Origin of the sequence: Chitinimonas lacunae (genome assembly GCF_042650885.1) — a bacterium.
In the GTDB taxonomy this organism is placed as follows: Bacteria; Pseudomonadota; Gammaproteobacteria; order Burkholderiales; family Chitinimonadaceae; genus Chitinimonas_A; species Chitinimonas_A lacunae.
In genome coordinates, this window is the sequence record NZ_JBHSBU010000001.1 from 1,543,775 (window position 1) to 1,601,445 (window position 57,671).

Annotated in this window: 44 protein-coding genes and 1 pseudogene (2 of these 45 running past the window's edge); 23 read left to right on the forward strand and 22 right to left on the reverse strand. The window is 63.7% G+C overall.

The genetic code is table 11. The annotated features are described in order from the left end of the window. From ACFOW7_RS06480 to ACFOW7_RS06490, 3 genes are all read left to right on the forward strand, one after another. Positions 1-2,556, forward strand: the final stretch of a protein-coding gene (locus tag ACFOW7_RS06480) for a LysM peptidoglycan-binding domain-containing protein (protein ID WP_378162279.1). Its footprint begins 17,337 nt before the window's first position; only the last 2,556 of its 19,893 coding nucleotides appear in the window; its start codon lies beyond the left edge, outside the window; the stop codon is at positions 2,554-2,556. A gap of 294 nt (positions 2,557-2,850) precedes the next feature. Next, the gene (locus tag ACFOW7_RS06485) at positions 2,851-4,017 is read left to right on the forward strand and encodes a tetratricopeptide repeat protein (protein WP_378162281.1); all 1,167 of its coding nucleotides are present in this window, start codon (positions 2,851-2,853) and stop codon (positions 4,015-4,017) included. A gap of 139 nt (positions 4,018-4,156) precedes the next feature. Further along, a complete protein-coding gene (locus tag ACFOW7_RS06490; protein ID WP_378162283.1) occupies positions 4,157-4,624 on the forward strand; it encodes a type II toxin-antitoxin system RatA family toxin in 468 nt (155 codons plus the stop codon). 70 nt (positions 4,625-4,694) lie between these two features. On the opposite strand, the gene ACFOW7_RS06495 is transcribed toward ACFOW7_RS06490, so the two are convergent. The 7 genes from ACFOW7_RS06495 to ACFOW7_RS06525 all read right to left on the reverse strand — a co-directional run bounded on the left by ACFOW7_RS06495 (position 4,695) and on the right by ACFOW7_RS06525 (position 9,570). Then, on the reverse strand, positions 4,695-4,997 hold the full coding sequence (locus ACFOW7_RS06495) for a hypothetical protein (protein WP_378162285.1): 303 nt from the start codon (positions 4,995-4,997) through the stop codon (positions 4,695-4,697). Positions 4,998-5,102: 105 nt separating this feature from the next. Continuing rightward, entirely contained in the window at positions 5,103-5,357 is a 255-nt protein-coding gene (locus ACFOW7_RS06500) for a hypothetical protein (RefSeq protein ID WP_378162287.1), read from the reverse strand. A gap of 191 nt (positions 5,358-5,548) precedes the next feature. Beyond that, entirely contained in the window at positions 5,549-5,776 is a 228-nt protein-coding gene (locus ACFOW7_RS06505) for a hypothetical protein (RefSeq protein ID WP_378162289.1), read from the reverse strand. Between the two features lie 435 nt (positions 5,777-6,211). Next, a complete protein-coding gene (locus ACFOW7_RS06510; RefSeq protein WP_378162291.1) occupies positions 6,212-6,697 on the reverse strand; it encodes a GNAT family N-acetyltransferase in 486 nt (161 codons plus the stop codon). Between the two features lie 92 nt (positions 6,698-6,789). After that, positions 6,790-7,203, reverse strand: coding sequence for a hypothetical protein (locus ACFOW7_RS06515; RefSeq protein ID WP_378162293.1), 414 nt, complete (start codon positions 7,201-7,203; stop codon positions 6,790-6,792). Between the two features lie 342 nt (positions 7,204-7,545). Next, positions 7,546-8,886 carry a HAMP domain-containing sensor histidine kinase gene (locus ACFOW7_RS06520; protein WP_378162294.1) on the reverse strand — a complete coding sequence of 447 codons (1,341 nt, stop codon included), beginning with the start codon at positions 8,884-8,886 and terminating at the stop codon, positions 7,546-7,548. A gap of 3 nt (positions 8,887-8,889) precedes the next feature. Continuing rightward, a complete protein-coding gene (locus ACFOW7_RS06525) occupies positions 8,890-9,570 on the reverse strand; it encodes a response regulator (RefSeq protein WP_378162295.1) in 681 nt (226 codons plus the stop codon). A 431-nt stretch (positions 9,571-10,001) separates the two neighbouring features. Between ACFOW7_RS06525 and ACFOW7_RS06530 the strand changes: the two genes are divergently transcribed. From ACFOW7_RS06530 to ACFOW7_RS06540, 3 genes are read left to right on the forward strand one after another with little or no spacing between them, the layout of a single operon-like run. Continuing rightward, on the forward strand, positions 10,002-11,384 hold the full coding sequence (locus ACFOW7_RS06530; RefSeq protein ID WP_378162297.1) for an efflux transporter outer membrane subunit: 1,383 nt from the start codon (positions 10,002-10,004) through the stop codon (positions 11,382-11,384). Next, positions 11,384-12,484 carry an efflux RND transporter periplasmic adaptor subunit gene (locus tag ACFOW7_RS06535; RefSeq protein WP_378162299.1) on the forward strand — a complete coding sequence of 367 codons (1,101 nt, stop codon included), beginning with the start codon at positions 11,384-11,386 and terminating at the stop codon, positions 12,482-12,484. Before ACFOW7_RS06530 ends, ACFOW7_RS06535 begins: the two co-directional genes overlap by 1 nt. Beyond that, positions 12,481-15,570, forward strand: coding sequence for an efflux RND transporter permease subunit (locus tag ACFOW7_RS06540; protein ID WP_378162302.1), 3,090 nt, complete (start codon positions 12,481-12,483; stop codon positions 15,568-15,570). Before ACFOW7_RS06535 ends, ACFOW7_RS06540 begins: the two co-directional genes overlap by 4 nt. Before the next feature lie 449 nt (positions 15,571-16,019). On the opposite strand, the gene ACFOW7_RS06545 is transcribed toward ACFOW7_RS06540, so the two are convergent. From ACFOW7_RS06545 to ACFOW7_RS06555, 3 genes are all read right to left on the reverse strand, one after another. Further along, positions 16,020-21,974: a DUF4011 domain-containing protein gene (locus tag ACFOW7_RS06545; protein WP_378162304.1), complete on the reverse strand. Its 5,955-nt coding sequence runs from the start codon at positions 21,972-21,974 to the stop codon at positions 16,020-16,022. A 427-nt stretch (positions 21,975-22,401) separates the two neighbouring features. Beyond that, positions 22,402-22,941 carry a GNAT family N-acetyltransferase gene (locus ACFOW7_RS06550; RefSeq protein WP_378162306.1) on the reverse strand — a complete coding sequence of 180 codons (540 nt, stop codon included), beginning with the start codon at positions 22,939-22,941 and terminating at the stop codon, positions 22,402-22,404. Between the two features lie 423 nt (positions 22,942-23,364). Next, a complete protein-coding gene (locus ACFOW7_RS06555) occupies positions 23,365-24,894 on the reverse strand; it encodes a GH3 family domain-containing protein (RefSeq protein ID WP_378162308.1) in 1,530 nt (509 codons plus the stop codon). Positions 24,895-25,391: 497 nt separating this feature from the next. Between ACFOW7_RS06555 and ACFOW7_RS06560 the strand changes: the two genes are divergently transcribed. Together ACFOW7_RS06560 and ACFOW7_RS06565 are read left to right on the forward strand one after the other, a co-directional pair. Then, on the forward strand, positions 25,392-25,910 hold the full coding sequence (locus ACFOW7_RS06560; protein WP_378162310.1) for a hemerythrin domain-containing protein: 519 nt from the start codon (positions 25,392-25,394) through the stop codon (positions 25,908-25,910). Beyond that, positions 25,907-27,112: an NnrS family protein gene (locus ACFOW7_RS06565; protein ID WP_378162312.1), complete on the forward strand. Its 1,206-nt coding sequence runs from the start codon at positions 25,907-25,909 to the stop codon at positions 27,110-27,112. The genes ACFOW7_RS06560 and ACFOW7_RS06565 overlap by 4 nt, the downstream gene beginning before the upstream one ends. Before the next feature lie 127 nt (positions 27,113-27,239). On the opposite strand, the gene ACFOW7_RS06570 is transcribed toward ACFOW7_RS06565, so the two are convergent. After that, a complete protein-coding gene (locus ACFOW7_RS06570; protein ID WP_378162314.1) occupies positions 27,240-28,076 on the reverse strand; it encodes a hypothetical protein in 837 nt (278 codons plus the stop codon). A 164-nt stretch (positions 28,077-28,240) separates the two neighbouring features. Here ACFOW7_RS06570 and hemN point away from each other — a divergent pair, with 164 nt between their 5' ends. Together hemN and ACFOW7_RS06580 are read left to right on the forward strand one after the other, a co-directional pair. After that, positions 28,241-29,674, forward strand: coding sequence for an oxygen-independent coproporphyrinogen III oxidase (gene hemN / locus ACFOW7_RS06575; protein WP_378162316.1), 1,434 nt, complete (start codon positions 28,241-28,243; stop codon positions 29,672-29,674). Positions 29,675-29,754: 80 nt separating this feature from the next. Further along, positions 29,755-30,096 carry a zinc ribbon domain-containing protein YjdM gene (locus tag ACFOW7_RS06580; RefSeq protein WP_378162318.1) on the forward strand — a complete coding sequence of 114 codons (342 nt, stop codon included), beginning with the start codon at positions 29,755-29,757 and terminating at the stop codon, positions 30,094-30,096. Positions 30,097-30,195: 99 nt separating this feature from the next. Here the strand turns inward: ACFOW7_RS06580 and ACFOW7_RS06585 are convergent. Continuing rightward, positions 30,196-31,317 (reverse strand): annotated as a pseudogene (locus ACFOW7_RS06585) (DUF2330 domain-containing protein). 203 nt (positions 31,318-31,520) lie between these two features. Here ACFOW7_RS06585 and ACFOW7_RS06590 point away from each other — a divergent pair. The 5 genes from ACFOW7_RS06590 to ACFOW7_RS06610 all read left to right on the forward strand — a co-directional run bounded on the left by ACFOW7_RS06590 (position 31,521) and on the right by ACFOW7_RS06610 (position 37,185). Continuing rightward, complete coding sequence (locus ACFOW7_RS06590) at positions 31,521-33,647, forward strand: ribonucleoside triphosphate reductase (RefSeq protein ID WP_378162320.1); 2,127 nt, start codon at positions 31,521-31,523, stop codon at positions 33,645-33,647. Continuing rightward, the gene (locus tag ACFOW7_RS06595) at positions 33,607-33,699 is read left to right on the forward strand and encodes a hypothetical protein (RefSeq protein WP_378162322.1); all 93 of its coding nucleotides are present in this window, start codon (positions 33,607-33,609) and stop codon (positions 33,697-33,699) included. Before ACFOW7_RS06590 ends, ACFOW7_RS06595 begins: the two co-directional genes overlap by 41 nt. After that, entirely contained in the window at positions 33,662-34,405 is a 744-nt protein-coding gene (locus ACFOW7_RS06600) for an anaerobic ribonucleoside-triphosphate reductase activating protein (protein WP_378162324.1), read from the forward strand. Before ACFOW7_RS06595 ends, ACFOW7_RS06600 begins: the two co-directional genes overlap by 38 nt. Positions 34,406-34,821: 416 nt before the next feature. Further along, entirely contained in the window at positions 34,822-35,499 is a 678-nt protein-coding gene (locus tag ACFOW7_RS06605; protein ID WP_378162326.1) for a Crp/Fnr family transcriptional regulator, read from the forward strand. Between the two features lie 69 nt (positions 35,500-35,568). Further along, positions 35,569-37,185 (forward strand): methyl-accepting chemotaxis protein, encoded by a 1,617-nt coding sequence (locus tag ACFOW7_RS06610; protein ID WP_378162329.1) that lies wholly within the window; start codon positions 35,569-35,571, stop codon positions 37,183-37,185. 105 nt (positions 37,186-37,290) lie between these two features. Here ACFOW7_RS06610 and ACFOW7_RS06615 read toward each other — a convergent pair whose 3' ends face one another. Beyond that, complete coding sequence (locus tag ACFOW7_RS06615; protein WP_378162331.1) at positions 37,291-37,698, reverse strand: rhodanese-like domain-containing protein; 408 nt, start codon at positions 37,696-37,698, stop codon at positions 37,291-37,293. Positions 37,699-37,794: 96 nt separating this feature from the next. Here ACFOW7_RS06615 and ftrA point away from each other — a divergent pair, with 96 nt between their 5' ends. The 3 genes from ftrA (at position 37,795) to ACFOW7_RS06630 (ending at position 41,120) form a co-directional block, all read left to right on the forward strand. Beyond that, positions 37,795-38,757 (forward strand): transcriptional regulator FtrA, encoded by a 963-nt coding sequence (ftrA, locus tag ACFOW7_RS06620; protein WP_378162333.1) that lies wholly within the window; start codon positions 37,795-37,797, stop codon positions 38,755-38,757. Positions 38,758-39,073: 316 nt separating this feature from the next. Next, entirely contained in the window at positions 39,074-40,519 is a 1,446-nt protein-coding gene (locus ACFOW7_RS06625; RefSeq protein WP_378162335.1) for a hypothetical protein, read from the forward strand. A gap of 118 nt (positions 40,520-40,637) precedes the next feature. Beyond that, a complete protein-coding gene (locus tag ACFOW7_RS06630) occupies positions 40,638-41,120 on the forward strand; it encodes a hypothetical protein (RefSeq protein ID WP_378162337.1) in 483 nt (160 codons plus the stop codon). Positions 41,121-41,704: 584 nt separating this feature from the next. On the opposite strand, the gene ACFOW7_RS06635 is transcribed toward ACFOW7_RS06630, so the two are convergent. After that, complete coding sequence (locus ACFOW7_RS06635; RefSeq protein WP_378162339.1) at positions 41,705-42,463, reverse strand: hypothetical protein; 759 nt, start codon at positions 42,461-42,463, stop codon at positions 41,705-41,707. Between the two features lie 214 nt (positions 42,464-42,677). On the opposite strand from ACFOW7_RS06635, the gene ACFOW7_RS06640 reads away from it, so the two are divergent. The 5 genes from ACFOW7_RS06640 (at position 42,678) to ACFOW7_RS06660 (ending at position 49,739) form a co-directional block, all read left to right on the forward strand. Beyond that, positions 42,678-45,944, forward strand: coding sequence for an nSTAND1 domain-containing NTPase (locus ACFOW7_RS06640; protein WP_378162342.1), 3,267 nt, complete (start codon positions 42,678-42,680; stop codon positions 45,942-45,944). Positions 45,945-45,957: 13 nt separating this feature from the next. After that, entirely contained in the window at positions 45,958-46,362 is a 405-nt protein-coding gene (locus ACFOW7_RS06645) for a DP-EP family protein (protein WP_378162344.1), read from the forward strand. Between the two features lie 459 nt (positions 46,363-46,821). Continuing rightward, entirely contained in the window at positions 46,822-47,988 is a 1,167-nt protein-coding gene (locus tag ACFOW7_RS06650) for an NAD(P)H-dependent flavin oxidoreductase (protein WP_378162346.1), read from the forward strand. Positions 47,989-48,077: 89 nt separating this feature from the next. Further along, positions 48,078-48,389 carry a DUF2249 domain-containing protein gene (locus ACFOW7_RS06655; protein WP_378162349.1) on the forward strand — a complete coding sequence of 104 codons (312 nt, stop codon included), beginning with the start codon at positions 48,078-48,080 and terminating at the stop codon, positions 48,387-48,389. Beyond that, positions 48,390-49,739: an aldehyde dehydrogenase family protein gene (locus tag ACFOW7_RS06660; RefSeq protein WP_378162351.1), complete on the forward strand. Its 1,350-nt coding sequence runs from the start codon at positions 48,390-48,392 to the stop codon at positions 49,737-49,739. Between the two features lie 540 nt (positions 49,740-50,279). On the opposite strand, the gene ACFOW7_RS06665 is transcribed toward ACFOW7_RS06660, so the two are convergent. The 8 genes from ACFOW7_RS06665 to feoB form a co-directional block, all read right to left on the reverse strand. Beyond that, positions 50,280-50,678 (reverse strand): putative zinc-binding protein, encoded by a 399-nt coding sequence (locus ACFOW7_RS06665; protein ID WP_378162353.1) that lies wholly within the window; start codon positions 50,676-50,678, stop codon positions 50,280-50,282. 8 nt (positions 50,679-50,686) lie between these two features. Continuing rightward, a complete protein-coding gene (gene ubiT / locus ACFOW7_RS06670) occupies positions 50,687-51,109 on the reverse strand; it encodes a ubiquinone anaerobic biosynthesis accessory factor UbiT (protein WP_378162355.1) in 423 nt (140 codons plus the stop codon). Between the two features lie 67 nt (positions 51,110-51,176). After that, positions 51,177-52,067, reverse strand: coding sequence for a U32 family peptidase (locus ACFOW7_RS06675; protein ID WP_378162358.1), 891 nt, complete (start codon positions 52,065-52,067; stop codon positions 51,177-51,179). Continuing rightward, positions 52,058-53,074 carry a ubiquinone anaerobic biosynthesis protein UbiU gene (ubiU, locus tag ACFOW7_RS06680; RefSeq protein ID WP_378162360.1) on the reverse strand — a complete coding sequence of 339 codons (1,017 nt, stop codon included), beginning with the start codon at positions 53,072-53,074 and terminating at the stop codon, positions 52,058-52,060. The genes ACFOW7_RS06675 and ubiU overlap by 10 nt, the downstream gene beginning before the upstream one ends. A 45-nt stretch (positions 53,075-53,119) precedes the next feature. Next, positions 53,120-54,409, reverse strand: a complete 1,290-nt coding sequence (locus tag ACFOW7_RS06685) for a hypothetical protein (protein WP_378162362.1) — start codon at positions 54,407-54,409, stop codon at positions 53,120-53,122. Continuing rightward, positions 54,406-54,843 (reverse strand): hemerythrin domain-containing protein, encoded by a 438-nt coding sequence (locus tag ACFOW7_RS06690; RefSeq protein WP_378162364.1) that lies wholly within the window; start codon positions 54,841-54,843, stop codon positions 54,406-54,408. Before ACFOW7_RS06690 ends, ACFOW7_RS06685 begins: the two co-directional genes overlap by 4 nt. A gap of 362 nt (positions 54,844-55,205) precedes the next feature. Further along, positions 55,206-55,469, reverse strand: a complete 264-nt coding sequence (locus ACFOW7_RS06695; RefSeq protein ID WP_378162366.1) for a FeoC-like transcriptional regulator — start codon at positions 55,467-55,469, stop codon at positions 55,206-55,208. A gap of 5 nt (positions 55,470-55,474) precedes the next feature. Then, a protein-coding gene (feoB, locus tag ACFOW7_RS06700) for a ferrous iron transport protein B (RefSeq protein ID WP_378162369.1) crosses the window boundary here: on the reverse strand, positions 55,475-57,671 show its 3' portion. Its footprint extends 14 nt past the window's final position; the window shows 2,197 of its 2,211 coding nt (coding positions 15-2,211); its start codon lies beyond the right edge, outside the window; its stop codon occupies positions 55,475-55,477.

Genomic DNA, 57,671 nt, shown 5'->3' on the forward strand with positions numbered 1-57,671 from the left:
GTCGGCGCCAGCCTGCTCGCGGCTGGGGCGGCCTATGGCATCAGTGGGGAAAGCCATGGACTGGATCGCTATATCGCCGACACGGTAGGCCAGGAAATCGGCGGCATCGCCACCACGGCCTTCCAGCTCAACGCGGCCCAGCGCCAGACCGAACAGGCACTACGCGAACAGGACCCGCTGGCCGAACTGGGTCTCTTGGGCAGCCGGATGTTTGCCGAGACCCCGCCGCCGGCCGAAGCGGGTTACAGCTCGGACGACATTGCCCGCTTCCTGCGCACCAAGGCTTATATGGAACAGCAGAAGCAGCGCAGCGAAGCGTTCAACGCCCAGTTCAACGCCAATCTCGACAGCATGATCGCCGGCGCCCGCTACAGCGAGGCCGAGCGGCGCGATCACGAGATCAAGGTGCTGGGTGCCGTGGCCCGGCTCGACGCCGAGCAGGCCGAGACCGTGACCCGGCGCGAGCGGCAGATCGCCGCCTATCGCCAGACCGAACAGGGCCGCCATGATCTGGGCTTTGCCGAGGTGGCCCGCGCCGTGATGGCGGAAATGCCGCGCGACAGCCGCTTGCAGAGCGGTGCCGATTATCGGGCGGCGGTGGCCCATTTCCGTGAGGTACAGGCCGAACGCCAGGCCGTCAGCGAAGCGCTGCGCATGCCGGCGCCGCTGACCCTGACCATGCCGGGCTTCAATAGCGCGGCAGCGATCCAGGGCTATCACAACGATATCCGGCTCAAGCGCGCCTTCGTGACCGATCTGTTTATCAGCCGGGGCGTCGATGTCAGCGAGGTCAAGGGTTGGGAGAGCAATGCGGTCGATGCCTATTACGACGGCTTTGTGCGCGACCAGCGCGACGCCGCCCGACTGGCCAAGATCGACCTGCCGCTACAGAAATCGCTGGGCTTTCTCGACAAATTCCTCGACGGCGCCGAGGCCGTGGTGCGGGAGCCGGTGCTCAACACCGTCGATTTGGGCCAGTCGATCGGCTTCTTCTACCGCGAATACAGCGAAGGCGGCCGCGAGGGCCATCAGCCGGTCGCTCCCGAATACCTGGGCGCCCTGGGCAAATCGCTGACTGCCGACCCCAGCGCCAAAAATCTGGCCTGGCAGATCGTCAACCAGGTCGGCAGCGCCTATGCCCCGCTTGGCAATGCCCTGCTGGCCTATAACGTCGGCGCGGCGCTGTTCAAGGGTGATATCAATGGCCTGGCCGAACAGGCCGGCGGCTTTGTCGGCGGCTTCGTGCTGGGCAAGGTATTCGGCCCGGCGCCGGTCCGACCGCGCGAGACGGTCGCCATCGACCCGGTGGCCCGGGCGGCAGCGGCGGGTGAAGGTTATGGTTTTGCCGGCTTCAGCGAGGAAGCGTTCTATGCTGCCCATGAGCCGCCAGGAGGGGGGGGCGGGAGCGGTGGTGGTGGGGGAGCGCATCCTGGCTATAGCGGCCCGGTCGCGCCCAGTGCGGCGATCCAGCGCTATCAGCCGCCCGCGCACAGCAACGCCTTTATCAACGGCAGCCGCTACCGGATCGGTCCCGATACGCCGCCTGTGGTGTTCGACTATCTGACCCAGACGCTATCCAACAACCGTTTCGACTCGCCCGAGCATCTGCAGAGCAGCGCCGAGCACTTCATGGCCAATATCGGCCCTGAGCGCGCACTGCTGGCCGAGACCCGGGCGGCCCTCGCCGACCCCACCTCGGCCGTGTCGCAGCAAAGCAGCTGGATGGCCCATCTGCAACGTGGCCTGTGGGCCCGTGAAGGGCTGTTCGGCGCCGACGAAGCGATGGCGCGTGAGCGGCTGGCGCACGAAGTGATGAACCCGGACAGCGTCGCCAACGACCCCCATTCGCCATTCCGCCGTGGTGCGGTATCGGTGCCCAGCGAGGCCCGCTCGGCCTTTGCCATGATGCTGCGCGGCGAACAGGGACCGCTGACGCTCGAGCAATCGCGCCATGGCGTCGAGCTGGCGGCCTCGGGCCAACTGGTGGCGCATGAATTGGCCAAGCAGTCGAGCGTCGGGGCCGAACGGCTGGCGTTCCGGCGCGAATACCGGGTCAATGCCGAGCGTCAGGGCACCCATTCGAGCTATTCGGTCGATGGAATGGATCTGTCGCACGACGCCGGCAGCCGTATCAACCATCAGTACGGCCTGACCGTGATGAGCGGGACCTCGGGCACCTCGTCCGATGCCGTGCTCTCGACCTGGTATGCCGCCGACCGTCTGTCGGGCAACGGCACACGACTGAGCTGGGCCGCGCCCGGTCTGACCCGGGCACAGGCACAGTCGGCAATGACCGATCTGTCGTTCTATTACATGCGCGAACAGGTAGTACCGAAGCCGATGGCCGTGGAGCAGCTCAACCCGCTACGCGCCAAGCTCGGGCTGCCGCCGATGATCGTCGACCCGAGCAATGTGTTCGTGCACAGCTACGGTGAAGTCAATGCAGCAGTCAGCCTGACCCTCAAGGGACTCGAAGGCCGCCGCTACGACCTCAACCGGGCACTCGAAGCCGCAGCCGAGCGCTCCTTGCTGACCATGATCGACCATAACTGGTAAGCCCGGGTGCTATAGCAATAAAGCAGGAAAAGCGCCCCGGCCGGGGCGCTCCCCAAACCGGCCAGGCAGCGTTATTAAAAAATGAGGTAAACCATGTTCAAGAACAGTAGCCATGAATATATTAAAAATAAAAATATTCACCACTCCTCTCTCGATACGGCCCTGACTGGCTCCGCACTGGCGGCTCACCCTGGCAGGACCGCTCCCAGCGACGACGCCATGCCACCGTCTGTCGTCCCGCTATCGGCCGACGTCGCCGTCCTTCTGTCTGCCCCTGCCCCCGGATGCCGCGCCATGACGCTTTCTCCCGATCTCAAACAAACCCTGGCCCGCCATGAACGCTATGCCGAGGCCGACCCTGACAATCTGGCCCTGCGTCTGCGCCTGGCCGATCTCTACCACCGTGCCGGCGAGTTCGATGCGGCACTCACCGCCTGCCAGCACTGCCTGACCCTGGCGCCGGGCGATGCGGTGGCGCGCAGCCTGCATGCGTCGGTGCTGATTTCGCAGCACCGGTTCGAAGAAGCCGAGCGGCTGCTGGCCGAGCTGGTCCAGGCCGAGCCGACTGATGCGGCGCTACAGCACAACCTGGGGGTGGCGCGTTTTCATCTGAGACAGTGGGAGGCGGCAAGCCAGTGCTTCGACACTGCCGCCCGGCTGGGGCTCAACTACGGACCCAATCTGTCCTATCTGGCGCGCAGCCTGCATCGGCTGGGTCAGACCGAGGCGGCCATCGCGGTGGTGCAGCGCTGGATCGAACTGGAACCAGGCCGGGCCAGCCAGGGCTGTCTGGCCCAGTTCTATCTCGAAGACGGCCAGTTCGGCGCCGCCCATGAGAACGCGCTGGCGCTGCTGACCGACCATCCCGAGGATGCGCGCGCCCATATCGTGGCCGGTTTTGCCTGTCTGGCGCTCCATGAGGTCGAGCTGGCGCAGCAGCATTTCGATACGGCGATTGCGCTCGATTGCCAGCATGAGCTGGCCTGGCATGGGCTCGGGCTGACCCATTTCCACCAGCAGCGCTACGACGAGGCGGTCGAAGCCATGCGCACCGTGGCACGGCTGGCGCCCGATCATGCCGGCAATCTGGTGACGCTGGGCTGGGCCCGGCTGATGATGCGCGATCTGGCGGGCGCCCAGCAGGCTTTCGAGCAGGCGCTGGCGCTCGATCGCCGCTTCGGCGAAGCCCACGGCGGGCTGGCTACCGCCCTGGCACTACAGTACCAGTTCGAGCAGGCCGAACAGGCGATCAAGCTGGCACGCCGGCTCGACCCGCGTGGTTTCGGCGCCGAGCTGGCAGCGGCGGTGACGCTGATCGGTCGCGGCCAGAAGTACGATGCGGCCGAAATCTACCGGCAGGCACTCGAACGCAGCCTGCCCGGGCGGGAAATGGGTTCGCTGCTGAGCCAGTTGCAGCTACGTACCTTCCCTCGCAGCGATCGGCCGCGGACGGTCCACTGAACAGGTCGGTTTTTCCTGTGGATTCAAGACTCTGTCTGCGACCGCCCTATATCCTCGCGGCCTTTCCCGCGCTAAAGTGGCGCTCTGCCCACCGACGCCGCCAAGCTGTCTGCGGCGTCCTCTGTCAGGGAGATTGCCGATGAAAGTCACTGTCAGCACCTTCGTCCGCCGCAACGCGCACGAACTGTTCGAACTGTCGCAGGATTACCAGCGCCGTCTTGAATGGGACAACTATCTGGTCGCCGCCCATCTGCTGGGCGGCCATCACCGGGCCGATGTGGGGGTGGATTCCTACTGCAAAAGCCGCCTGGGCCAGGTGATGGTGTCGCGCTATGTCTCGTTCAAGCCGCCGCAAGTGGCTGCCGTGTCGATGGTCGAGGGACCCTGGGTGCTGAAGGAATTCAGCGGCAGCTGGCGTTTCACCCAGTCGGCCAGCCAGGGCACGCTGGTGGCTTTTACCTACCATCTGCGCACCCGGCCGCGCTTTCTGCACCGGATCATGGAGCCGATGCTCGCCGTGCTGTACCGCCAGCAGATGCAATCCCGCCTCGAAGCGTTCAAACGCTGGGCCGAACAGTTGCCCGAGCCTGTGCCGGTTCAGTCCTGAATCTTCCTCGTACCCATGGCAATACGCCGCGCCCTGCTGTCAGGACGCGGCGTATTGTCCGACTTCCCCGCTACTTGCCAGCCTCTGCCACAAACGCCTGCCGACTCTTGCGATCGAACAGGCACAGCATGCGGCCGGTCTGGTTCTGCATGAATTTCTGCGGATAGCGACCTTCGACCGTCAGTGCGGTATAGCCGACCCGATCGTCGAACTCGATCGGTTGGCCCACCGCCTTGGCGTTGCGCAGGCCACTTTGCTTGAGGCAGGCCGTGACGACCTGCTGCTGCTGGGCCGTCCAGGCTTCGGGACTCGAAGCCTGCACGGTCTGCAAGAACGCCAGGATAAGGGCTGTGAGAAGGCTGATGGTTTTCATGGCAATGGTTCTGGTTAAAAACGATGATTTCCGCCCGGCAGAAAATTCGCTCGTCACGCTCAATCAATAGAGGCGTCGATCAAGACCCGTCTTTCGGGAAAAAATTCATTTTTTAATTCCTGTTTCCCAAACAGAGGGACAAAGCAAGCCATACGACATGATATTCACCTTTCGGCAGCTGATGGATGCGGCGCATTTGTCCTGCACACGGCCATTTCTTCTTTCACCAAACGCCGCAAGAAAGCCGATCAAGCCAAACAAAATCACCAACAAAAACAGATTACCCAGACAACAGAAAAAATAAACACTCAAATTCCACATCAATTCATCACCCTCCCAATTTATCGAAATACCTACCACCTTTCCAATGCAGCCATTCGGATTCCGACCCAACAAAGGAACGATTCGTGAAGATTCATTCGGAGCCGAAGATCCAGCAAATATGATCCCATGAAATCCGGGATCGGGTTTATCTGAAACCGATCATCGGGTCTTGCCATCTCTTTGATTTGATTGTCCTGCCACGCAGACTCAGCAAACGACCACGCTGGCTATTTCCACTTGGCCTCATACAGACGGGGCGCATAGCGGCCGATGTAGGAGGCAAGCCCTTTGCCGGCGACGGCGAGCTTCTTCATCTGCTCCACTTTGCTGGGGCCGGCACTGCGATAGGTATAGGCGTAATACACCCCGTTGCGGAATTGGACCGTGATCGATTCCGGGCCCATATCGTATTCAAGGACACCTGAATTGCCAGAAAGATTCTTGTAACGTTCCATCGTCGATTCCTTTCCTGATACCACCTCAACAACGAGGCGATATTTTACCATTTCCCAGGCCAAGAAGCCTCGGATATTTCCTCCAAAGGGAAAATTGACGATTGATTGTGCGGGTAATTGGGCGGGGTGGGAGAGGCCGAAAAAGCGGTCGTTGCAGGTACGAGGAGAGGGGAGAAATCCGGCGGTGATGCCGGCACATCCGTTCTGGTAATTTTTTCAAAGCGATTGAAAATAAATCGCGCTGACGACCGGCAAGATTATCTTTTCCGGCAAATAAAAAAGCCCGTCCATATGAACGGGCTTTCGACGGATGTCGAAAATTACCAAGTGTTACCTGACGCTTTGAATACTAGGCACTGGTCAGCGAAATGCCATGCTTTTTTTAGATAACGCCGATTTAAAAATCGGCGTACCGATAACAATGAATTCGGTTGACTAGACAGGCATCTGCCGCTCCATCCGCCGCAGCAGCACATCGGGGTGACTTGCCAGCGACTCGGTCGCCTCGCCGAACACAAAGCCTTGCCGCTGGTAGAAGCGGCAGGCACGCGAGTTGTCCGGTGCCACCGACAGCACCACGCTATGCCGGCCCAGCGAACGGGCATGGTCCTCGACGGCCTCGACCAGCCGGCTGGCCACCGCCGTACCACGCGATTCGGGACGGACCCACATGGCGATCAACTGGTACTCATCGTGCCGATCAATCACCCCGCCGACCATGCCGACAGGGAGGTCGCCTTCCCAGGCCAGAAAGTAAACCGGCCCACTGCGTCCACTGGCCCGCTGTCGCCACTGTTGTTCACCGTACTGCGCCACCTCGGCATGGCTCAAGCCGAATGCCTTGGGTGAATCGAGCAGCGAAGCGAGGCGGAGAGCTTTCAGGGTTTCCCAGTCGGCCTCAACGGCAGGACGGATCAGCATCGATAGCCTTTCTATTTCTGTACCCAGAGGAAAAACAACGCCTTCACTGCAAGCTTACCGGCCCGGCTGGACACCGACCCGACACAGCTGCGCTAAAACGCCTGTAAACCCTGATACAGCAGACCGGCACAGATAAACCACAGTATCCACTGGCCCAGCACCAGATAGTCCTTGAAAGGCCGCCGCAGCGCGGCCATCTGGATCAGCCAGATCACGCCCCAGCCCAGCAGCAGTAGCAGCGACATCTGTGCCAGGCTCTGCCTGGCCGGCAGCAGGCTGGGAAAGGACAGCGCGATCAACAGCGCCGCCAGCGCCAACAGGTCGATCGTTACCAGTTGGAATGCACAGAGCGACTGCACCCAGCGACGCTCCAGCACCATAAAGTCGCTGTCGCGCTGTCCCTGCCGCAGCGGTCGGGTACTGAGCGCCTCGCGCACGCCAATAAAGGTATGGGCCAGAAACGCCAGTGCCACCAGCACACCGGCCGTCAGAAACGAATAGTTCATGGGCTACCTCCTCGCTGAAAGGGACATCGAACCGGCACATCGCCACCCATCACTGCGAGAATAGGGCGGGAGTGGACAATATATAAAATATTGTGCATGAGCACTGCTATAAGCAGATTATGCAGATTCCAGAATTTCAAAAAACAGGAATAGTGCCTCTCAAGCGACTCCTGAACTATCCATCCGCCACGTCGCGAGACCCGGACGCATGGTGGCCGTGGAAAGGATGAAGAGGACCGCAAGCAGGGCGCCCGACAGCGCTTTGTGGCTGACGCTTCCTATGGTTTTTCTGGCTTGGCGGCTGTTCCTGAAAGGCCGAGGTTCGGCTCATCGATCACCCCGTCACGACAGGGACGGAGGGCGCGGCAAGGTCAGGCGCATCACCAGACCGCCGCCCGGGCGGGCCTCGGCGGTAATGGTGCCGCCATGCGATTCGATGGCGCGGCGGGCGATGGCAAGGCCGAGGCCGAAGCCGCTCATTTCCCGGGTCTGCTCAAGCCGGCGAAACGGCTCAAAAATGCCCGTCAGATCGGCCGGCGCGATTCCTGGTCCGCGGTCGGCCACACTGACGGTCAGCCGCTCCGGCCCCGCCTCGACGCTCACCTCGACCGTGCTGCCTTCGACGGTGTATTTGACGGCGTTGCGGATCACGTTCTCGAACGCCCGGTAGAGCAATTCCGCGCCGACCTCGACCACGAATTCGCCCTCGGCGCGCCAGCTTACTTCGCGGCCCAGGGTACGGGCTTCAAATTGGGCATCTTCGGCAATCGCCCCGATCAGCTCGACCAGATCGACCCGTTCGCGCCGCATCTCAGCCGCGCCGGCCTCCAGGCGCGCCAGGGTCAGCAGTTCGCCGACCAGACCGTCGAGCCGCACGGCTTCGCGCTCGATCCGCTCCAGGCTGGCCTCGGTCCGGTCGGGCCGCTGTCGGGCCAGGCCGATGGCTGCTTGCAGACGGGCCAGCGGCGAGCGCAATTCGTGTGAGACATCGTGCAAAAGCCGCTGCTGCGCGCCGACCAGCTGCTGGAGCTGCTGCGCCATCCGGTCGAAATCCCGGCCCAGATCGGCGATTTCGTCGCGGCGCCGGCCCATCCGCGCAAAAACCCGGGTATCGAGCCGGCCATCGGCCACTTTGTGCAAAGCCCAACGCAGGCTGCGTACCGGTTTGGCGAAATACCAGCCGAGCAAGGCGCTGACGGCCAGGCTGACCAGGGCGGAAGCAGTGATCGGCACCCAGATCGAGGGGGGTTTGGGCTTGGCATCGGCCAGCAGTCGTGCCACTTCGGCTTCACGCGCAAACACCCGGTAACGCTGCCCACCGCCACGGCGCACCTCGGCCACCGCCGGGTCGCCCCGGGCCAGACGCGCGGCCAACCCGGCCAATTCGGCCTCAGGCAGCCACCGTCCCAGCAACTCCCGTCCGCTCTCATCGACGATATACATCGCCGGCACCGCACCCCGGGCGGCCCAATCGCGCAGCAGACCTGTCGCCGCCGCAGGTCCTCCCTCACGCAGTACGCCCACGGCGCCACCGAGCATCAGATGCAGGCGTTCGGCTTCAAAGCTGTGCTGCTCCGGTGGGTCGAACCATTGCAGCAGCCAGGCGCCGGCGATCACCGTCACCATGGTCAGCATCAGCGACAGCCAGAATGCCGCAAAGAACTTCCAGAACAGGCGGCCCACGGCCTACTCCTTGACCAGCAGATAGCCCTGGCCGCGCACCGTCTGTATCCAGGCGCGGCCATCAGATGAGGCGCCGAGTTTCTGGCGGATGCTGCTGATATGCACATCGATGCTGCGATCAAAACGCGCCAGCGGCCGGCCAAGTCCACGCTCGGACAGCGCTGCCTTGCTGACCACCTGCCCGGCCTGCCGCGCCAACACTTCCAGCAGCCGGAATTCGGCCCCGGTCAAGCTAAGCGGGCTGCCCTGCCATTCGGCCGACAGGCGCGAGGGCCACAGCCGCAAGGCGCCGCTGCGCAACTCATCGGCCGGCGTCGACGCTTCACCGCCGCGACGCAGAATGGCCCGCAGCCGCGCCACCAGCTCGCGGGGAGAACAGGGTTTGGGCACATAGTCGTCGGCGCCCAGTTCCAGGCCAAGAATCCGATCGATATCGTCACCGCGGGCAGTCAACATCAACACAGGCAGACGACTCTGCGCGCGGATGCGCCGTAGTGCCTCGACGCCACCGAGCCTGGGCATCATCACATCGAGCACGGCAATCTGATAACGCCCGCTCAACGCTTCAGCCACCCCTGTCTCGCCATCGTGGACGGCGTGGACACTGAAGCCTTCCTGTTCCAGATATTCGGCCAGCATCGCGCTTAGCTCGGCGTCGTCGTCCACCAGAAGAACATGGGTCATGGCAGCAGCAAACAGGATTGAACTTCGCTGCATGATAGCCAGGACAGCCGCACCTGCTTTCGATCTTTACCCGTCTTTACCAGCAGAAGGCTGAGGTGGCGGCAGCTCCGGACTGTTTGTGTCCCACGCCTCCAGCACAGCTTGGCGGACGCGGAATTGAAGGTCGTCTCAGCAGCGCTCTGATGGATGGAAGAAAAATCAATATTTACGCAAAGCCATTGCAAGTTAGATAGCCATTTTAGTAAAGAAATAATAAAAACACCCCCAACAACCGCGTCCCGGACGCCTCCATCCATTGCTGTGGTTCCCAACGAAACAAAGCGAAGGTGGACAGGACCGCCCCCACCTTTACCTTTCTTTACCGAGACTTAACGGCGCTTAACCCGGTTTGCCGCGACGATGGCAACGATCGTTTGTCGGACCCGGAGACCATGTCCTTCCCTCTTCCCCCCCGTCTTGGCGGTGCGCTGTTAGCACTGGTGGTGTCGGGCTGTGCCCTTGTCGGTCCCGAGTACCGCACCCCCACGGTCGAAGTCGCCGCCACCTGGCAGGAAGCACTGCCCCATGGCGGCAGCACCGGTGAATTGCTCGACTGGTGGCGCAGTTTCGACGACAGCACGCTCGATCTGTTGCAGGCAGAGGCGGTAAAGGCCGGCCCGACGCTGGCCTTGGCTGCGGCCCGTCTCGATGCGGCGCGTGCCGAGCAGGACAGCGCCACGGCCAATGGGCTGCCGGGGGCGAATCTCAAGGGAAACGCCCAGCGCATCGAGGATGGCCAGAGCACGCGCCAGGGACTGCTCGACGCCAGTTGGGAAATCGACCTGTTCGGCGGCCTGCAACGCGGCCGGGAAGCTGCGGCTGCCCAGGTCGAGGCACGGCAGGCGCAGTGGCACGAGGCGCGCGTTTCGCTGGCCGCCGAAGTCGCGGGCGAATATGTGCGCTATCGCGCCTGCCGGCTGCTGGAACAGCAGCAAGGCGACCATCTCGCCTCGCTCGAACGGACGGCCCGTACAACGACCAGCGCGGTGCAGGCGGGTCTCAGCGCCCCGGCTGACGGTGCGCTCGCCGACGCCGGCGCGGCGGCGGCCCGTGCCAGGCTGCTGAGCCAACAGGCCGAATGCCAACTGTCGGTCAAATCACTGGTCGCCCTGACGGGGTTGGCCGAGCCGACCTTGCGCCACCATCTCGACCACGGCCGCCAGACGCTGCCACAGCCGGCCGCCGTGGCTGTCCAGAGCGTACCGCTGCACTGGCTGAGCCAACGGCCCGATCTGGTCGCGGCCGAACGCTCGGTCGCGGCGGCCAGCGCGGCCATCGGTCAGGCCCAGGCGCGGCGCTATCCGCGTCTGTCGTTGCTCGGTTCGATCAGCAGCGACAGCCGCAGCAGCAATTGGTCGTTCGGTCCCTCATTGAGCCTGTCGCTGTTCGATGGCGGTGCGGGTCAGGCCGCCGTGTGGAGCCGCCAGGCCGACCATCGCGCCTCGATCGCCACTTACCGGCAGACGGTGCGCCAGGCCGTGCGCGAAGTGGAACAGGCGCTGGTGCAACTCGACAGCGCCAGCCGGCGCGAAGCCGACATTGCCGCCAGCGCCAGCGGCTACCACCGCCACTTTGCCGCCGCCGAGCAGATGTGGCAGGTCGGCGCCGGCAGTCTGCTGACGCTCGAACAAAGCCGGCGCGACGCCCAGGCGGCCGAGCAGGCGCTGATCACGGTCCGGCGCGACCGCCTGCTCCATGCCATCGATCTCTACAAAGCCCTGGGTGGCGGCTGGCAGGCCGCTGGCTCGCCTTCTTCGCTCGCGGAATCCTCCTGATGAAACCTCCCTTCCGACTGGCCGTGCTGGCCGGCCTGATCGTGCTGGCCAGCGCTGCCCTGCTGGCACGCGACCCCCAACCGGCCGCGCCGGCACCCGCCGCACGGGCGGCGCTCACCGTGCAACTGGTCGAGCCACAAACCCAGGATTGGCCACTGACCCTCGACGCCGGCGGCACCATTTCACCCTGGCAGGAAGCCAGCATCGGCGCCGAAACGGGCGGGCTGCGCATCGTGGCGCTCCATGCCGACGTCGGCAGCCGGGTCAAGCGTGGCCAACTGCTGGCTGAACTGGCCGCCGACACGATCCGCGCCGAACAGCGCCAAGCCGAAGCGGGCGTGGCCCAGGCGCGTGCCGCCCTGGCCGAAGCGCTTGCCAACGCCGAGCGCGGTGCGGCAGTCCGCGACAGCGGTGCGCTGTCCACCCAGCAGATCGAGCAATACCAGCTCGCAGCCCAAAGCGCCGCTGCACGGCTCGAAGCCGCTGAAGCGGCACTGGCTGCTGTCCGGATCAAACTGAATCAGACCCGTATCGTTGCCATCGACGACGGCCTGATCACCGCCCGGGCTGCTGTACTGGGCACCGTGGTGACAGCAGGTAGCGAACTGTTCCGACTGCAACGACAGGAGAGATTGGAATGGCGCGCCGAAATCGGCGCTCGACAGTTGGGCCGGCTGGTAGCGGGACAGTCAGCCAGCCTGTCTCTGCCCGATGGCAGCCGCGTCAACGGCACTGTGCGTGCGCTGTCCCCTACCCTCGACAACGCCAGCCGCAACGCCCTGGTCCATATCGACCTGCCCGGCGGCAACGCCGCCCGGGCCGGGATGTATGCACGCGGCACGATCGAGCTCGGTCGCACTGCCACCCAGACGGTGCCGGCCAGCGCCATCACGCTGCGCGATGGCCATAGCTATGTGTTTGAAGTCGATGGCAGCGGCCGGGTCAAACAGCGCAAGGTGACAACCGGCCGCAGCCGGAACGAGCAGATCGAAATCCTCGACCGTCTTGCCGCCAATACCCGACTGGTCGAGCGCGGCGGGGCCTTTCTGCATGAGGGCGATCTGGTGCGGATTGCCCAATCGAAGCAGGAGGCCAAATGAATCTGTCCGCCTGGGCGCTGCGCAAACCCGTGCCCGCCATCCTGCTGTTTGTCGTGCTGACGCTGATGGGGCTGATCGGCCTGCATAGGCTCGGCATCCAGAGCTTCCCCGATATGGACTTCCCCACCATCTCGGTTCGCGCCAGCCTCGAAGGTGCGGCGCCTGCCCAGCTGGAAACCGACGTCGCCCGCAAGCTCGAAGATCGCCTGGCCGGGCTGGGCGGCGTCGAGCACCTCACCACCACCATCGATGATGGCTCGGTGTCGATCGACGTACAGTTCGCCCTGGAAAAGAACAGTGAAGAAGCACTGAGCCAGGTCCGCAATGCCATCGACGGCGCCCGCGCCGAACTGCCGGTCGAGATGGCCGCGCCCACCGTCTCCAAACTCAGCACCACCGGCTCGCCGATCCTGACCTATAGCGTGGCGTCGGCGCGGCTCGACGAAGAAGCGCTGTCCTGGCTGGTCGATGGCGAAATCAGCCGGGCCTTGCTTGCCACCTCCGGCGTTGGCGCCGTCGATCGGCTGGGCGGCGTCGACCGCGAAGTGCTGGTCGAACTCGACCCGGCCCGGCTCAGTGGACTTGGCATCGACGCCGCCACCGTGGCCCGTCAACTCAAGGCCGTGCAGAAGAACGGCTCGGGCGGTGAGGCACGGCTGGGCGGACAGAGCCAGTTGCTGCGCACGCTGGCGGCAGTCGGCACCGTCACCGAGATCGCCGCGCTGCCGATTTCGCTCGGCGAAGGCCGCCAGGTCCGGCTCGACCAGCTCGGCCAGGTGCATGACGGCTATGCCGAGCGCACCACCTATGCCTTGCTGGACGGCAAGCCGGTGATCGGTTTCCAGATCACCCGCAGCAAGGACAGCAGCGAAGTCGCTGTCGCGGCGGCGGTACGGCACACCGTCGAGACACTGCGCGGCCGCTATCCGCAAGTCGAATTCCACGAAGCCTACGATACGGTGAAGCCGATCCAGGACAATTACGACGGCTCGATCGGTCTGCTGTACGAAGGCGCCCTATTGGCCGTCCTTGTGGTGTTCTGGTTTCTGCGCGACTGGCGCGCCACACTGGTGTCGGCAGCGGCATTGCCACTGTCCATCGTGCCGACTTTTGCCGTGATGTACTGGCTCGATTTCAGCCTCAATGTGCTGACCTTGCTGTCGCTCGCGCTGGTGATCGGGATGCTGGTCGACGACGCCATCGTCGAAGTGGAAAACATCGTCCGCCATCTGCGCCTGGGCAAGACACCGTTCCAGGCTGCACGCGAAGCTGCCCACGAGATCGGGCTGGCGGTGGTCGCCACCACGCTGACCCTGGTGGCGGTTTTTCTGCCGACTGCGTTTATGGGCGGCATTCCCGGGCGCTTCTTCCGCCAGTTCGGCCTGACTGCGGCCGCGGCCGTCCTCGCCTCGCTGCTGGTGGCCCGGCTGCTGACGCCCGTGATGGCAGCCTGGCTGCTCAAGCCCGATCAGCAGGTCGAGCCAGAAGGTCCGCTGCTGCGCCGTTATCTCGGCTGGGTCGAGCGCTGTCTGGCCCATCGCCGCCTCACCCTGACCGCCGCGCTGCTGTTCTTCGCCGGTTCACTGGCGCTGATTCCGCTGCTGCCCACCGGTTTCGTACCGGCCAGCGATCAGAGCCAGACCCAGGTGACATTGGAGTTGGCCCCGGGCAGCCGACTCGACGACACCCTCCAACTGGCAGAACAGGCGCGAGGACTGCTAGCAGGCGTGCCCGACGTCAGACAGGTCTTCACCGCAGTGGGCAGCAGTACCAGCCAGGGCGGCGGGCCGGGCAGCGTCGATCAGCGCAGCGATGCCCGCAGCGCGACGCTGACGCTGAACCTGACTCCACGCAGCGAGCGTGATCGTTCACAGAGTGAAATCGAGGCCGATATCCGCCGCGCGCTGCAAGCCTTAGCGGGCGCTCGCGTCAGTGTCGGTGGCATCCAGAGCGGCGAAACCCTGCAACTGACCCTGGTCGGCGACGACGCCACGGCACTCGAAGGCGCGATCCGGACCGTGGAGCGGGAATTGCGCACACTCCCGGACATTGGTTCGGTGACTTCGGGGCTCAGTCTGCAACGTCCCGAACTCCAGATCATGCCCGACCAGAACCGGGCGGCCGATCTGGGTGTCACCAGCAGCGCGCTGGCCGAAACGGTCCGCATCGCTACCCGGGGCGACTTCGCGGCAAGCCAGAGCAAGCTCAACCTGCCGCAACGGCAGATCGGCATCCGCGTCCGACTCGACGCCAGCACCCGACAGGACCTCGACGCCATCGGCCAGATTCGTGTCCCGTCCGCTCAAGGCGAGGTGACGCTGGCGAGTGTGGCCGACATCCGACTCGGCAGCGGCCCGAGTCAGATCCAGCGACGCGACCGGCAACGTCAGGCCACCATCGAGGTGGAATTGGGCGGCCGCAGCATTGGCGAGGTCATGCAAGCGGTGAATGCGTTGCCATCACTGCGCACGCTGCCCGCCGGGGTCAGTCAGGCGGCCGCCGGGGACGCCGAGCGGATGGCGGAATTGTTCGGCGGTTTCGGGCTGGCGATGCTGATCGGTATCGGCTGCATCTATCTGGTGCTGGTGCTGCTGTTCCATGACTTCCTGCAACCGGCCACGATCCTGGCTGCGCTGCCGCTCAGCGTGGGCGGGGCGTTTCTGGCGCTGCTGCTGACCGGCAACAGCTTCTCCATGCCTTCGGTGATCGGCCTGTTGATGCTGATGGGGGTCGTGACCAAGAACTCGATCCTGCTGGTGGAGTACGCCGTGCTGGCCCGCCGTGGCGGGATGGGTCGGCACGAGGCGCTGATCGATGCCTGCCGCAAGCGAGCCCGGCCGATTCTGATGACCACGATTGCCATGGCCGCCGGCATGTTGCCGATCGCGCTGGGCCTGGGTGCCGACCCGAGCTTCCGCGCCCCGATGGCCATCGCCGTGATCGGCGGACTGCTGACCTCGACCTTGCTGAGTCTGCTGGTGATTCCGGTGGTGTTTACCTATGTCGATGATTTGCTGGCATGGCTGAGCCAGCGATGGCGGCGCGATATGAGCAAGATCACGCCAGCCGTCCCCCTTGCCGACTAAGCCCTGGGGGTAGCACCAGCGTGTCGGTCCTGGTGTGATGGCTTAGCAGGCTGTTTTACATTTTCATTTATTTATCTTTATTTCCCGCAATATTTCTAGCAGCTAATTTTCTTATTATTTTATTTTATAACAACCCGCCATCTTGGTCGTTCTGCCAGACGACTTCAGCCGGTGGCGGAACGAGGGAAAGCGGCCTAGGTCGCTTTCCTTCGCTCTCCCTCCCCCGCTTCAGGCGCTTTTCTTTCTCTACAGCCTGTCCGTCCAACTCGGATTCGCCGCCAAGCCTGCTGGAGCGCGGTACGTCTGCGCTTTGCGGTCTGGACGCGCTGATGCCGGATTGACTGGAAATGCGCTCGCGGCTCGGATTTAACCAGACGAACGCCAAGCAAGCGCCAAGCAGCCCATTTTCCCGCCAAGGCAAAAATGGACTGCTCAGCGTGTGGCAAGCCTTATTTTCTCTCTGCCGTCCCGGCGTTCACGCTCCCGCCTTCCCGCCCATAAACCACCGGTTCCCCCAGCGGCAGCGTCACCTTGATCGCCTCACTGGCCGGCTTGGCCAGTTCGATGTGGGCGGGAGCTTCGGATTGATTTACTCGTCGCTGTGCCAGCAACGCTTCCAAACGGGCGGCGATCTTGTCGGCGCAGGCTTGCGGGTCCAGCCACCAGTCGGTGGACCAGACCCGTACCAGCGTCCAGCCCAGGCCATTGAGCACCTGCTCGCGCAGTTTGTCGCGGTCGCGGGCGGTGGCCGAGCGGTGGTAGGTGGCGCCGTCGCATTCGACGCCGGCCAGATAGCGGCCCGGGGCATCGGGATCGACGATGCCAAGGTCGATGCGGAAAGACGATACGCCGACCTGCGGGTGGACCTGCCAGCCCCGCGCCATCAGGGCCAGCGCCACCTGCTGCTCGAACGGGCTGTCGTAGCTGCCGACGCTGCCATGCACCGCTTCACCGAGCGCGCGCGAACCGCGCTCGGCGAATTCCATGAAGTGCTTGAGATCGCGCACCCCGGCGGCCTGGGTGCGCGACAGGTCCAACTGCTCCGGTCCCAGGCTGGAAAACACCTTGAGCGCATGACGCGCCCGGGTGATCGCCACATTGAGGCGCCGCTCGCCGCCTTGCTTGTTCATCGGTCCGAAATTCATCGACACCGTGCCGCTGGCCGTCGGCCCGTAGGTCAGCGAGAAATAGACGATATCGCGCTCGTCGCCCTGGACGCTTTCCAGGTTCTTGACGAAGACCGGCTCCAGCAGGGAATCCGAGAAATACGATTCCAGGGCCGGATCGCGCCGCCGCTCTTCATCGAGCAGATCCTCGATCAGCCGCTGCTGCTCGCCATTGAAGGTGACCACGCCGATGCTCATGGCCGAGCCGGCAAAATCAGGCGACTTGAGCTTGCCGACCAGATCGGCCACCAGCGCGCGCGCTTCGATCAGATTGGTCCGCGAGCCGCCTTTGTCGTAGAGGCCTTCGATCCGGTGGAAACTGACCGCCTTATCCTCGGTGACCGGCGAAGGGAACGTCACCAGTCCGCCCTGGTAGTAGCGATGGTTGGAAAAGGCGATCAGGCTCTCGTGGCGGCTGCGGTAGTGCCAGGACAGGTCGATCGTCGGCAGATTGGCCCCCAGGCATTCGTCGAGAATGCTTTCGAGATCGGCCTCGATTTCGCTGTCCTCGTCCTCGACCTCGGCACGGTCGAAAAAGCTGGTCGGCGGCAGTTGTTTCGGGTCACCCACCATCACCACCTGCCTGGCGCGGGCGATTGCACCGATGGCGTCCCACACCGGGATCTGCGACGCCTCGTCGAACACCACCAGATCGAACGTGGCCGTGCCGGCCGACAGATATTGCGCAACGGAAAGCGGGCTCATCAGCAGACAGGGCGTCAGCGTCGTCACCGCCGTGCCGGTCTGCGACATCAGTTCACGCAGCGGCATATGGCGGGTCTTCTTCTGCATCTCGTAGCGCAGCCGGCCCCACTCCGACTGGCGCGTCACGGCATCCTGGGCCGGCAGCCCGGCGTGCAGCCGGGCCCGCACCCAATCGCGGGTCAAGCGGGCCAGCCGTGCATCGAGCTCACGGAAATCGCGGATCCGCTGCTCATGGGTCGAGGCCACGAAGCCACGCAGGGTCGGGTCGGCATCGATCGTGGCAGTGAGCCACCAGCGGCAATAGTTGACCTCGAATGCCTGTTCCGCAGCGGCCGCCGCGACCGTGCCGTCCTCCAGCGCCGCCACCAATGGCGCCAGCCCCTGTGCCGACGCTTCCTCGCGAACCTCGTTCCAGGCACACCAGGCCGCCAGCTTGCCCAGATGCTGCAACAGCCGCCGCCCGCGCTCGGCCAGTTCGACCGGGGTCGCCTCGGCCAGCGCTGCCTGCTCCTGCGCGATGAAACCGGCTTCCTGACACAGTTGTGGCAAGGTCTGCTGCAAACTGCGCAGCCCGGTCAGATAGGCCTGGCCGGCCTGGATTGCGGCGGCCAGCCCGGCCGTTTCCTCGCCATAGAGCTGCTCCAGCCTGTCCAGCACCCGGCTCTGCTCGGCCAGCATCGGCGCCAGATGCGGCAAGGCGGTCGCCACGGCTTTCTGGAAATTCAGTGCTGCCTCGACCACGGCCACCTCGGTATCGAGCCCCTCCCACAAGCCTGGCGAGTGCGGCATCAGCGCCAGCATCGAAGCCAGCTCCGCCATTTCGCGCAGCAGCGCCAGATCGGTCGCTGCCCGCTCGCCGCAGCGGCCGGCTTCGACCGGGCCGAGTCCCTGATCCTGCCAGGGTCGACCGCTCAGCACCGAGGCCAGGGCGGTCTGCCAGCGCAGTGCGGCCATGGCGATATCGAGCTGGGTGGCGTGGCCGGCCCAGACCCCATCGGTATCGGCCCCCAGCAGCGTCAGCTCGGCCAGCCCGGCGTCGAGCCGGCGCAGTTCGCGCAGTTGCGACAGGGATTCGGCCATGCCCGAGCCGACTTCCCCGGCCGCAATGGACTCCCAGCCGTCCTCACGCCACGGCAGGCCGTCACGGGCCGCCTGCACGGCATCTTGCAGCGACAGCACGGCTTGCAGCAGATCGAGGCGGGTGTTCTGCCCTGCCCAGATCCGCCCGGTCCGAGCGGTCAGACCATCGAGCTTGGCCAGTTCGGCCCGGACGGCCGCCAACTCGGTCAGACACGCCATATCGCCTGACAGATCGGGTTGAGCCTGACTGCCGGCCAGGGTTTGCAGCCGCTGCACCAGCGCACGGCGGCGGAACCAGTTGATCGGCCACGGCGCGCCCTGCACGGCCTGCCATTCGTGTTGCAGAGAGGAGAAATCGAGCTCCGACAGCGGATAAGGCAGCGACAGCTTGGCCGTCAGCCCCGCCGCCCGCTGGAGCAGCATCAGGCCATGCCGCAGTTCGTCGAGCATGGCCTTGCTCCAGGCCGGCACCAGACTGGCTTGCAGCGCACGGAAGCGACCAAGCCGTTGCAGGCCGTCGCGCAGGGTTTGCAGCGTCTCGGCACGCCATGGCATCGACAATTGGCTGCGCAGCTCGCGGTAACGCACCAGTTGGGTCAGGCAGCGCTGCAAGCCCTGCGCGACTTCGCCAGCGTGGGGACGCACGGCAAAGCGCCAGTCACGCCCGGCCGGTTGCGGCAAGGCACGTGCCAGCAGGCCCAATGCCTTGCGGGTGCGGCCATTGCCCTCGATCTGCGGCAGCTCAAGCACCTCGCGCAGCGTGTGGGCGGCGGTTTCGCTGGCCTCGGCGGCCGACACCAACTGCCGCAGCAGTTGCGCCAATTCGGTCTGCCAGGCATGCGACCAGCCACGACGCGGCATGGCGGCAAAGCAGCTCGCCCCCGGACGGTCCGCATCGAGCGATTGGGCAGCGACACCGAGCCGCTGCGCCAGCTCGCGCAAGCCAGCCAGTGCCACGTCATCGTGCAGCAGCGGATCGGACCAGCGCAGCGGCAGTTCCGCCATCGCACTGCCGGCCACCACCTGGCCGATGGCCTGGTAGACGCTCAGGCCATTGGGCAGGCGCCGATGCAGATGTTCGACGTAATGGTTCAGCTCGGCACGCAGCCGGCCCAGCCGTTCGGCTTCACGGCGCCATTGGGCCGGATCGTGGCTCGCTGCGGCATCCCAGGCCCGCTTGAGCTGGGCCAGTACCTCGGTTTTGCGGGCCTTGTTCGAATGGAGTTCCAGACAGCAATCCCCCAGCCCCACATCACGCAGGCGCCGGTAGACCACATCGAGCGCGGCCATCTTTTCCGACACGAACAGCACCCGCTTGCCCTCGGCAAGACACTGGGCGATCAGATTGGCGATGGTCTGGCTCTTGCCGGTGCCGGGCGGGCCGATCAGCACGAAATCCTTGCCGCGCGCGGCGGCGACCACGGCGCGCAATTGCGAGGAATCGGCCGGCAGCAGGCAGAAGTCGCGCTCAGGCGGCAACTCCTCATCGAGCCGGCGCGGGTCGGGAAAGGCGATCTCGGAAGGGTAAGGCTCGCGCGGGCTCTCGATCAGATGACGCACCACGGCGTTTTGCTTCAACTGCTCGGTCCGACCGGTCAGGTCCTTCCACATCAGGTATTTGGCGAACGAGAAGGTAGACAGCACCACTTCCTCGACCACTTCCCAACCCTTGATATCGCGCACCGCCGCCGCCACCCGGCGCCAGATGCCGGCCACATCGAGACCCTGCTCGTCCTTGGGCAGCTCGCTGTCGTCGATGCCCAGTTGCAGGCGGAAATCCTGCCGCAGCATCTCGATCAGGGTCGGATTGAAACGCGGCTCCTCATCATGGAGCCGCAGCGCAAAACCCGAGCGCACGCTTTTACGCTCCAGTGTGACCGGCACCAGGATCAGCGGCGCCTTGTGCCGTTTCTCGCTGCGCGCATCCTGGGTCCAGGCCAGGAAACCCAGCGCCAGATACAGGGTATTGGCCCCATTCTCCTGCAAGCCGGTACGGGCGCTGCGGTACAGCTCGACCAGACGCGCTTCGAGCGCTTCGCTGTCGAGCGCCACGAACACTTCCTTGCGCGCCAGGGCATCGAGCGCCAGGGCATGGCGCAGGGTTTCCCGATCGCGGCTCTCCACTGCCGGGTCGACCACCGTCATCGCCACGGGTCTGGACAGCAGTTTCAGGCTCTGCCCGCCGGCCAGCAGGTCTTCGAGTCGTCCCGGGTCCGGCGCATCGAGCGGCAGCGACTTCTTGCCGGCGCGGAAACTCAACAGATTGTTGCGCAGCGACAGATCGAGCAACTTGCGCTGCCAGCGGGTCAGACGGTCTTCGGGTCGGTTGGGCGTGGGGTGCAATGAATAGGAAGGCAGATCGGGCGCCGGCTCGAACAGCGGCTCGACCGTGCCGGCTGCCACAGACGGCGCCAGGGCAAGCTGCACTTGATGGCTGTCGAGCGGTTTGATCCCTTGCAAGCGGGCACGGCGGATATCGACCGCCAGCTCGAACGCCTGCTCGCGCACTTCGGCAATGGCCGCTTCGCCGCTGTCGCTGGCCTGCCGGAACGACGGCACGGGACGCTGGGTCAGCAGCACCGGATCGAGCAGAATCAGCTCACCCAGCCGGACCCGTTTACGCAGCGCCATCACATCGTCCACCACGGCATGGCCGAAGGTTTCGTTCTGTAACCAGACCCCGGCCAGCGCATGGCCTTCGATAAACACCACCAGTCCGGACAGGCCGGCCTGCTCCAGCGCGGCGCAATACAGCAGTGTCGCATCAAGGCAGGTCGCCAGGCCCGCTTCGACCACGCGCGACGGATTGCGGATCTTCTGGCCGCGATGCTCGAAGCTGGCCGGTGGCTGGGCGTAATCGAGCCCCAAGCCGCCCAGTGCCACCCAGATCGCCTGGGCCAGCGTCCAGGCGCCGGTCGCCCCGGCCTGATAACCGTTGATCGCACCACTTTGGCCGGCCTGACGCAGAATCTCGGCCGCCCGCTTCAATACCCGCTCCACGGCTGCGTCGTTGGGCTGGACAAAGGCAGCGATCATCTCCGGACTGCTCGCCAGCCCGCCCCACTGGTTCTGCGGCAGCAGCTCGACCGTCAGTTCGCGGCTGGCCAGTACCTGCGCCGGGTTGTCGCGCTGATGCAGTGCAAAGCGCACCGTCGCCGGCCGCGCTTCGGTCAGCCGGCCCAGCAGACCGGCATCGAGCAGCAAGTCCAGATTGTGCGGCCGGCAGGTGTCGCCGGCGCTCATCGCATCGATCCGCCAGGTCTTGCTGTGCAGAAAAGGCGGCTCGGCCACCACCGTCAGCGCCAGGTCGCCCAGATCGGTGTTGCTGCGCACCGCCAGCTCGCGCAGCACCGGACTGCCATGCTGGCAATCGGCCAGATTGAGCTTGGGCACAAAGGTGACATCGATCTGTGGCGCGGCTTGCAGGTCGACGACGGCAATGGTGGCATCCATGATTTTCCTGTTCTGTTCTTTCATCCGCTTCCAACAAGTCAGCAGTTAAGCGAAAGAATATTTAATTTCTTATTAAACATAGCAACAGATCTCGCAGATATTTTGCACAAAATATTTATCCTGCTTATCCCCCGCTCTACGGCATCCTCAGATCGGACACCGCCTCCCCCTCTCCCAACCATGCGCCCCCTGTCACTCGTCACCTAGAGTATTTCCACTGAAGTAGGCATCGCAGCAAGTCTGGTTGAGTGCCAGGAGCCGGCATTTTGAGGGCCGGACCCACTGACGCCGAATTGACTGGAAATGCCCTAAGCACAGCCATATCAAAACATCCTCGCAAAAGCCGTCTGATCAAACAGAAAACGGCTGCGGCGGCGCAGATTATACGAAGATGGCTCAGCCGCCACAGCGGCCGACGCCAGCTCGCTCAGCCCGCAAGGCTGGGCGCAGCGCCGGCCTTATGACCGGCACACCGAAAGCGCTGCCCCATCTCACCCTCGATCAGCAGGTTCTGGTAGTCCCCGCCCGTATAGTCGGCGATCACCCGCTGCCAGAAAGCGATGGCCGGCTTATTGCGGGCCAACTGGACCATTTCCCAGCAGCCGGGCAGACGGTCGAACAGGCACTGCGCCGCCAGACGCCCCCAACCCCCGCGCCGATGCTGGCGCAGGACAAAGAACTCGCTGAGCCGGTAATCCGCCTCGACACTCCTATACGGAAACGGCCTGGCGCCAACCAGCGCAAAGCCCAGCGGCTTGCCGTCGAGTCGGAATAGAAAAGGACGCACACGCGGATCAGCCGGCGCCAGCCAGGTGGGCAGATAGTCGGGCGTCCAATGGCCTGTGGCGTCGAGCTGGTAGAAATCGCTGAATTCGGACAGATCGTGCAGATAGAGCGCGTAGAGCTGACGAAACAGCCCCTGCTCGGTCTGCAACAACGGTTCGACGGTCAGTGAGGAAGAGGACATGGACGGCAGAGTCTCCGCAGAGTTGGTCGGATTGGCAGAATAAAGGCGAAAGCGCTGTAGCGGGGCTTTCTTCTGAATAGGCCCGACGGATAAAGCTGGATTCCGGCAGCGATGCGACTCGGCCGGGGTGAGGTTGGGTGACGGGGAAGTCTTGGACGGGATGAAGGAGAGGCTTGGGCCAGTTTTTTGGGGGCGGCCGCGTAGGGGCGAAGCCGCTTATTTAGGGCCTTTCCGCTGAATGCGGAATCGAAGCCTGGTTGAGTAGCGTGCCTGGGCCTTGTGGGCTGGACACGCTGACGCCAACGTGGCTGGAAAGGCGCTAGCGTGCAGACCGGTAACGAACCGGTCGCGGACGCTCTGGGAAAGCATGAGTTTCAGCACATCCATCGTGCTATGTGAACACCATCTGCCTCCGGACGCGGCTTAGGCCGCAAAAATATCGAGCCATTCGGGTGCGGTCAGCAATCCGGGCATCTTGATATCGCCCAGGCGGCGGCCCTGGGTCAGCATGCGGGCGATATAGCGATGCTGCGCCTGCCGCACCCGCCGCGCTGCCAGGGGCTGCAACTGGCCCAGCGCCCGGGCATAGGCGTATTGCGGGTTGCGCATCAGCCGCGATTCGACCCGATCTGCCGCGCCGGTCGCCTCATCGGCATCGCTGTCGAACACCAGCACATAACGCCGGCTCGCCGCGTCGGCCACCAGTGCCCGGAAACCGGCCAGATCGGCCAGCGCCCGCTGGACGAATTCATCGGTCAGCTTCTCGCCCACCAGATCGCTGCTCAGATTGCCGCGCCCGACAAAGCGCAAAGCCGGCTGTCCGCCCGGGCCGTGGCCGGTACAGGTGACGATATCGCCGGTGCGGTAGCGGTAGAGGCCGCCTGCCGTCGTGATCACCACTTCGTAGCGGCCGCTGATCACGATCTCATCGGCTAACAAGGGCTCGCCGCCCTCGTCGAGAAATTCGAAAAATCCGCTGTCCTGCGACAGCAAGGCCTGGCCGGTCGATGAATCGGGAATGCTGACCACCGCCTCGGTCGACAGCAGCCCCTTGGGTTGCAGCGTGACCGAAGGAAACAGCCGGCGCAGACGGGCGAAATACGGCCGGGACGCACCGTCGGCCCAGCAACTGATCAGTTTGAGACCGGGCCACAGGATGGCCGGGTCGTCCTTGCGCAGATACTCGTCCAGCCGCTCAAGCGCGGCCGGATCGGGCATGACTTCGCGTGTCCCGAGCGTCCCGCCGCGCCCGAGCAGTTCGCGCAGTGCCTCGGCCTGGTCGGGAATCGCTTCGAGCAGCGACAGAAAAAAGGTGGGACTCCATACCGATACCAGCGACAGATCGTGGCAGGTCAGCAGATCGCGCAAGGTGGCCAGTTGCCACGCACCGAGTTCACGACAACCCGCCACGGCCAGATCGACCGCCGACAGCCGGGCAAACAGCGGCAGCGCTTCGGGGCCGAGATAGTCGGCGTCCGACAGACCATAGGGCACCTGCGGTGCCGGCTCAGGCAGGGAGCGGGTGGCCGGGCTGATCGCCCAGTAGGCGTGGCCGGTGCCGATGTTGTAGCTGCGGATCACGTCAGCCAGCCAACCGAGCAGCGCCCGGCGAAAATCGGCCAGCGAATGGGCGCTGTAGGGAATCAGCTTGGCGCCGCCCCCGCTGCCACCGGTCGATTCGCAAGCCACCGCTCGCCCCGCAAACAGCACATCGGCTTCGCCGGCCGTGACCCGGTCTATCCAGGGTCGCAGCGTGTCGTAATCGACCAGCGGCAGCCTGGAGCGAAAACTGGCCAGCGCGCCCGAGCCATCGAGCCCATGGCCGCGCAGATATTCGCAAGCCGCATTACGGCGCAGACAGTCGGCCAGCCAGGCGGCCTGGGCCGTGCGGCAGCCCGGTCGGCCGATCAGCTGACGCTGCCCCAGCAGATAGAGTTCATGCCATTCGCTCATCGTTTGTCGCCTCGCTCAGAAACTCCGGCTGGAAACCCTGGCCGGCTCGACTCTCGGCCAATTACTCAGGTGACGCTTCAGGCTGGAACCGCCCGGTCCGATGCCGGGCGAGAGACAGGAGAAATTGTCATAAATCAACAATTTCTCCATTTTTCATAGGTATATCTTGCACAAAACAAGCAGTTTTTTATTAATTACGCCTACCATCTGCGACTTTATCGATATCAGGATTGCCAATCGGCTGAGAAGGGAATGTTATGTGTCAGCGCAGCCTGTGACGGCGAGGGTGAAGCGGCAGGTGGCTTCGCCCGGCTGCGATTGAGGTGAGCATAGTACAGACTGGCCGCGGTATTCCTGCACCAGACCGACGGCTATCGACACGCTGACCGGCGGCCTGGGCGGCAACCGCCCGTCTTTCCCTTGATGCCGATCAGTTCGCGCCCAACGGGATAGGTAGAGAATAAGAGCCTGTTCACTTTGATCGATACGGACTGGCCATGTTGACGATAGGAAGTAGTGCCGCGCCAGGCTTTGACGACCCGATCGCGCTGTTGATGGCCTGCCACGACAAGGTTCGGCGCTTTGCCGCCCTGAGTCTGCGGCTCGACCGGCACCTGGCCGAACGCGGCCTCGATGAGGAAGCCAGTGTCGCAGCGAGAAATATCCTGCGTTATTTCGATGTCGCCGCCGGCCTGCACCATGCCGACGAAGAGGAAGACCTGTTTCCGGCCTTGCGCCAGCTGGGTGACCCGCAGCTCGACCGCGCCATCGCCGAGCTTGAAGCCGAACACGAACAACTGGGCGATTTGTGGCGTGCCATCCGTCCGTGGCTGGAGACGGTCGCGCAGCATGGCCAACCCGTGCGGCCGGCCGAACTCGAATCGTTTGCCAATCGCTATCCCGCCCATGCCGAACGTGAGGAGCGCGAGTTGTACGGCGCGGCTTCCCGACTCGATCGGGCCACCTTGGGCCGGATCGGCCGCAATATGCAAGCCCGCCGCGAGGTGAAGTCATGAGCCTGACCGTCTTCGACCAACCCCAATCCGACCGTCCCGTTTCCTCGCTGCAAAGGCTGTTGCGGGTGCCGCACCGGCTTTATTTCAGCGCAGGCGTGCTGGCGCTGCTGAGCCTGGCCCTGTGGTGGGCCGTGCGCCTCGGTGTGCCGCAGAACAGCGCCTATCCGGCCATGCTGATCCATGCGGTACTGATGCCTTTGGGCGTCTTCCCCCTGTTCATGCTCGGATTCATCTTTACGGCCGGACCGCGCTGGCTCAGCGTCCCCCCGGTCGGTGGCCATCCGCCGATTGCGCTGGGCTATCTGGCCGGCCTGCTGCTGGCGCTGGCTGGTTTCACCCAGGGCGGCAGCTGGCCGGCGGCGGGTCTGTTATTGATGCAGATCGGCTGGAGCATCGCCACGCTGCGCTGGCTACAGTGCATCCAGCGCAGTCAGGTCGAGGACAAGCGCCATGCCATGCGCCTGTTCTGGGCCATGGCGGCCGGGGCGATTGCCCTGATGCTGGCGCTGTTATGGGTGAGGTCAGGCGAAGGCATGCTCTGGTGGCAATCGCGTCAGGTCAGCCTGTGGGCCTTCCTGCTGCCGGTATTCCTGATCGTGTCGCACCGGATGATTCCCTTCTTCACCCAATCGGTCCTGCCACAGATCACCCCATGGCGGCCCTACTGGCTGCTCGATGGCTGGCTGCTGCTGAGTGTCGCGCTGGTGCCGGCCGGGCTGGTCGGTTGGCCGCTGCTCGAAGCGACGCTGGCCTTTGTGCTGGCGGCTAGCCTTGGCCATGCAAGCTGGCGCTGGGGGCTGTTCGCCAGCTTTGGCAACCGGCTGCTCGCCATGCTGCATCTGTCGTTCGCCTGGCTCGCTCCGGCACTGCTGTTGCAGGGACTGTCCGCCCTGGGCGTCCAGGTCGGCGCCGCCCCCGCCCACGCACTGGGCATGGGGTTTTGCAGCACCATGCTGGTGGGCTTCGTCACCCGGGTCAGCCTTGGCCACAGCGGTCGGACACTGGAAGCCGATCAGCGCTACTGGGCCATCTATCTGGGTCTCCATGGTGCGGCGCTGCTGCGTGTCGCCGCTGCCCTGTTTGCCCTGCCGGCGCTCTGGCTCCATCTGGCCTCGGGTCTGTGGCTACTGCTGATGTTTGCCTGGGCCTGTCGGGTATTGCCGATCTACTGGCAGGCAAGGGCTGATGGGAAGCCGGAATAATAGAAAATATCCTGCAAAACATTCGCAAGATACACAGCCGTTCTCATTGAAAAATAAACATCCTATCGATCCATAGCCAAGCCCCGCCACGCAACAGACCCTGGCGGGGCTTGACAAGGCTGAATGCTCAGCGCTGCTTCGATCTCAGCTTCTGCAAGGCCACCTGAGCCGGCTTGTCACCTGCTGCCGCCGCCTGCTTGAGCAGCGCCTGGGCAGCTTCGCGGTCGCCTTTCTGCTTGCGGTCGAGACGGATCAGCGCCGCATTGTAGGCCGCGATCGGATGCGACAGCCTGGCCGCAGCCTCGAAGGCTTGCAAAGCCCGCTCGGGACAGAGCAGCAGGATGTCCGCCCCGACGCCCACATGGAACAGTCCTTCCGCGTTGTTCTGGGTGAGGAATTCGGCTTCCTGAGAGATCGCCCAGCCGGTGGCGAGCGACACCATGACCTCTTCGCCCTCAGCGATGCGATAGACATTCCCGTTGAGCGCGGTAGCGGCCTGCTGGGTGGTACGGATCGAGCCATCGCGGGTCAGCCACAGAAAGCCCTGCAATCCCCCCACCGGCAAGCCGACCACTTCGGCCAACTGCTGCGCCAGCGGTTTACGACCTGGCGCCGGCGCCACGCCGGTCCAGGAAGCCACCAGCGCGATACGCTCGACCTTCTTCTCTTTCTCGATCACTTCCTTGACCTTGCGGGCCAGTTCGGCAACGGTCTGGATGCGCATATCGCCGTCGTAGAAGCGCCAGGGATTGGCATGCAAGGCCATATTCAACTGGGTCGGATCGTCATTGCCTGCCACCTTGTCCGCATACTCGACAATCGCCTGGCCAGCCGGGAGGCAGGCGGACTTGGCGGGATCGCACGAAGAAACCGTGATCAGACCGGATAGCGGAACCGGCTGCTTGCAGTCGGCGAGGACCGGGACACTTGCCGCCAGCAACAGGGCACTTAATAGATATTTCATCTTCATCAAATCGTCTCTGTCAGTTTTCAGTCAGAAAATTCGAGCGAGCCGCAGTATAGCCTCACTTGAGCCGGCGCTCGGCAAACGTTGATCGATGTCAACGCACCCAGCCGACAGCACTTGCATACTGGCGGGTATCGTTTCTTCTTCCGATGGCGGCCAGCATGAACGCCCCCTGCACGCTTCCCTCCCACCAAGACAACGTCGACGTGCAAGCCCTGAGCTTCGACAAGGCCCTGATCGAGCGCCTGGCCGGCAATGGCCCGCGCTATACCTCCTACCCGACTGCCGACCGTTTCCATGACCAGTTTGGTGAAGCCGACTACCGCAGGCTCGCCACGGAACGGTTCAGCGGCCCGGAACGGCGGCCGCTGTCGCTTTATGTGCATATCCCCTTCTGCAACACCATCTGCTACTACTGCGGCTGCAACAAGATCATCACCAAGAACAAGGCCCATGCCGAGGTCTATCTCGACTATCTCGAACGCGAGATCGCGCTGCAGGCCCCCCTGTTCTCGCCGGCAGCGCGGGTCGAGCAGATGCATTTCGGCGGCGGGACGCCGACCTTCCTGTCGGACGCCCAACTGACGCGGCTGGTCGACGCACTGCGGCGCCATTTCGATTTCGCGGCTGACGATCAAGGGGAATATTCGATCGAGATCGACCCGCGCAAGGTCGAACCGGCCACGGTGGCCTTGCTGGGGAAATTGGGCTTTAACCGGATGAGCCTGGGCGTGCAGGACTTCGACCCGGCCGTGCAGCAGGCGGTCAATCGCCTCCAGAGTGAAGAGGAAACGCTGCGGGTGATCGACGCGGCACGCCAGCATGGCTTTCGCTCGGTCTCGATCGATCTGATCTACGGCCTGCCGCGCCAGACGCTGCCAGGCTTTGGCGCCACCCTCGACAAGGTGGTCGCCGCGCGGCCCGACCGGCTGTCGATCTACAACTACGCCCATTTGCCGCATCTGTTCAAAACCCAGCGTCAGATCAACGAAGACGAGCTGCCCTCGCTCGATCAGAAGCTCGATATCCTGAGTCTCGCCATCAGCCGACTGAGCGAGGCGGGTTATGTCTATATCGGGATGGACCACTTCGCCCTGCCCGACGACGAACTCGCCATCGCCCAGCGCGCCGGCACGCTGCACCGCAACTTCCAGGGCTATTCGACCCATGACGATATCGACCTGCTGGCGCTTGGCGTCTCGGGCATCGGCAAGGTCGGTAACAGCTACAGCCAGAACGTGCGCGGCACCGAGGACTACTACGCCCTGCTCGACGCCGGTCAGTTGCCGCTGCTGCGCGGCATCACCCTCAGCCGTGACGATGAGTTGCGCCGCAGTCTGATCCAGCAGTTGATGTGTGCGTTCACGCTCGATCTGGCGGCAATCGAACAGCGTTGGGATATCCGCTTTACGGACTATTTCGCCTGGGAATGCGACAAGCTGGCCACGCTGGCCGCCGACGGCCTGTTGACCCTCGATCGACAACGGCTCCAGGTACTGCCACGCGGCCGACTGCTGGTGCGCAATATCGCCATGGTGTTCGACCGCTATCTGCGTCTGGGGCAGCCGATGCAGCGCTATTCCAAGACCATCTGAGCCTGTCCTGCCTCATGGCCCCCACCCCGGCCGGCGGCTATACTCGCCGGCCTTTTTCCATTGAGCCATCGGAACCGACCATGACCACCCTTCCCGCCTGTCCGCAATGTACGCAGGAACATACCTATCCCGATGGCGAGCTTTATATCTGCGCCGATTGCGGTCACGAATGGCCGATGCAGGCCGATGTCGCTTCGGATGAAGCAGCCACGGTCGTCAAGGACGCCAACGGCAATGTGCTACAGGATGGCGATGCAGTGGTGCTTATCAAGGATTTGAAGGTCAAGGGCAGCTCGATCACCCTGAAGCAAGGCAGCAAAGTCAAAAGCATCCGTCTGGTCTCAGGCGGCGACCACGAGGTGGATTGCCGCATGGAGGCTGGCAACTTCATGCTGAAGGCGTGTTATCTGCGCAAGGCCTGAGCGCTCGCTGTAACAGTGGAGAGTGGTCAACCACTCTCCGCTTAGCGGTTCGGAACAGGCAGACACCTTCCCGCCACTGCCTCTCCTGCTCCCCCTGCATCAGGTTGACTGATCTTTGGCGCCATATCGGGAGAGCCCCAAGACTCCGAGCAGGACCACTGCCACCACCGCGCAGGCCAATAGCCACTTCGAGTCATCCGAATCCGTCGCCACTCCGACCGGACTCTGCTCGGCAGCCAGGTGGAAATACAGCTCGTCATCACCCGGTCGGGCCAAGGAATAATCGGCGAATTGCGTCACCCACCAGGAGTTCGCCGCCGGGGTCGCGTCGCCCAGCGCGCTATGCAACAGTTGCTCGCTGAAGTCAGCATCGAGCGCCTTGGCAAAAAGTATATGGCCGGGTGCCTTGCCCTGCTCGCCAAGACTTGCCTGCATCCTGCCTTGGGTAAGCAGGTAGACATTCAGATAGCGCGACTCGGTCTCCACAGCGGTTGGGGCTGCTCCCTTGGGTTCGCGGTAGGGATAGAACGGCCTGTCGGTGCGAAAACTCATCCTGATCGCCCCGCTATCGATCTGACCGGCTCCGGCACCAGTAAAGCGAAATGCCGTCAATATCCAACCCTGGCGGGTATAGCGCTGTAGCCATTCGGTCAATTCGGGGCGGGACGGGTAGCCATGGCGGCCAAGCTAGCCATTGAGCGCGGCGGCATCGTTGGCGGCCAATACGGCTGCTTCGTAATTGCCGATCTTGCGGGTTTCCAGCACCGTCACAGGTTCTGCATCGGCGGGAAGCGCAGCCGCCTCTGCAGCCGGGGCGGGGGCGAGTGTCTGTTCATGTTCGCGGATGTACTGTTCGAGCTGGTCGAATAAGCTGCTATCGGCCCGAGCGAGTTGTGGACGGGTCGGTGTGGGCACCAGAAAGCCCAGCTCGGGTGTGTCGGAGCGGAAGTTGGCGCGGCGGATAAAGTGTTCGGTGCGGTTGGCGGCGTCCCAGATGATCAAGGCATCTTCGCCCGTCACCACCACCTTCTTGCCCTCGGGCGTCACCACGGCACATGCCTGTGCCGTCGTACAGGACAGCCCAAGCGCCATGCCCAAGCCAAGAACCGGTTTCAACCGCTGCCATATTGTCATGATTCCGCTAACCATCACTGATCGGCATAGAGACGCGATGCTAACCATCCAGGCAGTGACCCAATATTGGTGGAAATAGCAAGACATGGCGTTCACTCCATCACCTCCAACCACCCTCCTCACCACTGCGGGAAAAATCAACCCGAAAAACGGCTGATCGAGCGCCGGAAACCCTAGGCCAAAGCAGCGCTTGACCTCGATCAAGCATTTCCCAGCAAGCCTGGCCGGGTGGGCACCATACACAATATCTAGTGCTATTCTCGCCGCACAACCACTAGATAAAGTGTCCCATGTCCATCGAGCACGTTATCAAACGCGACGGTCGCCGCGTTGCCTTCGACCCGGAAAAGATCGCCGCCGCCATCGCCGCAGCAGGTGCCGCCACCGGGGAATTCGACCAGGCCGTTGCCGGGCTGTTGAGCCGCCGGGTATGCCTCAATCTGGGCGACGGCGAACCCGGCATCGAAACGATCCAGGACAAGGTCGAGGCCGCGCTGGTCGCCGCCGGCTACTGGCGCACGGCACGTGCCTATATCGTCTATCGTGAACGGCACGCCCAACTCCGCTCGCTGGGCGGCACGCTGCTCGATGTGGAAAGCAGCATGGAGGAATACCTCGAACAGCGCGATTGGCGCGTCAACGCCAACGCCAATCAGGGCTACAGCCTGGGCGGGCTGATTCTCAACGTGGCGGGCAAGGTGACCGCCAACTACTGGCTGGAACATCTCTACAGCCCCGAAGCGGGCGCGGCCCATCGGGCGGGCGATCTGCATATCCATGATCTCGATATGCTGAGTGGCTACTGTGCCGGCTGGTCGCTGCGCCAGCTCCTGACCGAAGGCTTCAACGGCGTCCCCGGCAAGGTCGAAGCCACGCCGCCGCGTCATATGTCGGCGGCCATCGGCCAGATCGTCAATTTCCTTGGCACCCTGCAAAACGAGTGGGCCGGCGCCCAGGCCTTCTCCAGCTTCGATACCTATATGGCCCCGTTCGTCCGCCGCGATGCGATGGACTACCGCTCGGTCAAGCAGGCGATGCAGGAGCTGATCTACAACCTCAACGTCCCCAGCCGCTGGGGCACCCAGACCCCATTCACCAATCTGACCTTCGACTGGACCTGCCCGGCCGATCTGCGCGAGCAGATTCCCTATATCGGCGGCGAGGAAATGCCGTTCTGCTACGGCGAACTCCAGGCCGAGATGGACCTGATCAACCGCGCCTATATCGAAGTGATGATGGCCGGCGATGCGCGCGGCCGGGCTTTTACTTTCCCGATCCCGACCTACAACATCACGCCCGACTTCGACTGGAACCATCCCAATACCGATCTGCTGTTCGAGATGACGGCCAAATACGGCCTGCCGTATTTCCAGAACTTCCTCAACTCCGATCTGGAACCGCATATGGTGCGGTCGATGTGCTGCCGCTTGCAGCTCGACCTGCGCGAGCTGCTCAAGCGTGGCAACGGCCTGTTCGGTTCGGCCGAACAGACGGGCTCGGTCGGGGTGGTGACGGTGAATTGCGCCCGGCTCGGTTATCTTCATGCCGGCGATGAGGCAAGGCTGCTGCGGGCGCTCGATCGTCTGCTCGATCTGGGCCGCGATGTGCTGGAGACCAAACGCAAGGTCGTGCAGCGCTATATGGACCAGGGACTTTATCCGTACAGCAAGCGCTACCTGGGCTCGCTGCGCAACCACTTCAGCACGCTCGGGGTCAATGGGCTCAACGAGATGATCCGCAATTTCAGCGGCGACCGGCTCGATATCGCCAAGCCGGACGGCCAGGCCATGGCGCTGCGGCTGCTTGACCATGTGCGCGGCCGGATCGCCGAATTCCAGCAGCAGACCGGCCATCTGTACAACCTCGAAGCGACGCCGGCCGAAGGCACCACCTACCGTTTCGCCCGCGAAGACCGCAAACGCTGGCCCGATATTCTGCAAGCCGGCACGGCCGAGCAGCCCTACTACACCAATTCGAGCCAATTGCCGGTCGGCTATACCGACGACCCCTTCACGGCGCTGGCCATGCAGGAAGCGCTGCAAGGCAAATACACGGGCGGCACGGTGCTGCATCTCTATATGAACGAGGCCGTATCGAGCGCGACATCGTGCAAATTGCTGGTACAGCGCGCGCTGGCCAACTTCCGTCTGCCTTATCTGACCATCACTCCGACCTTCTCGATCTGCCCGCGCCATGGCTATCTGAGCGGGCGGCATGAATTCTGTCCCAAATGTGACGCCGAGCTATTGGCACGTCACCCAACGCATCCCAACCCCAAGCCAGGAGATAACAACCATGACCACCCCAACGCTGGAACGTCCGTCGGACCAACTGCCGCAGGCGCAACGCACCCGCTGCGAGATCTGGACCCGGGTAATGGGCTACCACCGGCCGGTCAGCTCGTTCAACACCGGTAAGCAGGGAGAATTCCATGAACGCCGCTTCTTCGCCGAACCGCGCGAGGTCTGAGGCAGCCGCGCCGGCCCCGCTGCTCGGGCCGGCGCGGCCTGAGCAGGCGGCCATTGCCGGGCTGGTGCCGTTTTCCAGCCTCGACTGGCCGGGCCAGCTCAGCGCCGTGCTGTTTATCGGCGGCTGCCCCTGGCGCTGCCACTACTGCCATAACCCGCATCTACAGACCCGCCACGCCCGCTACGACTGGGAAGCGGTCTGCGACTGGCTGCACAGCCGACGCGGTCTGCTCGATGCGGTGGTGTTCTCGGGCGGCGAACCGCTGTCGGAGAGCCAGTTGCCGCAGATGGTCGCCACGGTCAAGGCGATGGGCTTCAAGGTGGGCCTGCACAGCGCCGGCATCTATCCCAACCGGCTTGCCGCTGCCTTGCCGGCGCTCGATTGGGTCGGCCTCGATATCAAGACCCGTACTGAGGACTACGACCAGCTTACCGGTCGCCAACGCAGCCACTGGCCGGCCGCCATCAGCCTGGAAATGCTGCTCGACGCGAACTGCGAGTTCGAATGCCGTACCACCTGGCATCCCAGCTGGCTTGCCGAATCGGCCTTGCTGGACCTGGCCCGCAGCCTAGCCGAGCGCGGCGTCCGCCATTACGCCGTACAGAACCAGCGCAGTACGCCCGATCAACCGCCCGAGGCCTGGTTGAGCGAAACGGCGCAGCAATCGCTTCATCGTTGGTTTGAACGCTTTGATTACCGGCAATAGCCCGAAGAGGTTGAGGAAGGTCCAGTCTGTTGGAGGGTTTGGAGCTCGGGTTGATTGCGCTTTGAGCGGGTGGGAGGGAATCGGCAGATGGAGGTTGATAGAGAGCCATTCCAATTTATGTTTATTTATCAACATATCCAGCCATATATCTAGCATCATGTTTTCCCAATTTTTTAAAAAATGGGAATTTCCTGCTCTCCGCTTGATCGGCATCGTGTGCCGACATCTTGGTGCGTTGGACATATAGCTGACGCACCCTATTTTTTGTTGTCGGCACCGCAGAATCGGCCTGCCGGCTTTTTCTAGTCCGAATGGGGGGGAGGCCTATCCGGACAGACTAGCCATTTAGACCGATTTCACGTGCGGGCGCCGAGTCCTAGCATGAACCGTATTGCCTTCCACCGGACCCCCGCATCATGGCCCACAAACTCGACATCGAATCGCTGCTGGCCCATTTGCCGCTGTTCCGCAATCTTGACGAGGCACAGCTTGCACTGATGGCTCAGGCGGCACAGGAAGTACGGGTAGCCAAACATGGCTTTGTCTTCCAACGCGGCGACCCGGCACACGGCTTGTACGTGGTCGCGGTAGGCGGCATCAAACTCGCCATTCCCTCAGTCAGCGGTCAGGAAAAAGTCATCGAGTTTTTCAGCGCCGGTCAGGCGTTCGGTGAAGCGGTGATGTTTCTCGACCGACCCTATATGGTCCAGGCCCAGGCGCTCGAAGACACGCTGCTGCTCTGGATCGACAAACACGATATCTACGCGGCGATCGACCGCGATCCCTCTTTTGCCCGCCGGATGCTGGCCGGGCTTTCCCTGAGACTGCACGCCCTGGTACAGGACATCGAAACCGTCAATCTGCAAAACGCCTCGCAGCGGGTGATCGGCTTTCTCTTGAAACAGCCGCGCGATGGCCAACAGGTGCAATTTCCATTCAACAAGAACGTGATTGCCTCCAAGCTCGGCCTGACGCCGGAAACCCTGTCGCGGCTGCTGCACCAGTTAAGTAGCAAAGGCTATATCTCGGTCGATGGCCGCGATGTATATATCCACGATGCCGCCGCACTCGAAGCACAGTTCTACGGCCAGTGAGCCAACCGGGCCAGCCAGGACGGACAACATATTCAGGAGGAAGCTCTTCGCCGCCAATGCGAGCTACTCATGAAAATCAATCTGCCGGTTACTGATATCGAAGTCCTGTTGCCTGAGGACGAATTCATCTATTCGCGCACCGACCTCAAAGGGGTGGTCGTCGAAGCCAACGAAGCATTTGTCCGAATCAGCAATTTTTCGCGCGAGGAAATGCTTGGCCGTTCGCATAACCTGGTACGCCATCCCGATATGCCGTCCGAAGCCTTTGCCGACCTGTGGCGTGACCTCAAGGCCGGCCGCCCCTGGCGCGGCATCGTCAAGAACCGGCGCCAGGATGGCGGTTTCTATTGGGTGGTCGCCAATGTCTCGCCGGTGCGCGAAAACGGCCGGGTCGTCGGCTATCAGTCGATACGCAGCCGTCCCAGCCGCGAAGAGGTCGCTGCGGCCGACGCCGCCTACCGACGAGTGCGGAGCGGCGATAAATCGCTGGCCATCGAACATGGCCGGGTCGTGCCGCGCCGCTCGATCTGGCAACGTCATCTGCATTCCTTACCGACCCAGATGCTGCTGGCCGGTCTGGGCGCGGTGCTGGGGGGAGGCTCGCTGCTGTTCGAAGGCGATCATGGTCCAGGCACACTGCTCGGTGCGGCACTGCTGCTGTATGGACTCTATTTCCTGCTGATCTTGTTGCCCCGCGCCCGACGCGATCTTCATGCGCTGGCTGATTGGCTGGAACACGTCCTATGTGCCGGCGACCTGCGCCGCCGCTTTATCCTCAACCGCCATGATGTGATCGGCACCATCGCCCACCGGGCCGACAAGCTGGCCGCGTCGATCCAGGCGACGGTACAGGGTATCGGCGATGTGGCCGACCAAGTCGCCTATGCGACCGAGGAAGTCCACAACGGCGTGCGTGTCTCCGACGAATCGGCCCGCGATCAGCATCATGCCTGCTCTTCGGCCGCTGCCGCGATCCAGCAGATCACGGTGTCGATCAGCGAAGTGGCCAACCATGCCCACCTGACCAAGACAACCGCCGAACAGGCCCAGGAAGTATCGCAGCAAGGCCGCGAAGTCACCCGTGATGCCTGCCACGCCGTCAGTTCACTGGCCGAAACGGTGCAGCGCTCGGCCGAACAGGTCGAAGCGCTCGGTCGCCGCTCGGCAGCCATCGGCCAGATCACGTCCGTTATCCAGGACATCGCCGAGCAGACCAGCCTGCTTGCCCTGAACGCCACCATCGAAGCGGCCCGCGCGGGCGAGGCCGGACGCGGTTTTGCCGTGGTGGCCAATGAGGTGCGCAAATTGGCCGAACGAACCACCCAGGCCACCCGCGAAATTGCCGCCACCATCGAGACCATCCAACGCGAAGCCGATCAGGCGGTCGAGGGTATCCGGCTCAGCGCTCGGCAAATGGTGGGCGGAGTCGAGCTGGTCAATGCCACGGAACAGTCGCTCCATCGCATCCATGTCGAAATGGCCCGGACCATGGCCATGATCGGCGATATTTCGCATGCCTCCACCGAACAACAGGCCGCCATTACCCAACTCGCCTGCGAAGTCGAACGGGTGGCCAACCTGACCGAACGCAATGTCGGCATCGTCGGCCAGACCAACACCATGACCACCTACCTCAATTCCGTGGTCGAGCGGATGCGCAAGGCCGTGGCGCAGTATGAGATTTGAAGCATGTTGTCAGTCGCCTTCCGTTCCAGCGCGAAGGCAGGGATCGGACACCGCCTACCATCGAGTCGATGATCGGCGGGGCCGAGCGCTTTCCCGGTCCTGCCATCAGCCAGGCATTTCACCATGTGCCAGCTCGAATCCCTCGTCGAGCCAACCGGTAACCCCGCCGATCATCAACTTGACCGGCCGACCAAGCCTGGCCAAGCGCAATGCACCGCGGTCGGCGCCGTTGCAGTGCGGGCCGGCGCAATACACCACGAATACGGTGTCCACCGGGAACTGTGCCAGCTTGCTCTCGATAAGCTTGCCGTGCGGCAGATTGATCGCACCCGGCACATGCCCCTCGGCATAAAGCACCGGGCTGCGCACATCGAGCAAGACAAAGTCGTGCTGGCCGCTCTGCATGGCGTCATGCACATCCCAGCAATCGGTCTCGAAGCGCAGTTTGGCCTCGAAATGGGCGGCAGCTTCCCGGGCGGTGGCGGGGGCGATGGCAGTGATGGCGGAAGGCATCGGTGGCTCCAGGCAGTGGTGACAAGGACGCCATTGTGGCCAGAGCCGTGGTTCGCCGACACCGTCGCAAAAGCCAATGTCCAGTAAGATTGCGCCATGAAAAATCATCTGGTGGTGGCATTGGCCTATGACCGGCTCTGTACCTTCGAGCTGGGCTGCGTAGTCGAGATCTTTGCGCTGGAGCGGCCTGAGCTCGGCCTTGACTGGTATCGCTTTGCCGTCTGCGCGGTGGAGCCGGGACCGATCCGCGCCTTGGGTGGCTTCTCGATTGCAGCCCCGTGGGCGCCTGAGCTGCTGGCGCAGGCCGATACCATCGTGATTCCCGGCTGGCGCGACCCGACGGAGCAGCCAGCCGAAGCGCTGCTGGACAGTCTGCGGGCAGCCCATCAGCGCGGCGCCCGGCTCGCTTCGATCTGCTCCGGCGTCTTTGTGCTGGCGGCGGCGGGTCTGTTGGACGGCCGCTCAGCGACCACCCACTGGCGTTATGCAAGGCAGTTGGCCGAGCAATTTCCCCGGATCAAGGTGCAAGCCAATGCCCTCTACGTCGACGAAGGCCCGCTGCTTACCTCGGCAGGTTCGGCAGCCGGGCTCGATATGATGCTGCATCTGGTGCGACGCGATCATGGTGCCCGGGTGGCCAATGCCGTGGCGCAGCGACTGGTGATTCCCCCGCATCGGGTTGGCGATCAGGCCCAGTTTGTCGCGCGTCCGCTGCCCAGTGACGAAGGGGCCCGACTGTCACGGCTGATGGAATGGACCCGCAGCCGGCTCGACCAGCCGCATACCCTGGCCTCGCTGGCGGAACAGGCGGCGATGAGCATCCGAACGCTACAGCGCCAGTTTCAGCGCTCGACCGGCTTATCGCCGCTTGCCTGGCTGATCGCCGAACGGGTCGAGCTTGCCAAGGAGCTGCTCGAAACCACCGAGCGCCCCATGGCCCTGATCGCCACCGCAGCCGGTTTCGGCTCGGAAGAATCGTTCCGCCGCCATTTCCGCCGCCAGGTCGGTACCAGCCCGATGGCCTATCGGGAGCATTTCAAGGGGCGGGAGGGGAATTGAGTTGGGAGAGATTGATGAGAGGCCGATTTAACAATTAATCATAAAATTTTATTTTATTTATAAATTTCAACGCAGATCTTGCAGATATTTTTCCTGATTATTTAATTTCCGTCCATGCCGCCTCCCGGCACCCCATCCTCCCCGCCTCCGTTACCCCAGCCGTTACCGTAACGTTACTTACCGCCTTCCCCCAGCACGCCTAACTTAGCCCTGCCGACGCCCTAATCGGTGCCGGACCGCCAGGACGCCTCTGTGTTGTCCGACGATCCGAGCCAAGCGCTTATACGCCATTCACATCCACAGGAGCTTGAGTACCATGGCCAATGATCTGCAAAACATCATTTACACCGAAATCCAGAAGGCGGTCGGACCGATCGCGGCTCAGTTGAAGTTCAATAATCTGCTGCCGTTCAGCGAAAGCACGGTCGGGGACTTCCCCTGGTTCTGGGAAAACGGCTCCGACTTCAACGCCTCCACCTTCCAGTGGCTCAATAAGCGGCTGCGCTACAACAACGACGGCTATGCCGAAACCGACGGCAGCCTGCTCAATACCGACTTGTATAACGTGATGCAGGTCATCCAGTACCAGCTCGACTCGGCGGAAGAATCCAAGCTCAACGAGGCAATTCTGGCCAATGCGCCGATCATCAACACCCTGATCCGTCAATGGGTCTCGCTCGAAGGCGCGCTGCCGCCGGATGCCGACACCATGCGCAAGCAGCTCGACTACATCACCGCCGGCATCCTGTCATGGGGTCCGGAAGGGCTGACGCTGCAACAGCTGCGCAACAGCATCGATCCGATGGCGCTGCTGCCCAATATTCCAGTGGGGGGCGATCTGGTGGTCAGCACGCTGATGACCTATCTCCAGAAGACCGACAGCGTGGCGGGCATCCAGAACTCGCTCAGCAGCTTCAATAACCAGATCAAGCAGGTAGTCCGCAACTTCACCGCCACCACGCTCAAGCCGGGTTTCATGCAGACCGTCGACAGCAGTGGCAAGAAGAAGGTCGAAATCGAAATGCGGGTGCTGGAAAGCGTGGCGGCGATCCAGAATGAACTGCTGCCCAAGCAAGGCGGCCGTTCGTTCTCGGCCAGCTTCCAGGCCAGCAAGCTCGACGCCGAAACCGTCTCGCTCAGCGTGCAAGGCGGTGCCTCGGGCAGCGGACGGCTCGGCTTCCTGTTCGGCTTCAATGCCCAGGCCGGGGCTTCCTACAATATGTTCTCGGCCGATTCGAGCCTGACCGAGTGCGATATCGAGCTGACCTTCAACGGTGTCACCGCCATCACTCCGCAGTTCACCGCCTTTGATATCAACAGCTTGACCGGCTGGTGGTATCCGCTGCCGATCGCCGATGCGGCCAACCCTCGCTCCGACGAGAGCGGCTACCGCTTTACCCTCAAGCCCATGTACGACTTCGCCGTCAAGGGCAACTTCGGCGCCCTGGGCCGGCTGCTGATCTCGCAGCAACCGGTGATCACGCTGCGCTACCACACCAGCAACTACCAGGCTTTCCAGGAGACCTTCAAGCAGGACGCCTCGTGGGGGATCAGCTTCCTCGGCATCAAGCTGGCTGGCGGTTCGGAGTCCTACTATCGCTCCACCACCTCGTATGACTCGCAAAGCCAGACCGTCACCGTGACCATGTCGCCGGCCGGCATCAATGCGCCGCTCAGCCCGACCGACCAGTTGGCCAATGTGATCGGTGTCCAGGTGGTCTGGCCGGGCGCCACGCAGAAACAGAACTTGGCTCACTTCTAAGCCTGGTCCGGCCCTACCGTATCCAATCTGCGGCAGGGCCGGTTTTTTATCAGAAGACCCAACGGCCGGCGTGGCCAATGGCAGATCAACAGGATGGATCGACCGAAACGAGGCTTCCATGACCCATCGTGCCGCGCCCGACCAACGGTCGAATAAGAAAATGCCGTGGTCCGCACTGTACTGCCTGTGGCTGGGCACGGCCGCGGCGGCAGATCTGACCGTGTTCTACCCGGTGTCCCACAAGGATGCCAACTACGCCAAGATCGAGCCCAGACAATGGGATATCGCCAGCAGTGGTCTGACCGTGGCCGAACCGCTGCGTTTTGAGAATGCCGATCGGGTCTGCCGGGTTTCTTTTCTGATTCTGGCGCCATTGGTACAGGGGCGGCAGCGTCAGGGCAAGGTGCTGAATCTGCCGGGCTATCTGGCAGTACGCACCAGCCCTGGCCGCTGGCGCATCGAACCGCCACCCGGCACGCCGGCACACACCTTTCGCATCGCCCTGACCGCTTACGCCATCGCCAACCAGATCGCCGAACCCAACCCGGGTTACACCGGCCCCAGCCATTCACGCTGCCTCACGCCTGAGGCATCCAACTAAAAAGAAAATATTGCGCAAATTCATTGCAAGACTCAGCGCCATATAGAGGAGGAAAGTAAAAATCACCAATAAATTCAACTATGGGGAGGCGCTCTTCGAGCCCTCCCACTCCCTCTCAACGCTCACCCCTCTCTCTTACCTCCACCACCCTTTCCGTCCCGTCTACCCTCTCCCCTCTCTCCGCCACCTCGGACGCCTCGGACGCCTTGGGTGCCAACATAACCGGACAGTCAGCGTTCCAAACAACGATCCCCAGATTCCAGACACGTTCAAAACACAAGATGGCCCGACCGTTATGTCGGCCGGGCCATTCGCTCCCCCGCTTTATGCCGGGCAGTCATGCTCTCTGACGTAGCAGCCTGCCGGCTCCTCCTCCCTTATCCCACCCAATCTTTCATTCATCGCCTTCAAGATGGCATCCACGCGGGCCAAATAGTGCAGAGGGCTATGGCGTTCAGTCGTGGACGCAGCGGAAATCGCGCGTTTTCAGGGCGTCCGGGGGCGGCTTGGGGCCGCCTTGGACGCGAAGTGTGAGTATGTTTCTGGCGATGCGCTGGGACACCTTGGGCAAAGCGAGCCGGTTATTACTCATCCCAGGCCAGGCACCTGCCCACTGCGGCACAGATCGACAAGGCCAGCTCTTCCTGCGCCAGGATGGCATTGCCGACGGTACGGTCGAACTGCTCGGACCAGCGCATCGCGCTGCAACGGGCCGTCACCAGACGCATCGACACCCGGACCCGTTCACCATCGCGGCGCACGCCCCCGGTCAGCAGATAATCGGGCTCGCGCCCGCCGCCGTCGGGGTAAGGGACCAGACGGCAGTCCAATAGACGGAAGAGCCGATGGAGCAGCTCTTCATGCAATCCCAGGGCAAAGGCCGCATCGTTGCTGCCGACGGCGAGCAGCTCGGCCAACCCCAGCGTCGGCCCTTCGGACCCCCGGTCGCTCGCGCCATGGCGACGCAGTATGGGGCGGTAGCTGCCGCGCGGGACGTCCAGACGCAGCGTCTCACCGCGACCTTCGCCGCCGTAGTAGTGCTGGAGCTTGTCGCGCAGCCGGCCCATCTGTACCCGCACCACCGGGTCTTCGCCGGGGCTGTAGTCGGCGGCGGGACGGCCGAGTGCTTCGATGGCGATGGTGTATTCGTTGAGATCATGCAGGGCATCGCGCCGCAGGCGCTCGACCAGGAAACCCAGCAGACCACGCAAGCGAGGCGCCTTGCTGAAGGCATCGCTGGTCAGCAGACGCGACAGCACCTGATCGGTCTCCTCGGCCCCCACCGGCGGGGGCGCCCAGTTGATGGTGGAGGGGGCGATTGCCCTTGCCAGCACAGCTTCCATATTCCTCACTCCTCGTCGGTTCTTCAGGTCGATCGGCCAGCCACCGGTAAAAAAGCTGCGGTGGGCCGACTGCATGGACTAGACTCTATGCAGTCAGTCGCCGAGCAACCTTCCGAATACCTTCCGAAGGACCAAGGCACTGAAAAACAAAGAAAAATTATTTATCGCGGGCTTTGCCGCCCGTGAACAGAACCGCCGCAGCGGACCCGAGGATATGAGGAACGACAGCTTTCGCTTTGGCGACTGGCGGGTCCATCCCGCCAGCAACAGCCTGAGCCGGGGAGAGACACGACACCAGGTCGAACCCCGCGCCATGGATGTGCTGGTAGCCCTGTGCCGCCACGCCAATGCCGTGGTCAGCACCGAAGAGCTGCTACAGCAATGCTGGGGTGGCCATCCGCTCGGCGACAATCCCGTCCACAAGACCATCACCCAACTGCGCCGCGTGCTCGGCGACAGCGCCACCGCGCCCCGTTATATCGAAACCATCCGCAAACGCGGCTACCGCACCATCGCAACGGTGGTGGCAGGCGATGGTGCCGTGACGACCGAGGAAGGTGGCTGGCGGGGCGGTTCGCCATTCCGTGGCCTGGAAGCCTTCGATGAATCGCATGCCGCAGTCTTCTTCGGCCGGGCCGACGCCTGTAGCCGGTTGCTGCGCAGCATTGCCGTCCAAGCCGCCAGCGACTGTGCTTTCCAACTGGTGCTGGGGCCAAGCGGCAGCGGCAAGACCTCGCTGATTCGCGCCGGCATCCTGCCGGCCCTGAGTCGGGCTGATCGGGAGGAAACGCCGCTACTGACCAGCGTCACCCAGCTCGACCTTGGCGACATCGGCGAGCAGACACTCGCCACGGCCCTGGCCGGAGCGCTGCTCGATTGGCAGATTGACGGCGAAGACGCCTTCCCTGGCGCCAACGCCGTGGCGCTCGGCGAAACCCTCAGCAGAACGCCCACCGCCCTGCTGACCGAGCTGCGTTGGCGACTTGACGGGACAGCGCCCCGCACAGGCCCGCGATTGGGACTATTCATTGATCGACTGGAAGCGCTGTTTACCGCATCCCGGCTCGATGAGGCGCAAAGGCTCGCTTTCCTCGCCATGCTGGAGACGCTGGCACGCTCAGGGCTGGTGCTGGTGATCGCCGCCTGCCGCAACGACTTCTACCCGCGCATCGTCGACTATCCGCTGTTGCTGTCGGGCAAGGACCACGGCGGCCATTTCGATCTGGCGCCGCCCCGCCATGCGGAAATCGCCCAGATCATCCGTTTGCCGGCGCTGGCGGCCGATCTGCGTTTCGGCGTCGATAGCGAAAGCGGCGCGCGGCTCGATGATGTGCTGTGCGAGGCAGCGGCACGCAGTCCCGACGCTCTGCCCCTGCTGCAATACACCTTGCAGGAGCTTTACCGCCAGCGGCAGCCTGACGGCGAGTTGAGTTTCGACACGCTGCGCCGACTCGGCGGGATGGAAGGCGCCATCGGGCAACGGGCCGAAGAGGTGATTGCCGCGCTCGATCCGGCTCCGCGTGAGGCGCTCCCCGAAGTCCTCGCGCTGGTGGTCGCCTGGGTCGACGACAGCAATGTCAGCAGCCGTCGCGCCCCGTGGGCGGCATTACGCGATGAGGCAGCACGCAGGCTCGTCAATGCCCTGGTGGAAAACCGCTTGTTCGTCAGTGAATTAGTCGGTGGCGAACCGGGCTTTGGCGTCGCCCATGAAGCGCTGTTGCGGCGCTGGCCCCGCGCCGTGGCCTGGATCGCCACCCCTCGCAGTGCCCTGTTGATCCGCAGCCGGCTCAGCGCCCAAACGACGCGCTGGATCGCCGAAGGCCGCCCGGCCGATCTGCTGCTGCCTGCCGGCAAGCCACTCGACGAGGCGCGCAGCCTGCTCGTTCACCCGGCACTCACCCTGTCCGATCAGGAAATCGACCTGATCGCCGCGTCGCAGCGCCGGGTTCGCCGCCGTGAGCGCTTACGGTTCGGGGCAATGGCCACGATTCTGATTCTGTCGATCCTGACCACCGTTCTGGGCCTCAGCGCCCGCCAGGCCGAACAGCAGGCCCAACGGCGCCGGACCGAGGCGGAAAACCTGATGGGCTTCATGGTCGGCGACTTCGCCGACAAGCTGCGCCCCTTGGGCCGGCTCGATTTGCTCGACAGCGTCAGCGCCAAGGCGCTCGAATACCTGTCGGCCTCCTCCGACGAGCCGCTATCGCCCACCTCACAGCTACAGCGCGCCCAGGCGCTGCTGGTGATCGGCGAGGTCAATCTGGCACGTGGCGACCCGGTGTCGGCCACGTCGGCCTTCACGGCCGCGCGCGGTCTGCTGGAAAAGCGCCTGGCGGCCGACCCCCGCTCAGCGGCGGCACTCAAGCATCTGGGCGCCGTGTCCTTCTGGCTCGCCCAGATTCAGATCGACCAGAACCATTGGTCACAGGCTGAAGCGCTGCTCAATCAGTACCGCGACTACAGCAACCGGCTCAGTGCGCTCGACCCGGCGGACCCCGATGCCTGGATCGAACAGTCCTATGCCTATAACAGCCTGGGCTCGCTTGCCTTGATGCGCGACGACAGCGCCAGCGCCGCGCAGGCATTTGAAACCTCGGTCGCGCTCAAGACCCGGGCGCGGGCCAGGAAGCCCGACGATGCGACCTTGGCGGCCGATCTGGCCGACAGCCTGTCCTGGCTTGCCACCGCCCGCGAAGCCAACGGCGACCTGCACAGCGCCGTGGCACTGCATCAGCGCCAGCAACAGGTGCTCAACACGCTCCATGAGGCGTCCCCGGGCGACGGGCTGTGGCGCCACCGCCTGGCGCTGGCCCTGCAACACGCGGCCGGGCTCAAGGCGGCGCTCGGGGAAGTCAGCGAGGCGCTGGGCGACTACGGCCGCGCCAACCGGCTGCTCGACGCCAATCTGGCCCTCGAACCCGACAATCGCCTATGGCAACGCGACCGGCTCTATGGCGAACTCGAGCGGCAGCGGCTGCTGGCTTTCTCCACGTCCTCGGCCCAACTGCTGCCGGCCCTGCAAGCCACCACCGCCAAGCTGACCAGCCTGACCCGGGTCGATCCACGCAATGCCGATTGGGCCAGGCTCCAGGCCATTTCCCAACAACGGACCGCCGCGGCCTTGCTGGCGCTGGGCCGGGTCGAAGATGCCCGACCGTATATCGCGGCAGCCCGGCAACAGCTCGATGCCTTGCAAGCGGCCAATGCCGAATTCCGCACCCGGGCAGCACTTGCCCACACCCTGCTGACGCTGGCCCGACTCGAAACCGCCGCAGGCCAGACCCAGGCTGCCCGCACCGCCTGCCAGCAAGCCAGCGAGCTGCTGCGCAGCGAAGCCGGACGGACCAGCCGCCATCAGATTCTCGATCCCTGGATACAGGCCCAACACTGCCTGGACCAGCCCGCCGTAAGCGCCAGACAACGCCTGACGCAGATCGGCTACCGCGACCCGGCTTATCTGCAAGCCATTTCCACTCACTGAGAAAGCCATCGTTATGAACCCTCTCCATCCCGCCCAAGTCGTTCTGGTCACGGTCAAGCGCATCACCGACCAACACGGCAAACCGTCCTATCAGTTCAGCTACACCACGCCCAACGGCACTTCTTTGCCCAACGGCACGGTGGAATTCACCGAAGCCGGCCACCTGTGGTACCTGCTGGCCAACTCCACCAGCGACAACATCACCTTCGATGGCATCTCGATCCAGAATGCCGGCTCGCAGATCGGCGGCCTGTGGGAGAACAGTAACGCCATCCGGCTCGACAACCATTGCAGCAAGAACTCCAAGATCGACATCGAACTCGGCTTTATCGACGACAAGGACGGGCTCCAGAAATCCTTCAGCAGCCCTGACCCGCAAATCATCAACGTCCCGGGCAAGCTGGGCGGCGGCGACTGAGTCGGACCGGCACCCCGTTGCGGTGGTGGACGGGGTGCTTGGGTCGGCGGTGGGAGACAGTGGAGGGCGAGTTTTGTGCGCCCACCAATAAAAACAACATTTCTGCAAATAATCTGCAAGACAGATATCAAAATGTATCAATAAATAAATCTATTACGCACAATCCACGCAAGATCTCTGCTTGATCCCACAGTCGGGTCGGACATCGTTTCCAACAGCCTCGACAGGCTCCGATCGGCTTATCGCACACGGCTTCTGGCAAGCCATCAGGGTTGATTGCACAGGAAGGACGCCTGAATACTCAGCGCGGATGGGTCCGATCGGCAGATCACCGGACCGGGTAACGCTGCCGAGCGTTTTATCGGATGGCTCCATCACATTCGCTTGACCTGTCTCAAGGCAAATCCATGACGTGACGCTTAGGCTGGGCGCCCCTACCCAATCGGAGGTGCGCGCGACATGTGGTTCAAGCTACTGAAGCTGGCAGGACGCGAAGTATTACCGGTGGTGCAAGGCGGCATGGGCGTCGGGGTATCGGCCCATCGGCTGGCGGGCGCAGTGGCTGCCGAGAATGCCGTGGGCACCATTGCCAGCGTTGACCTGCGTCATCACCATCCCGATCTGCTCGAAGCCACCCGGCGCTGCCGCGATCGCGCCGCCATCGATTCCGCCAATTTGACCGCCCTTGACCGGGAAATCCGCGCTGCCCGCCAACTGGCTGGCGGACAAGGTCTGGTCGCCGTCAATGTCATGAAGGCCGTGCGCGAGCATCCGGCCCTGGTCCAGCAAGCCTGCGAAAGCGGTGCCGACGCCATCGTGATGGGCGCCGGCCTGCCGCTCGATCTGCCCGAGATGACGGCTGCCTATCCCAAGGTGGCGCTGATTCCCATCCTGTCCGACGCACGCGGCGTCGCCCTGGTCCTCAAGAAATGGCTGCGTAAGGGCCGGCGTGCCGATGCAGTGGTGATCGAGCATCCAGCCCATGCCGGGGGACATCTGGGTGCGGCCAAGCTGGCCGATCTGCGCGACGGCCGCTTCGATTTCGCCCGGGTGCTGGCCGAGTGCCAGGCGCTGTTTGCCGAACTGGGACTGGGGCAGGATGCCCCCAAATTGGTGGTCGCAGGCGGCGTGGACAGCCACGACAAAGTGCGGCACTGGCTCTCCAACGGCGCCGATGCCGTCCAACTGGGCACGGCCTTCGCCGTCAGCAGCGAGGGGGATGCCCATCCGCGTTTCAAACAGACCCTGGCCGAGGCCGATCCGGCCGAACTGGTGGAATTCGTCAGCGTGGCGGGCCTGCCGGCACGGGCGGTCAATACGCCCTGGCTGCGCCAGTACCTGAAACGGGAAGCGCAGCTCCAGGCCAGCGCCAAGGCCGATCCGCGCCGTTGTACCCAGCAGATGGACTGCCTGAGCCAATGCGGCTTACGCGACGGTCTGGCGCGTATCGGCCAATTCTGTATCGATCTCAAACTCGCTGCCGCCGTGCGCGGTGAAGTGGAAAAAGGGCTGTTCTTCCGGGGCGCCGGCCGGCTGCCGTTCGGACGGGCGATCCGACCGGTGCGCGAGTTGATCGATTACCTGCTCTACGGCCGCTGTCCCGCCACCTTGGCCCAGCCGGGCTGAGCGCGAAAAACTTGTCGGCGCTCAAGGCGCCGGCACCAGGCCAGCACTAGCATCCAGTCACTCTTCAACTTTTCTCGATGGAGTCCATCATGAGTGGCATCGTCAACGAACAGACCTTTGTCTTCGACGCCCGTGGCGTGGCCAAGCGCTTCCGCCATGCGGCGATCTTCGGCGCGCTGGAGTCGCTGCGCGACGGCGAAACCATGCGCTTTGTCAACGATCACGATCCGCTGCCGCTGCTGCAACAGATCACCCAGCGCTATCGCGAACAGGTGCGGGTTCACTACGTTGATCGCAGCGACGGCCAGGTGGTGATCGATTTCTCGGTCCATCCGGAGCAGTACAGCGGTTCGGCCGGCAATTGCGGCAGCAGCGGCGGTTGCGGCTGCAGTGGAGGCTAGATGGGCGGGCAATGGACGATGGATGGCTTCGTATCACGCGACCCGCGCAGCGGTGCAATCTTTGCCGAACGGCCATGCTGGCAGGCTGCCGAAGCCGACCATGCACTCGCCAATGCCGATACGGCGGCCCGGCGCTGGGCCGCCCTGCCCATGGTCCAACGCAGCAAAGCCCTGTACCGGCTGGCCGATGCACTCGAAATGGCCCAGCCGACGCTGGCACAGAGCTGCCGCCGTGAAATGGGCAAGCTCGCCAGCGAAGCCGAAGACGAAATCCAGCGCTCGGCCAAATGGTGCCGCTTCCTGGCCGAACGCGCGCCGACCTGGCTGGCCGATGAACACAATCTGACCGGCCGGATACAACGCCGCCCCCTCGGCGTGGTCATGGCAGTCACTCCCTGGAATTACCCGGTCTGGCAAATCTGCCGACCGCTTGCCGCTGCCCTGGCGGCTGGCAACTCAGTAGTCATCAAACCCGCCAATAATGTGGCGCAGACCAGCGCCCTGATGGAATCAATCTGCCGCGACACCCTGCCCGCCGGGCTGGTCCAATGCCTATGGCTCGACGAATTGGGGACACGGCGGACGCTGGCCCAGCCTGGCGTTGCCATGCTGGTGTGTACCGGCAGTGAAATCACCGGCCGCCAGCTGGGTTCGCTGGCAGGTCATCATTTGAAACCGGCAGTACTGGAATTGGGCGGCAATAACGCCTTTGTGGTGCTCGACGACGCCGATATCGAAGCCGCCGCCCTGGCTGCCGCAGAAAGCCGCTGTCTCAACGCCGGCCAAGCCTGCACAGCCGCCAAACGCTTTATCGTCTTGCGCCAGGTGGCAGACCGCTTTATCGAGGCACTTATCGCCGCCATGGCGCATTATCGTTGCGGCGACACCCTGGCCCCACTCGCCCGCGCCGACCTGCGCAGCCGACTCGCCCTGCAAGTCGATCGCAGTCTTGAAGCCGGAGCCCGCTGCCTGATCGGCGGGCAGCCGGCCGGAGGACGTGGCGATTTCTATCCGGCAACCGTATTACAGGACGTCCGCCCCGGCATGCCGGCATTCGACGAAGAACTGTTCGGCCCGGTTGCCGCCATCAGCATTGCCGCAGATGAAGACGAAGCACTCTGGCTTGCCAATGCGGTACGCCAACATCTGGCCGCCAGCATCTGGAGCGGTGATTCCGAACGCGCCAGCAAGCTGGCCGGTCAACTGCGAGCCGGCATGATCTGTTTCAACCGCCGCCCCGGCAGCCGCTTTGAACTGCCCTTCGCCGGCAGCGGTGCCTCAGGCTATGGCAGCACTCTGGGACGCGATGGCCTGTTGGCTTTCACTCAGCCGGTCGGATGGCTGGAATAGCCGGCTGGCTGCACCAGGCAGAACCTCACGCAGCATGGCTTGCCTCCTCACTGATCGAGCCAAGTACACAGCGCATCCCAGGCCATGACGCCTTACGCCACTCTGCGGCTGGTGCATTTCCCTGCCACTCGGCGTCACCCGCAACGTTGGTTGGCCTGGATCTGACACGCTGTATCCGAACCCTCCAACCTTGAGTGTTCCGGAAATGCTTTGACCGTGGACCACAACTTTGCGGACCTGGAGGCCAGTGCATTGCCAGCCGATTCGGCGTCAGCGTGGCCGGACCTCAAAGCACAGGCGTACAGCACTCCATCAGGCTTGGCGGTGACGCCGATTTAAATGGAAAGGCGCCAAGGCGGGAGATGGATGGGTTGTTGGTGGAGGCGAAGGGTAAAGCGGAGGCTAAAATTCACAAAAATAAACTTTCATGCAAAATGAATGCAAGATGTTTAGATGATTCTTGCCAAAAAATAAAATATTCGACAAATTCCAGCCAGATTACCGCCAAAGCCTCTGCCTCCTCTCTCCACACTTCGCGCCTCACCCCACCGCCCTTTGCTCTGCCCCCTCCTCGCCCAGCGTCCTGGCCGCCTCGTTGACCGTCAGCCAGACCACCCGACGTTCCTCTTCGCCGCAGTCGCTGTGGTAGCGCTTTTTGGCACCCAGTTGATTGAGGATCAGATGGGCATTCGCCTCCACCCCGGCATTTCCAAGACAAGCCTTCACACAAGCCAGTGCGCAGCCGTCGAGCGCCAGAATCGGCCGGCCGCTGCGGGCCAGCTTGACCAGGGCCGGCACGCCACCACCGACGCCGCTGATGCAGGACATTTCCGCCACGCCTTCCCGATCGAGCTCGACAGCCAGATCGTTGGCGAGCTGCGCCACGCTGGAGCAGCCCGAGCAGGCATAGACGAGGGGACGACGTTCGCGCGGCTTCATGATGGCTCCTAGGACAAGGGACTACTGCGCAGAAAAGCCGGGCGTTCGGTAGCGTCGAGCCAGTTCTTGACCAGCAAACCCAGTTCGGTATCACCGCTGATCCGTAGCCGGCGTTGAAAGAACAGGGTGTCGGCATCGACCTCGCCGCGTAACAGCCCGAAGAAATCGATGGCCGCAGCGCCCAGTTCCAGATCGACCGTCTTTCCCCAATAAGGCCGGAACTGGCCATCCTGGCAGCGGAACAGGCAACGCAGGCCCAGATCGCTGACATCGATGGCGAAACGGCGGCCGTTCAGTTCAGGTGGTGGTTCGAGCCAGCGGCAACGCTGGGCCAGCGCCAGCCCGGCTGTGAAATGCAGCGACAGCAAGGCAGGCGGCAGACGCCGGCCCAGCTTGGCCAGCCCAGGGGGAAAAGGTGGCAGGGATCGCATAAGGATTCCGGAAAAAATCGATTCAAACAGCGGCACACAAAAGCCTGGGACAACAAGTCAGCCCCGGCTATGCCTCCTCCAGCCAATCAATACCAGCGCGGCCATGCCAGTAGCCGTTACAGCGCGCGATGCCGGCCGGCGGTGCCACCGCTTCAGCGCTCAGCCCGCGCCGTAGCCGGTCAAGCGCGGCGATGGCCGCTTCGGTGCCGCTCGAGTGCGGGCTGACCCGCCAGACCGCCGCGCCCAGGGCGGCAAGCTCGCCCGCCTGGGCCAGCAGGTCGAGACATTGCCCCGATTGGGTCTGGATGCCATTGATCGCCAGGAAGTCGGCCGATTCACGGGTACGCAGATCCAGGCCGTCCGGGTAATCGATACAGCGGAAGCCGCACTCATCCTTGCGCAGATGGAAATGTCGGGCGGTAAAGCAGCGTGCCGAGAAAGCCAGCGGCATCCGGCCCCACACCATGACTTCGCATTGCAGGGCCGCAGGTTTTTCTGCCAGCAGCGTCTGGAGTCCTGGCCGGTCGAGCTCAAGCGGCGCCACGAAACGTTCGGCCCCCAGATCCGCCAGCCAGGACAAGGTCGCGCCGTGATAGGCATTGAGATGCGGCCCGGCCACGAAGGTCTGGCCCGACAAGGCGCGGATCGCACCGATTTCGCCGACTTCGAGCGGAAAATCGGTCTGTGCCGCCAAGCGCTTGATCTGGCTGATTTCCGCCGCCGATTCGACCAGGGTCGGGGTCGACAGATAGACCTGTTTCCCCGCCGCTTTCAACTCGCTTGCCAGCGCCTGCCAGTCGGCCAGTCGCAACTCATGGCGGCGGCTACAGACGGTTTCGCCGAGATAGACGATATCGACCGGGCTGTCGGCGATCCGGGCATAGAAGTCGAAGGTGGTCTGGCGCGGCCAGTAGTAGAGCAGCGGACCGAGCGAGATCCGGCAATCGCTTATTTCCATGGTCGGTCGAACGCTCCCTGGGTGGTTTGCGAGCCCTCAGCCTGGCGGGCCAGGCTGGCCTGCCAGTCGGGTCGCACGGCATAGCGGGCGGGGGCGGCATGGGCCGCGTCGAGGGCGGCGCGCAGGGTGCTCACCACCTGGGTCACATAGGCCGGACTGCGCTGACGGCCTTCGATCTTGATCGCCCGCACCCCCATCTCGGCCAGACGGGGTAACAGGCCGAGGGCGTTAAGACTGGTCGGCTCTTCCAGGGCATGGTCAAGCCGGCCTTCGACATCGAAGCGACCTTTGCACAGCGTCGGATAGGAAGCCGACTCGCCGGGGCCATAACGGTCGATCAGCAGTCCGTTGAGTCGGGCATCGAGATGGCCGTCGCGTTCGCTCCAGCGCACGGCATGGGCGGGTGAACAGACGCCCCGGTTATTGGGGGAGTCGCCCGTGGCAAAACTCGACAGCAGGCAGCGGCCTTCGGCCATCACGCACAGGCTGCCAAAGCCGAACACTTCGATTTCCACGCTGGTCTGGCGGATCAGCCGCTCGATTTCCTGCAAGGTCAGCACGCGCGGCAGCACCACGCGCCGGATGCCGAAACGCTCGCGCATCAGCTCGATGGCGTCGGCATGGGTGGCCGAGCCCTGCACCGACAGATGCAGCCGCATATCGGGGTAGCGATCGCGCGCATAGGCCAGCAGGCCCGGGTCGGCCAGAATGACGGCATCGGCACCCAGGCCATGGGCGGCATCGACGGCTGCGTGCCATTCTTCGGCGCGGCCCGGTTGGGGAAAGGTATTGATGGCGAACAGGACTTTGCGTCCCATCTGGCGGGCCAGGGTGAGGCCGCGTCGCAGATCGTCGTTGCCAAAGTTGAGGCCCGCGAAATTGCGGGCATTGGTTGCATTGCGAAGACCGAGGTAAACCGCATCGGCCCCGGCTTTGAGCGCGGCCTGCAAGGCAGCGAAACTGCCTGCCGGCGCGACCAGTTCCATAGGTTGGGCGGGAAGGTTCATGGCGGCCAGTCTAGGCAGGAGCACAAGCGGTCGCCTTGTCGCAGATCAAGCCTTAGGTGCGGAAGCCGCCACAGCCGGCGCCTGTTGCTGCAAGGCGCGGAAGCGGCCCAGCACGCTCAGCAGCATTCCCCCCAGCCAAGCTTGCGACAGCGCGAAAACCAGACCCGCTGCCAGTGCAAACGGTGCCGGCGCCAGCGGCAGCACAAGCAGCAGCAACCAGGACAGCAACACCAGTGCCGCCTGGGTCCGTTGCCAGACGGGCGAGAGCAGCGTTTGCATCGCCGGTACGCGGGTCCGGGCCGGCAGCCGTTTGCGCAGATGCAGCCAGACCAGAAACGGAATGATCTTCCCCAGCATCGCATTGACCGGCAGTACACCGCCGCCGACCAGGGTCAGCGTTCCCAGCCACCAGCCAAGCGGCCAGCCGGACGGCAACCAGGGGGCGGCAAACGCGAGCAAGGCGGCCAGAAACCACGAAGTCAGGCTGACCAGCCATAAAGGCCAGGCCGGATCATGACGGCGGCCGGCCCGCACCACAGCCAACAGACCCAGCGTCGCCAGCAGGGCCAGCAACAGGGCGCCTACGGTCTGCCATGGCAGCGCCAGCCCGAACAGCGCAGGCAGTCCCGCCAGCAAGGGCAGCCAGATCAGCCAGGGCAAGGCGCCATCGAGCCGGGTCGGCCAGCGGGGCGTCTGCCAGAACATCGGCAGCACCGTGGCGGCCACCCCACCCAGCAACACTGCCAGCCACCCACCCAGACCCCAGCCGACATGGAGGTCGAGCACCGTCCATAGCGGCAATTGCCACCAGCCGGCCAACATACCGGCCAACCCCGCCCCAAGAGCCAGGGTCAGCAACAAGGCCAGGGCGATATGGCGCAGTACCCGGGTGGTCAGATTCATCACGACGATGCGCTGTCCCACCACGCCCAGCAGCAGCGCCACCAGCCCCAGCGGCAACGCCCCCGCCAGTGCGGCCACGGCAAAACCACGCGGGTCGCCCCCGAGAAAGCCCCAGCCCAGGGCCGTGGCGCTGAGGGTGCAGAGCGGGGCAATCCACGGTGCTACCCAGCGCACCCATGGCACCGGCACACCGGCCAATACCGGGAAGAGCTGGAACAGGGCTCCCAGCATCACTGGCAATAACATGCCGACGGCCAGCAGATGGACCAGACAGAGGCTGATCGGCGCAAATCGCTCGGGCAGACCGGCCGTCGGCCCGAAAGCCAGCGTCAAGCCGGCGATCATCCCGAGCCATGGTGCCGGCAGCAGACAACCGAACACCACGCCGGGCTGCGGCGCCTTGTCGAAGTCGAGTGCCGGCGCGGCTGTCATGGCGACACCACCATATTATCCTCCCCGACCACCCGCTCCAGATCGGCCACACGGAGCCGGCACATCGGGTAGAGGACGTTTTCTTCCTTGACGTTGTGCTGCTGGATCATCACCAGCAAGGTATCGACTTCCGACAGCAGCACCTGGGCATCATGCTCACGCAGCGGTTCGCGGCAGTTTTCCAGCAGCTCAAGAATGCAGGCATGCTCGTCGCGCATCACCACCGTCGGACCAAACCGCATCCCGGTTGCCTGCTCGAAGGCGGGGAATAAGCGCGTTTCCTCGAGATTGAAATGCCCAGTCAACGAACGCTCGAAGGCGGCAAACCGGCGTTCCGCCTCCGCCCAGTCGCCGTCGCGCACTGCCGCTTCGACGGCGGCCAGCTCATCGTCGGCCTCATGGTGCTGATTCAACAGCAGGAAAATGGGGTCCATGGCGCTTTGCTCCAAGGCAATGACAAGAGTGGTCATCGTATGCCCTGCCTGGTTGCCCGGCCTTGATCGCAGGCAATTCCATGGGGAGTGGATCGGTGAAGCGCTTGATGGCGGTCAAGGGATCGGGATAGAGGGGTAAGGTGGGGCTGGGATAGCGGACGCAGGAGTATTAGAAAGTAATCTGCAAAATACTTGCAAGCAGTTACCTTATTAATAAAGAGAAATAAATAATATCTAACTCCACCACTCGATTGCCGCCTCCACTTTGCCTACGGACACCGCTTCAACTATCCGCTTCTGCGCAAAAGCACGATCCGGGTGTCCAGACGGCCCATCCCCGGATCGTCGGAAACGGCACGGCATCAGGCCAGTTTTGTCGATGCCTTCTCATCCGCCTGCCATTCGATCCACTGCTCGCCCTCGCATCCGCTTGAACCGGCACAGCCGCCGCACGATCTGGCGCAGCTGGGCAAGCGCCGTTCGACCAGCACCACCCGGCCTTTGCGCAGCCAGGGTTGCAGCCGCTCCAGCAGCGCTTCCTCGCTCAAGCCGCTCTGCCTGCTCAACTGCCGCAACGGCAAAGCACCTGTCTCGATCAATCGTTTTCTCAGATCGGCCAGCAGCATCGTTTCTATCCTCTCAGCAGCACCAATCGACGCGATGGCAGCAACAGCCCCACTCCACTGAGCGCCAGCAAGGCGACCACGGCGGGCAGGATCGGCACTTGTCCGGCCGCGACGACCCGATATAGCCAGGCGACGCCATAAGCAAGCGTCAGCGTCCAGCCGGCGGAGAACAGCATCCAGCGGGTGCCGACTTCGGCTTTGAGTGCAGAGAGCGCGGCGACGCACGGGGTATAGAGCAAGACGAACAGCAGATAGGCGAAGGCCGTACCGGCGTCGCCGAAACGTGCCAGCAGCTCGCGGTTGGCGGGGTCGGCAGCCGGACGCTGGGCAGCCTCGGCCTGGAGTTGGTCTAGCCCTAGCGGGTCGGTCAGTGAAGCCGCCAGGCCACCGAGCTTTTCAGGGAGGGTGTCCAGCGCAGCCGAGACTTGGGCGCCGATCGTCTCCGGCCCCGCGGCTTGCTCGGCCCCGCCGCCAAGTCGGCCATAGGTCGCGAGCAGCGTGCCGGCCACCGCTTCCTTGGCGAGGACGCCAGTCAGCAAGCCCACTGTGGCCGGCCAGTTGTCGGAGCGGATACCCAGTGGTGCCAAGGCTGGCGTGACGGAACGGGCAGCGGCGGCCAACAGGGAGTCGTCCGGCGCCTCGGGGCGCAGTTGCAGCTCGGTGTCGATCGATGCCAGCAGATTGACCACCAGCACCATCGGTACGATCAGCTTGCCGGCGCCGAAGACGAAACCGGCCAGCCGATTGAGCACATGACGTGTCACATTGCGCAGATCAGGCGCATGCCAGCTTGGCAATTCCAGCAGTTCGCCGCTTTGATCGCCGCGCAGCCAGGCATGGCGCAGCAACAGGCCGGTAGCAAAGGCCACGGCAAGCCCGATCAGATAGAGACTCAACACCACCAGTCCACCCTGAGTGGGGAAGAACACGGCAGCGAACAATACATAGACCGGTAGTCGGGCGCCGCAGGAGACAAAGGGAATCATCATCGAGGCCAATACCCGGCTGGTGCGGCCTTCAAGAGTGCGGGTAGCCAGAATCGCTGGGACATTGCAGCCAAAACCGACCATCAACGGTACAAACGCCCGGCCAGGCAGACCCAGCGAGCGCATCAAGCGGTCAACCACGAAAGCGGCGCGGGCCAGATAACCGCAGTCTTCCAGCAACCCGAGCGCCAGATAGAGGCAGCCCAGCGTAGGAATAAAGCTGGCCACGGTCCGGATGCCTTCGCCCAGGCCATTGGACAGCAACACCACCGCCCAGGCCGGCGCCTGGACCGCTTCGAGCAACTGGCGGCTTCCGGTCACGAACAGTGCACCTGCCAGGCCGTCGAACGCCTCGACAAAGGCACCGCCCACGTTGACCGACCAGCCAAAGGTCGCGTACATCACCAACAGGAAGATCGGCAGGCCCCATATCCGGCTCAGTGCCCAGCGGTCCCAGTGCTGGTGCACGCTGGCGTCTCCGCACCGCAGCACTGCCAGCTCGCACAATTCGGCGATCCGGGTGTAGCGGGCGTCGGCAACCGCAATATCGGCCTCGTCGCCATAGATCGCTTCCAACTGCCTGCATTGTTCGGCCACCTGCATGATCGCCGTGGCGGGCGCCTCCAGACTGCCTTCGAGCGCACACAGGGCATCGAAGCGCCCGAGGCCGGCGCTGCCGAGCACGGAAAGCGCCGTCTCGACCGGATCGGCATAACGCTGCGGCACCGGTGAGGCGGGCCACGGACGGGCCAGCAATTCGTACACCCCTTCCAGCCCCTGTTCCCGATTCGCCACCACTTCGACCACCGGCACGCCCAGCGCTGCCGACAAGGCCGCAGCGGAAATCTCCCGGCCGGCATCCTTGGCCAGATCGCTCATACCAAGCAGCACCACCAGCGGCAGCCCCAGTTCAATCAATTGCAGAGTCAGATAAAGCTGGCGTTCGAGCTGACGTGCGTCGAGCAGATTCAGCACCAGATCGGGCGGCGTGTCGCGCAGATAGCGCCGGACGACCGCTTCATCCTCGCCGCCGCCTTCGCACAGGCTGTAGAGGCCGGGCAGATCATCGAGCAGATGGCCAACCGTGCCGACCCGCACCGTACCGGTCTTGCGCTCGACCGTGACGCCCGGCCAGTTGCCGACGCTCTGTCGGCTGCCGGTCAGGCGGTTGAACAGACTGGTCTTGCCGCAGTTGGGATTGCCAACCAGGGCGATC

Excerpts from the sequence above, each read along its gene's own strand:
- ACFOW7_RS06655 (WP_378162349.1), top strand. The coding sequence starts at position 48,078 with ATGAGTGGCATCGTCAACGAACAGACCTTTGTCTTCGACGCCCGTGGC.
- ACFOW7_RS06635 (WP_378162339.1), bottom strand. The coding sequence starts at position 42,463 with ATGGAAGCTGTGCTGGCAAGGGCAATCGCCCCCTCCACCATCAACTGG.
- ubiU (WP_378162360.1), bottom strand. The coding sequence starts at position 53,074 with ATGAACCTTCCCGCCCAACCTATGGAACTGGTCGCGCCGGCAGGCAGT.
- ACFOW7_RS06580 (WP_378162318.1), top strand. The coding sequence starts at position 29,755 with ATGACCACCCTTCCCGCCTGTCCGCAATGTACGCAGGAACATACCTAT.
- ACFOW7_RS06675 (WP_378162358.1), bottom strand. The coding sequence starts at position 52,067 with ATGGAAATAAGCGATTGCCGGATCTCGCTCGGTCCGCTGCTCTACTAC.
- ACFOW7_RS06610 (WP_378162329.1), top strand. The coding sequence starts at position 35,569 with ATGAAAATCAATCTGCCGGTTACTGATATCGAAGTCCTGTTGCCTGAG.
- ACFOW7_RS06565 (WP_378162312.1), top strand. The coding sequence starts at position 25,907 with ATGAGCCTGACCGTCTTCGACCAACCCCAATCCGACCGTCCCGTTTCC.
- ACFOW7_RS06685 (WP_378162362.1), bottom strand. The coding sequence starts at position 54,409 with ATGACAGCCGCGCCGGCACTCGACTTCGACAAGGCGCCGCAGCCCGGC.
- ubiT (WP_378162355.1), bottom strand. The coding sequence starts at position 51,109 with ATGCGATCCCTGCCACCTTTTCCCCCTGGGCTGGCCAAGCTGGGCCGG.
- ACFOW7_RS06485 (WP_378162281.1), top strand. The coding sequence starts at position 2,851 with ATGACGCTTTCTCCCGATCTCAAACAAACCCTGGCCCGCCATGAACGC.
- ACFOW7_RS06550 (WP_378162306.1), bottom strand. The coding sequence starts at position 22,941 with ATGTCCTCTTCCTCACTGACCGTCGAACCGTTGTTGCAGACCGAGCAG.
- ACFOW7_RS06495 (WP_378162285.1), bottom strand. The coding sequence starts at position 4,997 with ATGAAAACCATCAGCCTTCTCACAGCCCTTATCCTGGCGTTCTTGCAG.
- ACFOW7_RS06540 (WP_378162302.1), top strand. The coding sequence starts at position 12,481 with ATGAATCTGTCCGCCTGGGCGCTGCGCAAACCCGTGCCCGCCATCCTG.
- ACFOW7_RS06625 (WP_378162335.1), top strand. The coding sequence starts at position 39,074 with ATGGCCAATGATCTGCAAAACATCATTTACACCGAAATCCAGAAGGCG.
- ACFOW7_RS06530 (WP_378162297.1), top strand. The coding sequence starts at position 10,002 with ATGTCCTTCCCTCTTCCCCCCCGTCTTGGCGGTGCGCTGTTAGCACTG.
- ACFOW7_RS06490 (WP_378162283.1), top strand. The coding sequence starts at position 4,157 with ATGAAAGTCACTGTCAGCACCTTCGTCCGCCGCAACGCGCACGAACTG.
- ACFOW7_RS06590 (WP_378162320.1), top strand. The coding sequence starts at position 31,521 with ATGTCCATCGAGCACGTTATCAAACGCGACGGTCGCCGCGTTGCCTTC.
- ACFOW7_RS06690 (WP_378162364.1), bottom strand. The coding sequence starts at position 54,843 with ATGGACCCCATTTTCCTGCTGTTGAATCAGCACCATGAGGCCGACGAT.
- ACFOW7_RS06660 (WP_378162351.1), top strand. The coding sequence starts at position 48,390 with ATGGGCGGGCAATGGACGATGGATGGCTTCGTATCACGCGACCCGCGC.
- ACFOW7_RS06595 (WP_378162322.1), top strand. The coding sequence starts at position 33,607 with ATGGGCTACCACCGGCCGGTCAGCTCGTTCAACACCGGTAAGCAGGGA.
- ACFOW7_RS06695 (WP_378162366.1), bottom strand. The coding sequence starts at position 55,469 with ATGCTGCTGGCCGATCTGAGAAAACGATTGATCGAGACAGGTGCTTTG.
- hemN (WP_378162316.1), top strand. The coding sequence starts at position 28,241 with ATGAACGCCCCCTGCACGCTTCCCTCCCACCAAGACAACGTCGACGTG.
- ACFOW7_RS06615 (WP_378162331.1), bottom strand. The coding sequence starts at position 37,698 with ATGCCTTCCGCCATCACTGCCATCGCCCCCGCCACCGCCCGGGAAGCT.
- ftrA (WP_378162333.1), top strand. The coding sequence starts at position 37,795 with ATGAAAAATCATCTGGTGGTGGCATTGGCCTATGACCGGCTCTGTACC.
- ACFOW7_RS06645 (WP_378162344.1), top strand. The coding sequence starts at position 45,958 with ATGAACCCTCTCCATCCCGCCCAAGTCGTTCTGGTCACGGTCAAGCGC.
- ACFOW7_RS06630 (WP_378162337.1), top strand. The coding sequence starts at position 40,638 with ATGACCCATCGTGCCGCGCCCGACCAACGGTCGAATAAGAAAATGCCG.
- ACFOW7_RS06650 (WP_378162346.1), top strand. The coding sequence starts at position 46,822 with ATGTGGTTCAAGCTACTGAAGCTGGCAGGACGCGAAGTATTACCGGTG.
- ACFOW7_RS06535 (WP_378162299.1), top strand. The coding sequence starts at position 11,384 with ATGAAACCTCCCTTCCGACTGGCCGTGCTGGCCGGCCTGATCGTGCTG.
- ACFOW7_RS06605 (WP_378162326.1), top strand. The coding sequence starts at position 34,822 with ATGGCCCACAAACTCGACATCGAATCGCTGCTGGCCCATTTGCCGCTG.
- ACFOW7_RS06600 (WP_378162324.1), top strand. The coding sequence starts at position 33,662 with ATGAACGCCGCTTCTTCGCCGAACCGCGCGAGGTCTGAGGCAGCCGCG.
- ACFOW7_RS06510 (WP_378162291.1), bottom strand. The coding sequence starts at position 6,697 with ATGCTGATCCGTCCTGCCGTTGAGGCCGACTGGGAAACCCTGAAAGCT.
- ACFOW7_RS06545 (WP_378162304.1), bottom strand. The coding sequence starts at position 21,974 with ATGGATGCCACCATTGCCGTCGTCGACCTGCAAGCCGCGCCACAGATC.
- ACFOW7_RS06515 (WP_378162293.1), bottom strand. The coding sequence starts at position 7,203 with ATGAACTATTCGTTTCTGACGGCCGGTGTGCTGGTGGCACTGGCGTTT.
- ACFOW7_RS06665 (WP_378162353.1), bottom strand. The coding sequence starts at position 50,678 with ATGAAGCCGCGCGAACGTCGTCCCCTCGTCTATGCCTGCTCGGGCTGC.
- ACFOW7_RS06525 (WP_378162295.1), bottom strand. The coding sequence starts at position 9,570 with ATGACCCATGTTCTTCTGGTGGACGACGACGCCGAGCTAAGCGCGATG.
- ACFOW7_RS06505 (WP_378162289.1), bottom strand. The coding sequence starts at position 5,776 with ATGGAACGTTACAAGAATCTTTCTGGCAATTCAGGTGTCCTTGAATAC.
- ACFOW7_RS06555 (WP_378162308.1), bottom strand. The coding sequence starts at position 24,894 with ATGAGCGAATGGCATGAACTCTATCTGCTGGGGCAGCGTCAGCTGATC.
- ACFOW7_RS06640 (WP_378162342.1), top strand. The coding sequence starts at position 42,678 with ATGAGGAACGACAGCTTTCGCTTTGGCGACTGGCGGGTCCATCCCGCC.
- ACFOW7_RS06560 (WP_378162310.1), top strand. The coding sequence starts at position 25,392 with ATGTTGACGATAGGAAGTAGTGCCGCGCCAGGCTTTGACGACCCGATC.
- ACFOW7_RS06570 (WP_378162314.1), bottom strand. The coding sequence starts at position 28,076 with ATGAAATATCTATTAAGTGCCCTGTTGCTGGCGGCAAGTGTCCCGGTC.